This is a genomic window from Pseudonocardia lacus, from assembly GCF_018531445.1.
Classification (GTDB): domain Bacteria; phylum Actinomycetota; class Actinomycetes; order Mycobacteriales; family Pseudonocardiaceae; genus Pseudonocardia; species Pseudonocardia lacus.
Genome location: NZ_JAHDTH010000030.1, coordinates 1 through 53,490, shown reverse-complemented (window position 1 = coordinate 53,490; position 53,490 = coordinate 1). Strand labels below are relative to the sequence as shown.

Below are 53,490 nucleotides of genomic sequence, written 5' to 3'. Positions count from 1 at the left end.
GGCTGGCCGCGCGCCTGCGCGGTCGGACCGACCCGGCGGCGCTGGCGTTCCGGCTGCGGCTGCGCCACGGCGGACCCCGGCCGTGGACGGTCGACGGCCCGCCCGCCGGCGGGCTCGCCGCCGCCTGCTGAACGGCCCGGGCTCCCCGCTCAGCCGGCGAGCGCCTCGCCGTACAGCTCGGTCAGCGCCGCCCAGTGCCGTCGGTCGGCGTCGGCGTCGTAGGTGGTGTTGTCGGGCACCGCGAACCCGTGCGCGGCCGGGTAGGTCTCGATCCGGTGGCGCACGCCCGCCCCGGTGAGCGCCTGCTCCAGCCGCTCGTGCTGCTCGGCGGGGAAGGACCGGTCGTCCCGCGCCGCGGCGACCAGGACCGTCGCCCGGATGCGGTCGGCGACCAGGTGCGGGCTGCCCGGGTCGTCGCCGGCGAGGTTGCCGCCGTGGAAGGACGCCGCCGCGGCGACCCGGTCCGGGTGGTGCGCGGCGACCAGCAGCGAGGTGCGCCCGCCCATGCAGTAGCCCGTCGTCCCGACGGCGGCGCCGCTGACCTCCGCCCGCCCGCCCAGGAAGTCCAGGAAGGCGCCGGCGTCCCGCACGACCATCTCCGGAGTGAGGCCCTGGGCGAGGGCACCCAGCCTGGCCCGCTCGTCCGGGTCGCCGAACACCGTCGCCGGGTCGAACGGCGCGAACGGGGTGCGGTGGTAGACGTCGGGCAGCAGGACGGTGTACCCGAGACCGGCGAGCCGGTCTGCCATGTCGAGGAACGTCGGGCGCACACCGGCCGCGTCCGGGTAGAGGATCACCGCCGGTGCGGCGCCGTCTGCCGCGGTGTGCAGCGTCGCCGCGCACTCGCCGTCCGCCGTGCCGATGGTCACGTCCGTGCGCGCCATGCCGCCTCCCCGTCCACGCTGTCGCCGTCCCGGCACGCTATCGACCGCGGTGCCGGGGCGCTGCGATGATCGCTGCAGGCGATCACCCAGCGGACCGGAGGAGGACCGGGTGCACCCCTACCGCAGCGTGGTCTCGATCGGCGACAGCTTCACCGAGGGCGTCGGCGACGAGCTCGACGACGGCACCGTGCGCGGCTGGGCCGACCTCGTCGCGCACGGCCTGCAGGCCGCGGCCGAGGAGCCGGTGCTCTACGCCAACCTGGCGGTGCGGGGCAAGCTGCTCGGGCCGATCCTGGGCGAGCAGCTCGACGCCGCCCTGGCGCTGGGGCCCGACCTGCTCACCGTGAACGGCGGCGGCAACGACCTGCTGCGCGCCCGGGTCGGCATCCGGGAGCTGTCGGAGTCGACGCGCCGGGCCACCGCCCGGGCCACCGCGGCCGGGACCCACGTGCTGGTGGTCACCGGGGCGGACCCGACCGCGCGGCTGCCGCTGGGCCGGGCCGTCCGCCGCCGCGGCGACGCACTCGCCGACGCGGTCCGCGCCTGGGCCACCGACCTGACCGCGGTCACCTTCGTCGACAACTGGCACGACGACCGGCTCCGGGAGGCGGACTGCTGGTCGGGCGACCGGCTGCACCTGGGTCCCGCCGGGCACCGCAGGGTGGCCGGCAACGTCCTGCGCGCGCTCGGGGTCGCCGTCCCCGAGGACCTCCTGCGCGTCCCGCACGGAGCGGGCACCCCGACGTCGAGCGGCGGGCCCGGCTACTACGCCCGCCACGTCCTGCCCTGGGTGGGCAGGCGCCTGCGCGGGCGCTCCTCCGGCGACGGGCGCGAGCCGAAGCAGGCGACGCTGGCGCCGGTGCGCGTGCTGCTCGGGTAGCGCCCCGCTCAGCAGCCCAGCTGCTGGGTCATCGTGAGGGTCGTGCCGCAGCGCCCGGCGGCCAGGTTCAGCGAGGTGACCGACGAGCGGATCATGCTCAGCCCGCGGCCGCGGAAGCCCGGGTCGCGGTCGGGCTCCGACCAGGCCCCGTCGTCGCTGACCGCCACCGTGACGGCCCGGGGCGCTCCCGCCGGGGCGCTCAGGCTGCCCTCGACGCGGATGTGGCCGGGCTCCCGGTCGCGGTAGGCGTGGTCGACGCAGTTGGTGACGGCCTCGCTCACCGCGAAGACGAGGTCGTCGGCGAGGTCGCAGAGCGCGGCCCGGCCGCACACCCGGGCCATCCAGCCGGCCACCGCCCGCCGCGCCTGCGCGGGCGAGCGACCTCCGGCCCTGAGCACGAGCCGCAAACCGTCCGTCACCCTACGTCCGTACCCGGCCCGCGGGGTCGCCAACCCGGATCGCCGGGCACCCCGCGCGACCGGGATGCGCCGGGGTGCGACCCGGGTCATACTCTGGCGGTCCCGAGGCCGGGACGACCACGGCAGAGCCACCGGCGCCCCAGTCCGGTGCCGCGCAGGGAAGGACCCCGTTGCCCCGACCAGGCGACACCCCACGGGACCAGGACCGGGCCGGACCGTTCGCGTCCGCCTGGGTCGAACCCGTCGGCACCGACACCGTGCGGCTGCGCACGTGGTGGCCGAGCAGCTCGGTGGCCGTGCTGTCGGTCGAGGGCGAGCTGGACAACCTGGAGGCCGAGGCGGTCGGTGACGAGCTGCAGGGACTGCTGCGCAGCTCGCGCGCCGAGGTCGTGGTGCTCGACCTGACCGCCGTGACGTTCTTCGGCTCCCGCGGTCTGGAGGTCGTGGTGCAGGGCGCCCGCGCCGCCGAGGCCGCCGGCACGGTGCTGCGCGGCGTGACCGGCCCCGCCAACCGGCGCGTCACCCGCCCCCTCGACATCACCGGCGTCGACCAGGCGGTGCCGTGGTTCCCCACCACGGACGAGGCGCTCGTCGCGACCGAGCGGGAGGGCGGACGGGAGCACTGAGGGGGAGCACCGAGGGGGAGCACCGAGGGGGAGCACCGAGGGGAGCACTGAACCGGAGGAGTCGACTCGCTCCGGTACGGGTAGCCACTCTCCGCGCCGGCAGGTCACCGCCGGACGACTCCCCGCTCGCGCCGTCAGAAGGAGGGCCACCCCGATGCCACCACGGCGCCGCAGCCCGGCCGGCGGGACGCCGTGAGGTGGGTGCGGCGGGCACTGGTGTCCGCCGTCCTCGTGCTGTTCCTGGTGGCCGTCGCGGTCCTCGCGCTGGCCGCGGTGGCGCTGGTCGCCTTCCCGCTGGCGATCGTGCTGGAGCTCGTGGTGGTGGGGCTGCTCGTCGGGGCGGGGCTGCGCCTGCGCCGGATGCGGCGTCCCGGCCGCGAGGGCGCGCGGGCGGGACCGCGGTGGACGACCGGGTGGGAGTCCGAGCCGCTCGCCGACGCCGTCCCGGTGGTGCGCGGCAGGCTCGCCGTCGTGCTGGACGAGTGGGGGGTGGGCGGGGAGGCGGGCGAGCCGACGCTGCTCGTGGTCACCGAGCTGGTGTCGAACGCCGCCGAGCACGGCAGCGCGCCCGTGCGGTTGGCCGTCGAGCTGCGCGGCGACGCGGTGCGGGTGGAGGTCTACGACGGCTCCCCCGAGCAGCCCCGCCGGCGCCCGCACGACCCGGAGCGCGTGCGGGGCCGCGGGCTGCAGCTGGTCGACGGGCTGTCCGGCGGCTGGGGGTGGACGCCGTCGCCGCCGGGCAAGGTGGTCTGGGCCGAGGTCGCGACCCAGTGGCCGCGGTAGGCGGCGTTCAGGCCGTCGAGGCGGGCAGGTCGTCCAGCAGCGCCTCGGCGCGGCGGATCTCCTCGCCGAGCGGGTGGTCGGCCTCCACCCCGGGCAGCTCGGCGGCGAGCCGGTGGAAGATCGCCACCGCCGGGACGGGCGGCAGCTCCTCGGTCGACATCCGCAGCGCGCGCACCGCGCCGACCAGCTCGCAGGCCAGGACGGTGCGGTAGGCGTCGATCACCGCGGCGGCGCTGCGCACGGCCTGCGTGGCGAAGCTGGCGTGGTCCTCCAGGCCGCGCGAGATCACCGCGGTGCCGGTGGTGACCTGGGCGGCGGCGTGGCGCATCTCGGCGAGGGCGTCGTGCGCGACGTACTCCAGGATCATGATCCCGGAGCTGCCCGGCGGACCGGAGGCCAGGAACGGCGGCAGCCCGGTCAGCTCCGGCTCGACGAGGTCGCCGAGGCGGGCCACCGACAGCTCGGCCACGTGGTGCACCGCCGCGCGCAGGTGGTCCATCGACAGCGCGAGGTAGGGCGTGGAGAAGTGGCCGTGGTGGTCGACGGTCCCCTCGTCGATGTCGATCAGCGGGTTCTCCGCCGCCGCGTTGACGTCGATGGCCAGCACCGACTCCAGCGCGTCGAGGGCGTCCAGCGCCGGGCCCTGCACCTGCGGGAACACCCGCAGGCCGAAGGGGTCCTGCAGCCTGCGCCCCGGCGCGGGCGACCCGGTCACCGGGCTGATCAGCGCCCGGATCTCGGCGGCGCAGCGCAGCGAACCGGGGAACGGGCGGCGCACGTGGACCCGGTGCGAGAACGCCTCCGGCGAGCCGCCCAGCGCCAGGTAGGACAGCGCCGTCACCACGTGGCTGGCACCCAGCAGCACCCCCAGGTCGTGCCAGGTGAGCACCGCCTGGGCCAGGGTGGCGGCGTTGCTGGAGATGAACGCGAGGGCGTCGCCGGGGCTCACCGCCACCGGATCCACCTCGCCGACCGCCCACGGCAGCTCACCGGCCAGGGTGAGCGCCACCTCGGCCATCGCGGTGAGGTCGCCGGTGCCGATCGCCCCGCGCGAGTGCACCATGGGCAGCGCCCCGACGCTCAGCGCGGTGTGCAGCGCACCCAGCATCCGCGGGTGCACGCCGCTGCCCGCCGCGGCCAGCTGGTTGAGCCGGATCGCCAGCAGGGCCCGGACGGCGTCGGCGGGCAGCAGCCGGCCGACGCCGCTGGCGTGGCTGCGCAGCAGGCGCAGGCCGTGCTCGTCGGCCGCGTCGGGGTCGATCACCACGTGGCGGTTGGCGCCGACGCCGGTGGTGCGCCCGTAGACCGCGCGTTTGGCACTGATCTCGACGGCCAGGTCGTGGGCCCGGCGGGCCCGCGCCAGTGCGGTCGCGTCGAGCTCGACGTCGTCGCCCTCGCGGGCGATCCGCACGATGTCGGCGCAGCGCAGGCGGGCGCCGTCGATCAGCACCACGGATCGGCCGGTCACCGCCGCATGATCTCCCCGCGGGGCCGCGGCGCGCACCGGTCGGAGCCGCAGATCACCCGCCGCTCAGCGGTGGCACGGGCACGGCGGGGTCGGGACCGGCGCCGACGGCTCCCGTGCCGCGGCGAGCACGTCGTCCAGCATGCGCTCGCGCGCCGGGCGGTCCAGCAGGCACCCGCGCGCCACGACCGAGTCGATCCGGGTGGTGTTCGCGATGTCGCGCAGCGGGTCGGCGTCGAGCAGCACGAGGTCGGCGAACCTGCCCTCCTCCACGGTGCCCAGGTCGGCCTCCTGGCCCAGGTAGCGGGCCGGTTCGAGGGTCGCGGCGCGCAGCGCCCGCAGCGGGCTGAGCCCGGCGCGCACCAGCAGCGCCAGCTCCTCGTGCAGCGCGAAGCCGGGCATGACGTAGGGGGTGCCGGTGTCGGTGCCGGCCAGCAGCGCCACGCCGGCGTCGGCCATCTCGGCCACCAGGTCGTGGCGGCGGTCGAACAGCTCGCGGCGCTGCGCGTCGGTCTCCGGGGTCCGGCCCTGCAGGTAGACCTGTTCGAGCTGGGCCGGCCAGCCGCCGGCGTAGGCGGCCGGCAGGTACGCCAGCCGGGGGTCGTCGCGGCGCAGGTCGGCCGGCACGTCCGCGACCCGGTGCACGCTCAGTGTCGGCGTGACGAAGGTGGAGTTGTCGACCAGCCGGGCGTAGAGGTCGGCGGCCTTCGCCGGGTCGGTGCTGCGGGCCGCGGCGTACTCGACGGCGTGCATCTTGGCGTACCAGCCGCCGTACTCCCCCGCCGCGATCGGGACCCGGGCCAGGGTCCGGCGCAGCTGGTCCTCGTCGCGCGAGGTGGCGTACCAGACCTGCCAGAGGTGCTCCAGCGTCGCCAGGCCGGCGTCGCTGGCCGCGGGCAGCGGCACCAGGTCCGGGCAGTGGCCCAGGAACGGGATCCCCAGCAGGCGCGACTCGTCGGCGATCGCCGCGAACGCCTCCGGGCCCAGCCGGGTGTAGGTCTTGATGAAGTCGACCCCGGCCGCGTGCTCCTCGCGGACCGCCGCCCGGGCCTGCGCGGCGTCGGCGACCGACCGGAACGGCACCCCGATCCCCTCCCACAGCGACGGGGAGCCGTCCAGGATCGTGCTCGACACGACCGACCGCGGGCCGAGCGCCGCGCCGGCCGCCACCCGGTCGCGCCACTGCCGCGCCTGCGGGAACCCACCCATCTCCCGGACCGTCGTCACGCCGTTGACCAGGAACAGCGGTGGGAACGTCCGCTCGAGCGGCACGCTGTGCACGTGCACGTCGACCAGCCCCGGGATGAGGAACCGCCCGGCGCCGTCGACGACGGTCGCCCCGGCCGGCACCTCGACCTGCGACCACGGGCCGACCCGGGTGATCCGCACGCCCGACACCAGCACGGTGCTGGCCGGGCGCACGCCCGTCGCGTCGACCACCGTCACCCCGGTGATGGCGATCGTCCCGTCCGGCGGCGACGCCGGTGGCGCCACTCCCGCGGGTGCGCACGCTCCCACTGCCACCCCGGCCCCGATCGCCAGCCCGCCCTTCAGGAAGGCCCGCCGGCTCGTCGCGTTCCTCATCCGTGCACCTCGCATCCGTCCGCCATCGACGGACCGATGCTCTTCGCGCGCGCCGCTCGCGGCGCTGGTGCCGACCCGTCAACCCGGGTGCGGTGCTCCCCCGTGAACAGTTTCCGCGGCCGGCACTTCCCCAGCGCGCGCCGCGAGGCCGGCCAGGATCGTGTCGAGGCCGTCGCGGAACTCGTCGTCGGTGCGGCGGTCGGCGGGTTCGCGGTAGAGCCCGGCGTCGACCACCGCGGCCGCGCCGGTCAGCCCCCGCTCGGCCAGCAGCTCGGCGAGGGTCGCGACCAGCGGCGAGCCCGCCGCCAGCGGCGGCCCGAGAGAGGCGAGGTCGCGGGCGGCGACGGCGGCACTGCGGACGTGGCCGTCGAGCAGCGCGGCGGCCCGCAGCCGTCCCCTCGGGTCGAACGGCCCGCGGCGCAGCACCGCCAGCAGCGCGTCGAACCAGGCCAGCGCGTTCGGCGTGACGGGCAGGCGCACCGGCAGGTCGGCCAGCCAGGGGTGGGCGGCGTAGCGGGCGCGCAGCGCGAGCGCCCACGCCGTCGCGCCCTCCTGCCACGAGCCCGGGCCCGGCTCGGGACCGGGCGGGCCGAGGGCCAGGTCGCGGGCCAGAACGCGCAGCTCGTCGCGGGAGTCGAGGTAGCGGTAGAGCGCGTTGGTCGCCACGGCGAACCGGCGCGCCACCCCGCTCAGCGAGATCCCGGCGAGCCCGTGCGCGTCGCCCAGCTCGACCGCGACGCCCGCGATCCGCTCGACGCTCAGCGAGGCCCTGGGCACGCGGGTCGCCCGCGGCGCCGGCACCTCCCACACGCGGTGCAGCTCGGCCGGCAGGCGCGTGCCGGGCACCTCCGGCGACGGGTCGACGCTGCGGGCCACCCGCTCCACGCTAGTGGTTCGGGTCCACCAGGCCGTTCTCGTAGGCGAACACCACGGCCTGCACGCGGTCGCGCAGGCCCAGCTTGGTCAGCATCCCGGACACGTGGGTCTTGACCGTCGCCTCGCTGAGCGCCAGCTCCGCGGCGATCTCGCCGTTGGTCATGCCGCGGCTCACCAGCCGCAGCACGTCCCCGACGGCTGCGACGAGCCGGGCACCGACCCGCGGCCCTGCATCGACGCCGAGGCGCCCGACCTGCTGGTGGTGTTCACCTCCACCGAGAAGCTCGGCGTCTACCTGGAGGACCGGCCACCGGGCTGGAGCCGTGCGCTGGTCGACGACCTGGTGGCCTCGGGTCGGTACTCGCTCGCCCACCGGGACGGTTTCGAGGCCGTGCTGGTGCGGACCGCGCAGGTCCCGGCGTAGCGGTCCGCTACCGCTCCTCCCCGCCCGCGGGACTGTCGAGGCGGGCGCCCAGGGCGGCGATCTCGCCCCGGACGAGGTCGCCGTACCCGTCGGCGGGCAGGTCGGACTCCGCGGCCCGCGCGGCGGTCAGGTGCCGGCGGGCCTCCTGCACCCGGCCCGCGGTCGCCAGCCCGGCGGCCACGTTGACCTGCAGCGAGGCCAGCAGGCCGCGCAGCGCCGGGTCGGCCGCGGGCTCGGCCGCGGCCAGCGCGCGGCGGTCCCACTCCAGCTCGACGGCGGGGTCGTCCTGGGCGTCGGCCATGTAGTGCGCGAGGGTCGCCCGGTGCAGGGCGGGTGCGTCCGGGCCCAGGCGCTCCCACAGGGCGGCGAAGCCGCCGGCGGCGCCGGCCCGGTCGCCGCTCAGCGCGCGCTGCTGGAGCTCGGCGATCTCGGCCAGCACCGGGTCGGGCGCGGCCGGCGCGGCGCCGTCGAGGTCTTCGAGGATGCCGTGGCAGACCCGCACGCACCCGTCGCAGATCCACACGCCCGGACCGGCGATCAGCCGGGTGACCTCGGCGGCGCCCTTCCCGCAGAAGGAGCAGGCGGCGGTGGCGGTGTCGTGCGGGGAGCCCATGGGATCGTCCTGTCGTCGGTGCCGGCGGCGGCGCGCTGCGCAAGCCTGCCACCTCCACGCCGCCCCGTGAACGACGCGAGCCGCCGTCCCGGTGGGGACGGCGGCTCAGGACCGGTGCTGATCAGCTGCGGGTCAGACCCGGAAGCCCAGCGCGCGCAGCTGCTCGCGGCCGTCCTCGGTGATCTTGTCCGGACCCCACGGCGGCATCCACACCCAGTTGATCTTGATCTCGTCGACCAGGCCGCTGCCCGGCGCGCCGACGAGCGCGGCCCTGGCCTGCTCCTCGATCACGTCGGTCAGCGGGCAGGCCGCCGAGGTCAGCGTCATGTCGATGGTGGCGACCCCGTCCTCGGCCTGGATGCCGTACACCAGGCCCAGGTCGACGACGTTGATGCCCAGCTCGGGGTCGACCACGTCGCGCATGGCCTCCTCGAGGTCGTCGATCGAGGGATCCGCACCGCGCGCGGTCGACGACTCGGGCATGCCGGCCGCGCCGCGCACCACGCCGTCCTCGGCCCGTGCGCCGGCCGTGGTCTCGGTCTCGGTCTCGCTCATGTCGCGTCCTTCCCGTCGCTCGTCCCACCAGCGGTACCCGGCACGTCGCCGCTGACCCGCACCACGGCGTCCTTGAAGGCCATCCAGCCCAGCAGCGCGCACTTCACCCGGGCCGGGTAGCGGGCGACCCCGGCGAAGGCGACGCCGTCGCCGAGGACGTCCTCGTCGGGCTCGACCTGGCCGCGGCCCTGCGCCATCTCCTGGAACGCCGTCAGCACGCGCATCGATTCCTCGACGCTGCGCCCGACGACGAGGTCGGTGAGCACCGAGGCCGACGCCTGGCTGATCGAGCAGCCCAGCGTCTCGTGCGAGATCTCGGCGACCTTGCCCTCGTCCAGCCGCACCCGCAGGGTGATCTCGTCGCCGCAGGTCGGGTTGATCTGGAACGACTCGGCGTCGAACGGGTCGCGCAGGCCCGCGCCGTGCGGCGACCGGTAGTGGTCCAGGATGATCTCCTGGTACATCTGCTCCAGCTGCATCACGCCACCCCGAAGAACTTCTGCGCCGCGCGCACCCCGTCGACCAGCGCGTCGATCTCGGCGGGGGTGTTGTAGACGTGCACGCTGGCCCGCACGGTGGCGGCGACACCGAACCTGCGGTGCAGCGGCCACGCGCAGTGGTGGCCCACCCGCACGGCCACGCCGCGGTCGTCGAGGACCTGGCCGACGTCGTGCGCGTGCACGCCGTCGACGACGAACGCCACCACTCCCCCGCGGTCGACGAGGTCGGTCGGGCCCACGACCCGCACGCCGGGCACCTCGGCGAGCGCGTCGAGCGCGCGGCCGGTCAGCGCCGCCTCGTGCGCCTCGACGGCGTCCATCCCGATGGCCGAGAGGTAGTCGACCGCCGCGCCGAGCCCGACGGCCTGCGAGGTCATCGGCACGCCCGCCTCGAACCGCTGCGGCGGCGGCGCGTAGGTCGAGCCCTCCATCCGCACCATCTCGATCATCGAGCCGCCGGTCAGGAACGGCGGCATGGCCGCCAGCAGGTCTTGGCGCCCGTAGAGCACACCGACCCCGGACGGCCCGAGCATCTTGTGCCCGGAGAACGCCGCGAAGTCGACGTCCAGGCCGGTGAACGAGACCGGCCGGTTCGGCACCGACTGGCAGGCGTCGAGCACGGTCAGCGCGCCGACCGCGCGGGCCCGCCGCACGAGCTCGGCGACCGGCAGCACGGTGCCGAGCACGTTGGACTGGTGGGCGAACGCGACCACCTTCGTGCGCTCGGTGATCGGGTCGCTGTCCAGGTCGAGACGGCCGTCGGGGCTCACCTCGAACCAGCGCAGCGTCGCGCCGGTGCGCCGGCACAGCTCCTGCCACGGCACCAGGTTGGCGTGGTGCTCCAGCTCGGTGACCACGATCTCGTCGCCCGGGCCGAGGGTGAACCGCGCCGCGTCCGGACCCGCCGTGGCCGCGTTGCTCATCGCGTACGCGACCAGGTTGATGCCCTCGGTGGCGTTCTTGGTGAACACCAGCGACGCCGGGTCGGCCCCGACGAACGCCGCGATCCGGGCCCGGGCCGACTCGTAGGCGTCGGTGGCTTCCTCGGCGAGCTGGTGCGCGCCGCGGTGCACGGCCGCGTTGTGCTGCTCCAGGAACTCCCGCTCGGCGTCGAGCACCTGGCGCGGGCGCTGCGAGGTCGCCCCCGAGTCCAGGTAGACCAGCGCCTTCCCGTCGCGCACGGTGCGCGACAGGATCGGGAAGTCGGCCCGGACCGCCGCCACGTCCAGCGCGGACGCGGCGGCGGGCGTGTCGACCGCGGTCATCAGACCCCGGCCGGGGTCTCTGCCCCGGCCGACGTGAACCGGGCGTAGCCGTTGCGCTCCAGCTCGTCGGCCAGCTCGGCGCCACCGGTGGAGACCACCTTGCCACCGGCGAACACGTGCACCACGTCCGGGCGGATGTGCTGCAGGATCCGGGTGTAGTGGGTGATCAGCAGGACGCCGACGTCGCCGCCCGCGCGGTAGCGGTTGACGCCCTCGGACACCACGCGCAGCGCGTCGACGTCGAGGCCGGAGTCGGTCTCGTCGAGCACCGCGAACTTGGGCTGGAGCAGCGACAGCTGCAGCACCTCGTGGCGCTTCTTCTCCCCGCCGGAGAAGCCCTCGTTGACGCTGCGCTCGGCGAAGTCGGGGTCGATGTCGAGGTCGTTCATCGCGCCCTTGACCTCCTTGACCCACGTGCGCAGCTTCGGGGCCTCGCCGCGCACGGCGGTGGCCGCCGAGCGCAGGAAGTTGGCCATCGAGACGCCGGGGACCTCGACCGGGTACTGCATGGCGAGGAAGAGGCCGGCGCGGGCGCGCTCGTCGACGGTCATCGCCAGGATGTCCTGGCCGTCGAGGGTCACGCTGCCCGCGGTGATCTCGTACTTGGGGTGACCGGCGATCGCGTAGGCCAGGGTGGACTTGCCGGACCCGTTCGGGCCCATGATCGCGTGGGTCTCTCCGGAGCGGACCGTGAGGTCGACGCCCTTGAGGATCTCCTTGGCGCCGCCCTCGGCCGCCACGCTGACGTGCAGGCCGGTGATCTCCAGGGTGGACATGTCTGTGGGGTGCTCCGTTGCCGTGTCGTCGTCTGTGGTGGGGTGGCGGGTCAGGAACCGGTGACCGCGAGCTCGGCCTCGATCGCCGCTTCCAGCCGCTCGCGCAGCTCGGGGACGGTGACCCGGGTCAGGATCTCGCCGAAGAAGCCGCGCACGACCAGCCGCCGCGCCACGTCCTCCGGGATGCCCCTGCTCTGCAGGTAGAACAGCTGCTCGTCGTCGAAGCGACCGGTGGCGCTGGCGTGCCCGGCGCCGGCGATCTCGCCGGTCTCGATCTCCAGGTTGGGCACCGAGTCGGCCCGCGCGTGCTGGGTGAGCACGAGGTTGCGGTTGAGCTCGAAGGTGCTCGTGCCCTCGGCCGCGGCCCGGATGAGCACGTCGCCGATCCAGACCGTGCGCGCGTCCGGCATGCCGTCGACGCCCTGCAGGGCGTTCTTGTAGATCACGTTCGACGTGCAGTGGGGGACCGCGTGGTCGACCAGCAGGCGCTGTTCGAGGTGCTGGCCGGCGTCGGCGAACCCGAGCCCGGCCAGCTCCGCGTCGCCGCCCGGGCCCCGGTACTTGACCGTGGGGGTGATCCGCACCAGGTCGCCGCCCAGCGAGACCGAGGTGGCCCGCAGGACGGCGTCGCGCCCGACCGCGAAGTGCTGGGCGCCCACGTGCACGGCGTCGTCGGCCCACTCCTCGGTGACCACCACGGTCAGCCGGGAGGAGTCGGCCAGCACGACCTCGAGGTTGTCGGCCAGCGCGCCGGACCCGCGCTGCTCGACCACCACGGTCGCCTCGGCGAACGGGGTGGTGCGCAGCTGCAGGTGCCCGACCGCGGTGGCGCCCGCCCCCGGGCCGGTGACCGAGACGGTCACCGGGGCCGGGGTGCCGTCCAGGGTGACGACGGTGGCCTCGGTGAACGCCGACCAGGCGGCCGCGGCGACCCGGTCGGCCGGGACCCCGCCCTCGCCGATGCGGCTGTCGTCGCGGCTGACGGTCTCGACGGTGACGCCGTCGACGGGGGTCACCGCGTAGGTGATCTTCCCGTCGAAGGCCGCCGAGCCGTCGTGCAGGCCCCGCAGCCGGCGCATCGGGGTGAACCGCCAGTTCTCCTCACGGCCGCCGGGGACCTCGAAGGCCTCGACGTCGTAGGAGGTGAAGCGCTCGCTGGCCGAGGCCAGCGGCTTGGAACCCTGCCCCTCCTTGGCGCCGGCCAGCTCCGGGGCCAGCCCGGCGACCTCGGGCGCGTTGTTGGGCACGCTCATCCGACCGAGCCCTCCATCTGCAGCTCGATGAGCCGGTTCAGCTCCAGCGCGTACTCCATGGGCAGCTCGCGCGCGATGGGCTCGACGAACCCGCGCACGACCATGGCCATCGCCTCGTCCTCGGTCAGGCCCCGGCTCATCAGGTAGAAGAGCTGGTCCTCGCTGACCTTGGACACGGTGGCCTCGTGCCCCATCGTCACGTCGTCGTTGCGGACGTCGACGTAGGGGTAGGTGTCCGAGCGGCTGATCGTGTCGACCAGCAGCGCGTCGCACTTCACCGTGGAGCGCGAGTGGTGCGCCCGCGGGTTGACCTGGACCAGGCCGCGGTAGGAGGTGCGACCGCCGCCGCGGGCCACCGACTTGGAGATGATCGTCGAGGACGTGTGCGGCGCCAGGTGCACCATCTTCGCCCCGGCGTCCTGGTGCTGGCCCTCGCCGGCGAACGCGATGGACAGCACCTCGCCCTTGGCGTGCTCGCCCATCAGCCACACGGCCGGGTACTTCATCGTGACCTTGGAGCCGAGGTTGCCGTCGACCCACTCCATGGTCGCGCCCTCTTCGGCCTTGGCCCGCTTGGTGACCAGGTTGTAGACGTTGTTCGACCAGTTCTGGATCGTCGTGTAGCGGCAGCGGCCGCCCTTCTTGACGATGATCTCGACGACCGCGGAGTGCAGCGAGTCGGACTTGTAGATCGGCGCGGTGCAGCCCTCGACGTAGTGCACGTAGGCACCCTCGTCGACGATGATCAGCGTGCGCTCGAACTGGCCCATGTTCTCGGTGTTGATCCGGAAGTAGGCCTGCAGCGGGATGTCGACGTGCACGCCCGGCGGCACGTAGATGAACGACCCGCCCGACCACACCGCCGAGTTCAGCGCGGAGAACTTGTTGTCACCGGCCGGGATGACCGAGCCGAAGTATTCCTTGAACAGCTCCGGGTGCTCGCGCAGCCCGGTGTCGGTGTCGAGGAAGATCACGCCCTGCTGCTCGAGGTCCTCGCGGATCTGGTGGTACACGACCTCGGACTCGTACTGCGCGGCGACACCGGCGACCAGGCGGGCCTTCTCGGCCTCCGGGATGCCCAGCCTGTCGTAGGTGTTCTTGATGTCCTCCGGCAGTTCCTCCCACGAGGTGGCCTGCTTCTCGGTGGACCGCACGAAGTACTTGATGTTGTCGAAGTCGATGCCGGAGAGGTCGGCGCCCCAGCGCGGCATCGGCTTGCGGTCGAACAGACCAAGCGCCTTGAGCCGGAAGTCGAGCATCCACTGCGGCTCGTTCTTCAGCCGGGAGATGTCGGCGACCACGTCGGCGGACAGACCGCGACGCGCGGTGGCACCTGCCGCGTCGGGGTCCGCCCAACCGAAGTCGTAGCGGCCGAGCGAGGCGAGCGTCTCCTCCTGGGTGAGCGCCTCAGGAGCCGTTGTCATTCGGACTGCCTCCCTATCGGGGATCCTGCTGTCGGGGTCGTGGTGGGTTGCGCGGGTATCTCGGGAGCGGTGCCCCTCGTGCTGTCCGGGCCCGTGCTGTCCGGGCCCGTGCTGTCCGGACCTCGGGTGCGCAGGTCCGGGCTCCGCCGCCGGGGTTCGGGGGCCGGCGACGGGATGTGCGTGGTGCAGGTGGCGTCGCCCCTGGCGATCGTGGCCAGCCGCTGCACGTGGGTACCGAGCAGGGCCGCGAACTCCCGGGTCTCGACCTCGCAGAGCTCGGGGAACTCGGCGGCGACGCGCGCCACCGGGCAGTGGTGCTGGCAGAGCTGCACACCGGTGCCGGCCGCGCGCGCCTGCGCGGCGTAGCCGCGCGAGGTGAGCACCCCGGCCAGCGCGCTCGCCCTGGCGTCGGGACCCTGCGCCGCGGCGATCTGCTGGCGGCCGCCCGGGCCGATCAGCTCGGCGACCCGCGCGGCGGCGAAGCCGCGCACGGCCTCCTCGCCACCGTGCTCGCCCAGGTAGCGCAGCGCGGCGACGGCGAGGGCGTCGTAGCCGTGGCCGAAGCGGGCGCGACCGGTGTCGGTCAGGGTGTAGTGGCGCGCGGGGCGCCCCCGGCCGCGGGGACCGCGCTTCACCGGCTTGGCCACCTGGGCCTCGCCCGCGGCGATGAGGGCGTCGAGGTGGCGGCGCACGGCCGGGCCCGACAGCCCCAGCACCTCGGCCACCTCGGCGGCGGCCACCGGCCCGCGCTCCATGAGCAGGCGGGCCACGGACTCGCGGGTGCGGCCGTCGCCGGTGGCCGGCCCGGCGGCGGGCTCGCCCGACCCGGCCCCGGACGACACGACGTCGCCCGGCGCCTGCGCGCGCTCCTGCCCTGTTTTCACAACACCAGTGTTTCCTATTTACCGGTGACCATGCAAACCCGCCCCGGCGCCGGGTGAGCACAGTCACCGTCGGGCCTGCTCGCTACGCTGCCGACCATGGTGTCAGCCGAGCTGGAGGAGGTGCGCCCCGGCGTGGTCAGCACCCCGCCGCGCGACCCGAGCCGCATCGCCCGCAGGCTCGGACTGACCGGCTCGCTGCTGATGGCCGTGGGCGCGCTGGGGGCGGGCGCGCTGCCCGTCCCGAACCCGGTGTTCGGGCAGCGCCTGCTCGGGCTGCCCAGCCGCAACGCCACCCTGGCCATCGCCATCTGCTACACGGGCATCATCGCGATGGTGCTGGCGTGGCTGTGGGTCGGCAAGATGCTGCGGGCCCGCGGCGCCGTCGCCCCCGCGCCGGACCGGTCCCAGCTGGCCCGCACGGCGGCGCTGTGGGCGATCCCGCTGGCCATCGCGCCGCCGATGTTCTCCCGCGACGTCTACAGCTACCTCGCCCAGAGCGCGATCCTCGACCGCGGCTTCGACCCCTACGTGCTGGGCCCGGCGGGCGCGCTGGGCGTGGAGGACCCGCTCACCCGCTCGATCCCCACCATCTGGCGCGACACCCCGGCCCCCTACGGCCCGCTGTTCCTGCTGCTGGGCCGCGGGGTCACCGCCGTGGCCGGCAACGACATCGTGCTCGGCGTGCTGGTGCACCGCGCGCTCGCGCTGGCCGGCCTGGCCATGATCATCTGGGCGCTGCCCCGGCTGGCCGCCCGCTGCGGGCTCGACACCGGCCTCGCCCTCTGGCTCGGCGCGGCCAACCCCCTGGTGCTGTTCCACCTGGTCAGCGGCATCCACAACGAGGCGCTGATGATCGGGCTGATGCTGGCCGGCATGGAGATCGGCCTGCGCGCCGGCCCGCACCTGCTCGACCGGCAGCTGCTGATCGGCGCCGCGCTGGTGGTCGCCGGTTCCGCGGTCAAGCTGCCGGCCATCCTGGTGCTCGGCTTCCTGGGCATCGAGATCGCCCGCCGCCGCGGCGGCCGCGTGCGCGACGTCGCCGTCGTGGCCGCCGTGCTCACCGCGCTGACCGTCGTCCTCTACGCGGTGCTGTCGCTGGTCACCGGCGTCGGCCTGGGCTGGGCCGCCACCCTCGACACCCCGGCCCTGGTGCGCAGCGGCATGTCCCTGTTCACCGACCTCGGCCTGCTCGCCGGGCAGGTCGGCATCCTCGGCGGCCTGGGCGACCACACCGACTCGGTCCTCGCCGTCGCCCGCGGCATCGGCCTCGCCGGCGCCGCGGTCGGCGCCGGCTGGCTGCTGCTCGCCGTGCTGCGCGGCCGCCTCGACGCGATCTCCGGGATGGCGGCGGGCATGGGCGTGGTCGTGCTGTTCGGGCCGGTCGTGCACCCCTGGTACCTGCTGTGGGCGGTCATCCCCCTGGCCGCCACCAAGGGCCTGCCCATCTACCGCCGCACCATCCTGGCCGCCTCCGCGGTACTGGCCCTGTGCGTGCCGCCCACCGGCGCCGACTTCAACTTCCGCGTCTTCCAGCTGCCCCTGGCCATGCTGGCCGGGTTGCTGATGCTGGTGGTGCTGCTGGCCTTCCAGCGCAGCCGGCTGGCCGGCCAGCACGGGGCGGACATCGACGCCCTCCCCGGCCACGCCCCCAAACCCGCCGCCGGGACGCCGTAGACCCGCACGAGAGCGGCTCTCGTCCAACCAGATCGGACGAGAACCGCTCTCGTCCGCCGAGGTGCCCCTGACGCGCCACCCGTGACCCGATCAAGATCAGCACGGACGGCCTAGACTCCCGGCGTGAGCTCGTCCCCACCCGCCGTCAGCGTCCGCGGCCTGGTCAAGCGCTACGGCCGGACCACCGCGGTCGACGGGCTCGACCTCGACCTGGCCGCCGGACAGGTGCTGGCGCTGCTGGGGCCCAACGGCGCCGGCAAGACGACCACCGTCGAGGTCTGCGAGGGGTTCGTCACCGCCGACGCCGGGGAGGTGCGCGTGCTGGGGGTCGACCCCGCGGGCGCGCCGGACACGTTGCGCGCCCGCATCGGCGTCATGCCGCAGGGCGGGGGTGCCTACCCGGGGGTGCGGGCGGCGGAGATGCTGCGGCTGGTGGCGGCGTGCTCGGCGCACCCGCTCGACGTCGGGTGGCTCAGCGCGGTGCTGGGCCTGGACTCGTGCGCGCGCACCCCGTACAAGCGCCTCTCCGGTGGCCAGCAGCAGCGCCTGGCGCTCGCCTGCGCCGTGGTCGGGCGCCCCGAGCTGGTCTTCCTCGACGAACCCACCGCCGGCATGGACCCGCAGGGCCGGCGGCTGGTGTGGGAGCTGATCGGCGCCCTGCGCCGCGACGGGGTGGCGGTGCTGCTCACGACCCACCTCATGGAGGAGGCCGAGGAGCTGGCCGACCAGGTCGTCATCGTCGACCACGGCCGGGTCGTCGCCCAGGGCAGCCCGGTGGCGCTCACCGCGACCACCGAGCAGCAGGAGCTGCGGTTCCGGGCCAGGGCCGGCATGGACGTCGCCGGGCTGGCCGCGGCGCTGCCCGCGGGCTACGGGGCCGACGAGCCCATAGCCGGCCGGTACGTGGTGCGCGGGCGGATCGACCCGGGCGTGCTGTCGACGATCACCGGGTGGTGCGCCGAGCAGGGCGCGCTCGCCGACGACGTCCAGGTGGCGCGGCGCAGCCTGGAGGACGTCTTCCTGGAGCTGACCGGACGGGAGCTGCGCTCGTGACCACCCCGCCCGCCACTCCGCCCGCCACCGCCGGGCCGACCTTCCCGCCCGGCACGTTCAGCCCCCGCCCCGGCGGCGGGTCCCCGGGGCGCATGCTGGCCGCGCAGGCGGGCACGGAGATGCGGCTGGCCCTGCGCAACGGCGAGCAGGTGCTGCTGACGCTGCTCATCCCGGTCGTGCTGCTGGTCGGGCTGTCCACAGTGGACGTCGTGCCGCTGCCCGAGCCGCGGATCGCGGCGGTGGCCCCGGGCGTGCTCGCGCTGGCCGTGATGTCGACGGCGTTCACCGGGCAGGCGATCGCGCTGGGCTTCGACCGCCGCTACGGCGTCGTGCGCAGGCTGGCCGCGACCGCGCTGCCGCGCTGGCTGCTGGTGGCCGGGCGGCTGGCCGCGGTGCTGGGCGTGGTGGCGCTGCAGATGGTGCTGCTCGGCGGCCTGGCCGCCGGGCTCGGCTGGCGGCCCGAGCCCGCCGGCCTGGGCTGGGCACTGCTGCTGGTCGTGCTGGGCTGCGCGGCGTTCGGCGCGCTCGGCATCCTGCTCGGCGGGACGCTGCGCGCCGAGATCGTGCTGGCGGTGGCCAACCTCGTCTGGTTCCTGCTGCTGGTCGGGGGCGGGATCGCGATCCCGCTCGACCGGCTGCCCGGGCCGCTGGCCGCCGCGGGCGCGGTGCTGCCCTCCGGGGCGCTGGCCGAGGGCCTGCGCGAGACGCTGACCACCGGGGCCGTGCCCGACCCGGGACCGGTGCTGGTGCTGCTCGGCTGGACGGTCGTGGCCGCCGCCGTCGCGGTGCGGGCGGTCCGGCTGCGCTGACGAGGGCACCCAGCAGGCGGCACACAGCAGGCACCGTTCCCGCGGAGTCGCCGGCGCCGGCCGCGGTCCCAGCACCTACCATCGTCTCGTGGTTCTACAAGCCGTAGTGAACCGGCTGCCGGTGGTCCCCCTGCCGCTGATCCGTGCGCTCGCGATCGTGACCGTGGTCGGGCAGGCCGGCATCGCCGTCACCGGCGCGGTGGTGCGGGTGACCGGTTCCGGGCTGGGCTGCCCGACCTGGCCGGAGTGCTTCCCCGGGAGCCTGGTGCCCACCCCGCACCCCGAGGTGGACGCGCTCAACCAGTGGATCGAGTTCGGCAACCGGCTGCTGTCGATCTCGCTGGTGCTGGCGGCCGGGCTGGCCATGCTCGCGGCCCTCACCCTGCGCCCCCGGCGGCGACGGCTGGTGTGGCTGGCCGTCGCCCAGCCGCTGGGAATCGTCGCCCAGGCCGTGATCGGCGGGTTCGTGGTGCTCAGCGGGCTGGTCTGGTGGAGCGTGGCGGTCCACTTCCTGGTCTCGATGGTGTTCACGTGGCTGGCGGTGCTGCTGGTCGCCGCCGTGTCCGACGGGCCGGGACCGGCCCGCCCGCTCGTCCCGGGGGCCGTACGGGGTCTGGTGGCCACCAGCACCCTCGTGCTGGGCGCACTCCTGGTCGCCGGCACGCTGGTGACCGCGGCCGGTCCGCACGCCGGCGACGCCGCCACCCCGCGGCTGGGCATCGCGGTCGCGCCGCTGGCCCAGCTGCACGCCGACCTGCTGTTCGGCTACCTCGGGCTGCTGATCGGGCTCGGGTTCGCGCTCCGCGCGACCGCCGCCCCGCGCATCGTCACCCGCCGCTTCGCCATCCTGGTGGCGGCCGTGCTGGCGCAGGGCGCGCTGGGCGGGACGCAGTACGCGCTCGGGGTCCCGGAGGCGCTGGCCGCGCTGCACGTGCTCGGCGCGGGCCTGGTGACGGTGGCCGCGGCCGGGCTGTGGGTCGCGCTGACCGAGCGGCCCGCGCCGCCCGCCGCGACCACCGGACCGAGTACCGGGCCGGCCGACGCCGTGGTGCCGGGCCCCGGATCCGGTGAGCCGGTCCTGACCGAGGGCGCCCGCAGCGGGGCATGATGCCGCCATGCGCGCGATCCAGATCTCGGAGACCGGCGGACCGGAGGTCCTGACCACCGCCGAGCTGCCCGACCCGACCGCCGGCCCCGGCACGCTGCTGGTCCAGGTGGCCGCGGCCGGGGTGAACTACATCGACACCTACCACCGCGAGGGCATCTACCCGCTGCCGCTGCCCCGCGTGCTGGGGCTGGAGGGCGTGGGGCGCGTCCGCGAGGTGGGCGAGGGCGTCGACGGGTTCGCCGTCGGCGACCGCGTGGCCTGGGCCGAGTGCCCGGGCAGCTACGCCGAGGTCGTCGCGGTGCCGGCCGAGCGCGCCGTCCCGGTGCCCGACGGGGTCTCCGACGAGGTGGCCGTCGGCGCGCTGCTGCAGGGCATGACCGCCCACGCGCTGGTGTTCGACACCTACCCCGTCGCGGCCGGCGACGACGTGCTGGTGCACGCCGCGGCGGGCGGGCTCGGCCTGCTGCTGACCCAGTTCGCCGCGGCCCGCGGCGCCCGGGTGATCGGCACCGTGTCGAGCGCCGAGAAGGAGGAGCTGGCCCGCGGGGCCGGCGCCGCCGACGTCGTCCGCTACACCGAGGTCGACGACCTGGCCGGTGCCGTCCGCGCGCTGACCGGCGGCGCCGGGGTCGCGGTCGCCTACGACAGCGTCGGCGCGTCCACGTTCGACGCCAGCCTGGCCGCGCTGCGCAAGCGCGGGATGCTCGTGCTGTGCGGGGCCTCCAGCGGGCCGGTGCCGCCGCTGGACCCGCAGCGGCTCAACCAGGCCGGCTCGGTCTACCTCACCCGGCCCAAGCTGTTCGACTACATCGCCACGCCCGACGAGCTGCGGGCACGCGCCGCCGCGGTCTACTCGGCCGTCGCGGACGGCTCGCTGGACGTGCGGATCGGGCACCGGTACCCGCTGGCCGAGGCGGCCTCCGCGCACACCGACCTGCAGGCCCGTCGGACCACCGGGAAGGTGCTGCTGATCCCCTGATGCTCCCCTGACGTCGGCGGGTCCCGGTGCAGCCGGGTCGATCAGGGGCCGCCGATGGGGAAGGCTGCCGGAGGTGAGCACTCGCTTCCGCACCCCCTTCGACGACCCCCGGGACTTCGTCGCCTTGCCCCGGCTGGCCGGGCTCGCCCTCGCACCCGACGGCAGCCGGCTGGTCACCACCGTCACGGTGACCGACGCCGAGCGCACCACGCTGCGCTCCTCGCTCTGGCAGGTCGACCCGACCGGGCAGCGGCCGGCGCACCGGCTGACCCGTGGCGCGAGCGGGGAATCGGCCCCGGTGTTCGCCCCGGACGGCGACCTGCTGTTCAGCGCCGCCCGACCCGACCCCGACGCCAAGGACCAGCCCGACGACGCGCCGTCGGCGCTGTGGCGGCTGCCCGCGGCCGGCGGCGAGGCCCGCCTGATCGGCACGCGCCCCGGCGGAATCGGCGGTGTCGTGGTGGCCCGCCGGGCCGGCACCATCGCCGCCACCTCGATGACGATGCCCGGCGCCACCTCGGCCGAGGACGACGAGAAGCTGCGCACCGAACGCAAGGACCGCAAGCTGAGCGCGATCCTGCACACCGGCCACCCGGTCCGGTTCTGGGACCACGACCTGGGCCCCGACGAGCCACGGCTGCTCGCCGCCGGCCCGGGAGTCCCCGTCGCGGGCGCCGACGTCGACCAGACGACCGACGAGGAGGCCACCGGCGACGAGGCCGCCGACGAACTGGTCGAGCCGCGCGTCGACTGGCGCGACCTCACGCCCGACCCGTCCGGGGCGCTGGTGGAAACCTCCCACGACATCACCCCCGACGGCCGCACGCTCATCACCGAGTGGCGCATCGCCGAGCGCCGCGGGGCGAACCGCGTCGCGCTCGTCGCGATCGACGTCGCCACCGGCGAGCGCCGGGTGCTGCTCGACGGCGGCGGCCACGACTGGGTCGCGCCGCGGGTCAGCCCGGACGGCACCCGGGTCGCGCTGCTGCGCGACCGCCACTCCACCCCGACGACCCCGGTCGACCTTCGGCTGGTGGTCGTCCCCGTCGAGGGCGGCGACGCCGTGGAGATCGCGCCGGGGTGGGACCGGTGGGTGAGCCAGCTGGCCTGGGTGCCCGACGGCTCGGCGGTCGTCGTCACCGCCGACGACCACGGCCGGTCCCCGCTGTTCCGCATCGACCTCGCCACCGCCGAGGTCACCCGGCTCACCGGCGACGACGGCGCCTACACCGACCCCGTCGTCTCCCCCGACGGCCGCCACGTCTACGCGCTGCGCAGCTCCTACGACTCGCCGCCCGCCCCGGTGCGGGTCGACGCCGCCGTCCCCGGCCAGGAGCCGGTCCGGCTGCTCTCCCCCGGCGCCGACCCGGAGCTGCCCGGGCGGCTCACCGAGGTCGAGACGACCGCCGAGGACGGCGCGCCGCTGCGCGCGTGGCTGGCGCTGCCGCACTCCGCGACCGGGGACACCCCGGCCCCGCTGCTGCTGTGGGTGCACGGCGGCCCGCTGGGCAGCTGGAACTCCTGGCACTGGCGGTGGAACCCGTGGGTGCTGGTGGCCCGCGGCTACGCGGTCCTGCTGCCCGACCCGGCGCTGTCCACCGGCTACGGCCTGGACTTCATCGCCCGCGGCTGGGGCACCTGGGGCGAGAAGCCCTACACCGACCTGATGGCCGTCACCGACGCCGCCGAGGCCCGCGCCGACATCGACGCCTCCCGGACCGCGGCGATGGGCGGCTCGTTCGGCGGCTACATGGCCAACTGGATCGCCGGGCACACCGACCGCTTCTCCGCGGTCGTCACCCACGCCAGCCTGTGGGCGCTCGACCAGTTCGGGCCGACCACGGACGCCCCGTTCTACTGGCGCCGGGAGATGACGGCCGCGCAGAGCCGCGCCAACACGCCGGACGCCGCGGCGGCCGACATCCGCACGCCGATGCTGGTGATCCACGGCGACCGCGACTACCGGGTGCCGATCGGCGAGGCGCTGCGGCTGTGGTGGGAGCTCGTGGAGCGCCACGACGGCGAGCCGGAGGACCTGCCGCACCGGTTCCTGTACTTCCCCGACGAGGGCCACTGGATCCTGCGCCCGCAGAACTCCGTCGCCTGGTACGAGACGATCATCGAGTTCCTCGACCGGCACGTGCTGGGGGCGTAGCGCGCACCTGGTCGACCGGATAGGGGTGCAGGTGCGTTCGGGCCTGCGGGGTGGGGCCCGAATGCACCCACCCGGGCGGCTCCGGTTGTGAGCGCCGTCGCATGCGAGTACGCCGGGCGGGTCGGACGAGGAGGTTACGCATGAGCGGCAACAAGATCGTCGTGTACAAGGAGCCGGGCGTCGTCGAGGTCGAGGACCACGACGTACCGACGCTGGAGATCCCGGCCGAGGTGGCGAAGGCGACCGGGATGAGCCGACAGGCCGACCACGGGGTCATCCTGCGCACGGTCTCGACCAACATCTGCGGCTCCGACCAGCACATGGTCCGCGGGCGCACCACGGCCCCACCGGGGCAGACCCTCGGCCACGAGATCACCGGCGAGATCGTGGAGAAGGGCCGCGACGTGCAGTTCCTCGACGTGGGCGACATCTGCACGGTCCCGTTCAACATCGCCTGCGGGCGCTGCCGCAACTGCCGCGAGGGCCACACCGGCGTCTGCCTGAACGTCAACCCGGGCCGCGCGGGCTCGGCCTACGGCTACGTCGACATGGGCGGCTGGGAGGGCGGGCAGGCGCAGTACGTGCTCGTCCCGTTCGCCGACTTCAACCTGATCAAGTTCCCGAGCCGCGACCGGGCGCTGGAGAAGATCCTCGACCTGACGATGCTCTCGGACATCTTCCCCACCGGCTACCACGGCGCCTACACGGCCGGGGTGACCACGGGGTCGACGGTCTACGTGGCCGGGGCGGGTCCGGTCGGGCTGGCCGCGGCGTACTCCGCGCAGCTGCTCGGGGCCGCCGTGGTCATCGTCGGCGACCTCAACACCGACCGGCTGGCCCAGGCCCGCTCGTTCGGCTGCGAGACGATCGACGTCTCCCAGGACGCCACCCTGGAGGACCAGGTCGCCGAGATCCTCGGGGTGAACGAGGTGGACTGCGCGGTCGACGCGGTCGGCTTCGAGGCCACCGGGCACGGCTCCGGCGCGACCGAGGCCCCCGCCGCGGTGCTCAACGGCATCATGTCGATCACCCGCGCGGCCGGTCGGCTCGGCATCCCGGGCCTCTACGTCACCGGCGACCCCGGCGCCGCCGACGACGACGCCAAGGAGGGCACGCTCAAGGTGCGCCTGGGCCTGGGCTGGGCCAAGAGCCACTCGTTCACCACCGGCCAGTGCCCGGTGCTGCGCTACAACCGCGGGCTGATGATGAGCATCCTGCACGACAAGGCGCACATCGCGAAGGCCGTCAACGCCACCGTCATCGGCATCGACGACGCCCCGCAGGGCTACCGCGACTTCGACCAGGGCGCCGCGAAGAAGTACGTGCTCGACCCCAACGGCCTCATCCCGAAGGCCGCCTGACCACCGTCGAGAACGAAGTTGTTGTCGTTTTGGACCGGTCCACTCGACAACAACTTCGTTCTCGACGGCGGGCGGGTCAGGAGAACAGCAGCGGGAGGCCGATCGCGGCGTCGACGGCGATGCCCGCGAACAGCACGCACAGGTACATGTTCGACAGGTGGAACAGCCGCATGGGCTGCACGTCGACGCCGCGCACCACCGCGCGGTGCATCAGCTGCGCGCGCAGCACGAAGTACGCCCCACCGAGCACCGCGACCGCGGCGTAGACCCAGGACGTGGCCGGGACCAGCAGCAGCGTCCACGCGGCCATCACCCAGGAGTAGATGACGATGCGCCGCGACACCTGCTCGGCCGTGGCCACCACCGGCAGCATCGGCACCCCGGCGGCGGCGTAGTCCTCGCGGTAGCGCATGGCCAGCGCCCAGAAGTGCGGCGGCGTCCAGAAGAAGATGACGCCGAACATCACCAGGGCTGGCCACTCCACCGTGCCGGTGACCGCGGCCCAGCCGATGACCACCGGCATGCAGCCGGCCGCGCCGCCCCAGACGATGTTCTGCGACGTGCGCCGCTTGAGCAGCATCGTGTAGACGAGCACGTAGAAGGCGATCGCGGCCACCGACAGCCCGGCGGCCAGCAGGTTGGTGGTCAGCGCCAGCCACAGCGCCGACACCGCGCCGAGCACCAGGCCGAAGACCAGCGCGTGCCGCGTCGGCACCCGCCCCTTGGCCAGCGGGCGGCGGGCGGTGCGCTTCATCACCGCGTCGATGTCGGCGTCGGCGACGCAGTTCAGCGCGTGCGCGCTGGCCGCCGACCCGGCGCCGCCGAGCAACGTGGCGCAAATCAGCCACACCGACGGCACCCCGCGCTCGGCCAGGAACATCGCCGGCACCGTGACCACCAGCAACTGCTCGATGATGCGGGTCTTGGTGAGGCCGAGGTAGGCGCCGACCGTGTCGCGGGCCCGCAGCAGGGCCGCCCGCGCTCCCCGCTCCACGCGCGCCCGCGGCGCCTCGTCGTGGGACACGGGAACGGTCACCGGCTACCTCGCAAAGACTGTGGTGGGAACGTCGCAACGGCGGTGTTCTACGGCTTGTCGATGATAGCCCGGTGCGTGGGGTGCGGGCTTGGTGGGTAGCCGATGGATGAACGGTCACGCGCTGATCACATGCCGGGGACCGTCGTCGCTAGGCTGGCGCGCAGAGTCGGGCGCTTCGCCGCGCACCGCCTGCCACCCCCACTCCGACCGAGGGAACGTTGCCGTGGCCGATACCGACATCGAGACGCTCACCCGCGCACAGGTGCCCGCCGACTGGACCGACCTGGACCGCCGCGCGGTCGACACCGTCCGCGTCCTCGCCGCCGACGCCGTGCAGAAGGTCGGCAACGGCCACCCCGGCACCGCGATGAGCCTCGCCCCGCTGGCCTACACCCTGTTCCAGCGGGTCATGCGGCACGACCCGACCGACCCCGACTGGGTCGGCCGCGACCGCTTCGTGCTCTCCGCCGGGCACTCCAGCCTGACGCTCTACCTGCAGCTGTTCCTGTCCGGCTACGGCCTCGAACTGGCCGACATCCAGGCCCTGCGCACCTGGGGCTCGAAGACCCCCGGCCACCCCGAGCACCGCCACACCCCCGGCGTGGAGATCACCACCGGCCCGCTGGGCCAGGGCCTGGCCTCCGCGGTCGGCATGGCGATGGCGGCGCGGCGCGAGCGCGGCCTGTTCGACCCGGACGCCGCGCCCGGCGAGAGCCCGTTCGACCACGACATCTTCGTCATCGCCTCGGACGGCGACATCGAGGAGGGCATCACCTCGGAGGCGTCCTCGCTGGCGGGCACCCAGCAGCTGGGCAACCTCACGGTGATCTACGACGACAACAAGATCTCCATCGAGGACGACACCACGATCGCGCTGTCGGAGGACACGGCCAAGCGCTACGAGGCCTACGGCTGGCACGTGCAGGTCGTCGAGGGCGGCGAGAACGTCACCGGCATCCTCGACGCCCTGCAGAACGCCAAGGCCGAGACCGGCCGCCCGTCGTTCATCCTGCTGCGCACGATCATCGGCTTCCCGGCGCCGAAGAAGATGAACACCGGCAAGGCGCACGGCTCGGCGCTGGGCGACGAGGAGGTGGCCGAGGTCAAGAAGATCCTCGGCTTCGACCCGGACAAGACCTTCGAGGTGGCCGACGAGGTCCTCGCGCACGCCCGCAAGGTCATCGACCGCGGTCGCGTGGCGCGCCAGGCCTGGCAGAAGGGCTACGACGACTGGCGCTCGCGCGAGTCCGAGCGCGCCGAGCTGTTCGACCGGATGCTCGGGCGCACGCTGCCCGAGGGCTGGGAGAAGGCGCTGCCCAGCTGGGAGGTCGACCCGAAGGGCGTGGCCACCCGCAAGGCCTCCGGCGAGGTCCTCAAGGCACTGGCCGACGTGCTGCCCGAGCTGTGGGGCGGCTCGGCCGACCTGGCCGAGTCCAACAACACCACGATGGAGGGCGCGAACTCGTTCGGCCCCGAGTCGATCAAGACGAAGATGTGGGACGCCACCCCGTACGGCCGCACGCTGCACTTCGGAGTGCGCGAGCACGCGATGGGCGCGATCCTCAGCGGCATCGCGCTGCACGGCCCGACCCGACCCTACGGCGGCACCTTCCTCACGTTCAGCGACTACATGCGCCCGGCCGTGCGACTCGCGGCGCTGATGAAGTCGTCGGTGATCTACGTGTGGACGCACGACTCGATCGGCCTCGGCGAGGACGGCCCCACCCACCAGCCGATCGAGCACTTCGCGGCCCTGCGCGCGATCCCCGGCCTGGCGTTCGTCCGGCCCGGCGACGCCAACGAGACCGCGCACGCCTGGCGGGCGACCCTGGAGAACCCGGAAGGCCCCAAGGGCCTGGCGCTGACCCGGCAGAACGTGCCGACCCTGGAGGGCACCTCCTACGAGGGCGTCTCCCGCGGCGGCTACGTGCTGGCCGAGGCGTCCTCCGGCGAGCCGCGGGTGATCCTCATCGGCACCGGCTCCGAGCTGCAGATCGCGGTCGACGCCCGGCGCGTCCTGGAGGACGAGGGCGTGCCCACCCGGGTCGTGTCGATGCCGTGCGTCGAGTGGTTCGACGAGCAGGACGAGGCCTACCGCGAGTCCGTCCTGCCCCCCGCGGTCAAGGCGCGCGTCAGCGTCGAGGCCGGCATCGCCCAGCCGTGGTACCGGTTCGTCGGCGACGCGGGCGAGATCATCTCCATCGAGCACTACGGGGCCAGCGCGGACTACCAGACGCTGTTCAAGGAGTTCGGCTTCACCACCGAGAACGTGGTCGCCGCCGCCCGTCGCAGCCTCGACAAGCTCTCCTGAAGGGAGAACACCACCATGACGAACGACCGGCTGGCCGCCCTGTCCGCGGCCGGCGTGTCCATCTGGCTCGACGACCTGTCGCGGGAGCGGCTGCAGACCGGCAACCTGCAGCAGCTCATCACCGACTACTCGGTCGTCGGCGTCACCACCAACCCGACGATCTTCGCGAGCGCGCTGTCCGACGGCGCCGCCTACGACCAGCAGGTGCGCGAGCTCGCCGCGCGCGGCGCCACCGTCGAGGACGCCATCCGCGAGATCACCGTCGCCGACGTCCAGCAGGCCTGCGACGTGTTCAGCGGCACCTGGGAGAACACCGGCGGCGTCGACGGCCGGGTCTCGCTGGAGGTCGACCCGACCATCGCCCGCGACACCGACGCCACCACCGCGCAGGCCATCGACCTGTGGAAGGCCGTCGACCGGCCCAACCTGCTGGTCAAGATCCCGGCCACGGAGGCCGGCCTGCCGGCGATCACCCAGTCGCTGGCCGAGGGCGTCAGCGTGAACGTGACGCTGATCTTCTCGGTGGAGCGCTACCGCGCCGTGATGGGCGCCTACCTCGACGGCCTGGAGCAGGCCGCGGCCAACGGCCAGGAGCTGTCCCGGATCAGCTCGGTGGCCAGCTTCTTCGTCTCCCGGGTCGACTCCGAGATCGACAAGCGGCTGGAGGCGATCGGCACCGACGAGGCGCTGGCGCTGCGCGGCAAGGCGGGGGTGGCGAACTCCCGGCTGGCCTACGCCGCGTTCCAGGAGGCGTTCACCGGGGCGCGCTGGGACAACCTGGTCAAGCTGGGGGCCAAGGCGCAGCGGCCGCTGTGGGCCTCCACCGGGGTGAAGAACCCCGACTACTCCGACACCCTCTACGTCACCGAGCTCGTGGTGGCCGACACGGTCAACACGATGCCGGAGAAGACGCTCAGGGCGTTCGCCGACCACGGCGAGGTCCAGGGCGACCGGGTCACCGGCACCGCGGCCGAGGCCCAGGAGGTCTTCGACGCCCTGGAGCGCGTCGGCGTCGACCTCACCGACGTCTTCCTGGCGCTGGAGAACGAGGGCGTGGACAAGTTCGAGAAGTCCTGGTCCGAGCTGCAGGAGTCGGTCAAGGGCCAGCTCGAGGCGGCCGGCTGAGGTGACGGTCCGACCGTTCCCGCGCCCGGCCCGGTGAGCCGACCGAGCGTGCCCGAGCCGCCCACCGGGGTCGTGTCCGACCTGGTGGGCGGCTCCGTCGCGAGCCGCCTCGCCGTGGGCGACGTCTCGCTGTGGCCGACCGCCGCCTGGCCGGGCTGGGTCGGGGCCGCGCGCACCGCCCGGCCGATGGTCGGTGCGGTGGCCGCGGTCGGGGAGACCCTGCGGGTGGCCGGCCTGCGCCGGGTCGTGCTGGTGACCACGGCCGGTGTCGGGGTGGCGGTCGAGGGGCTCGGCGTGGGCACGGCGCCCGGCACCGGGCTCGTCGTGCTGGACACGGCCGACCCGGAGTCGGTTGCCGAGGTGGTGGCCGGCGACCTCGACACCACCGCGCTGGTCACCGTCCTGCCGCCGGGCGCGACCGCGGCCGAGGCCGGCTCCGTCACGCTGGTGCACGAGGTGGTGACCGAGGCGCTGGTCCGCGAGGGCCTGCCCGCCGAGCGGCACAGCGTCCTGGTCGACGTCCCGGGCGGGCCGCTGGCCCGCCGGGCCGGGGGGTCCGCGCTGCTCGCCGGCCCTCCGGACGTGTCCGGGCTGTGGTCGTCGCTCAGCGCGTACACGCTCGTGCCCGCCGGCCTCGCCGGCGCCGACATCGGCGTCCTGCTGGCCGGGGCCGACCTGGCCGCGGCCGCGCTGGCCGAGGACGCGCCCGACAACCCGGCACTCGTGCTGGGAGCCCTGCTGGCCGCGGCCCCCGTCGTCGCGCTCACCGGCACCCCGGCGCTGGTGGAGTACGCCACCGAACTGGTCGCCGGCGGCCTGGGCAAGGGCGGGCGCGGACCGCTGGCGGTCCGGCTGGACGACCCCGACGCGCCGCTGGCCGACCTCGTCCGCTCGGCGGGCGTCCCGTCCGACGCGCTGGCCATCGAGCTCGCCGGGCCCGTGTCCGGGGCGGGGACGACACCGGCGCTCGTCGAGCGCACCGACGGCGGGCCGGGGCTGCGCACCGAGGGCTCGGCCGTCGGGCAGGTGCTGCTCTGGCAGCGCGCCGTGGCGGTGGCCGCGCACCTGCTCGCCGTCGACCCCACCGATCGCCCCGGCGCGGCCGGACCCTCCGCCGACGCCGGGTCCGCGCTCGGCGACGGCTTCGTCGACGGCGCCGTCGCGGTGCGCGGCGGGAGCTGGCTCCCCGACGGCGCGCACACGGTCGCCGACGCGCTGCGTGCGCTCGTCGACCCGTCCGGCACGGCGCCCTCCCACCTGGCCGTGCACGCCTATCTTGACCGGGAGAGCGACGCCTCCGCCGCGGTGCTGCGACTGGAGCTGGCCCGCCGCACCGGGTTGACCACCACCTTCGGGTGGGCGCCGCGCTGCCTGGCCGGCACCGGCCAGTACGACAGGGGCGGTCCGGGCACCCCGGTGGTCTGCCAGCTGACCGGGGCCGCGGCGGAACCGGGTGAGCGGCCGGAGGAGCTGGGTGAGCGGCAGGAGGCGATGGCCGACGCGGACGCCGCGGCGCTGGTCGCGGCTGGTCGCCGCGTACTGCGCCTGCACCTCGTCGACCGGATCGCCGGCCTGGTCACCCTGGCCAAGGCCGTCCAGGAGCTCTGAAGCGCCGGGACCGGGCCCACCCACCGCCAACGAGATCAACAGCGACATCACCAGCAACATCAAGAGCGACAGCGACGTTCGTGACGCACAACCGAGGAGAACGATGAGCGTCAGCACGACCGGGGCGGCGCGGTGGGCGAACCCGCTGCGCGACCCGCGCGACAAGCGGCTCCCGCGGATCGCGGGGCCCTGCGGCCTGGTCATCTTCGGCGTGACCGGCGACCTGTCCCGCAAGAAGCTGATGCCGGCCATCTACGACCTGGCCAACCGCGGGCTGCTGCCGCCGGGCTTCGCGCTGACCGGCTTCGCCCGCCGCGACTGGGCCGACCAGGACTTCGGCAACGTGGTCTACGAGGCGGTGCGCGAGCACGCCCGCACCCCGTTCCGGCAGTCGGTGTGGGACCGCCTCGCCGAGGGCTTCCGGTTCGTGCCCGGCAGCTTCGACGACGACGCGTCGTTCGACCAGCTGGAGAAGACCGTCCGCGACCTCGACCGGGTCCGCGGCACCGGCGGCAACCACGCCTTCTACCTGTCGATCCCGCCCGGCGCGTTCCCGGTGGTGTGCAAGCAGCTGGCCCGCTCGGGCCTGTCGGCGCAGAACGGCGACCAGTGGCGCCGGGTCGTGATCGAGAAGCCGTTCGGCCACGACCTGCAGTCCGCGCGCGAGCTCAACGCGATCGTCAACGACGTCTTCCCCGAGGACTCGGTGTTCCGCATCGACCACTACCTCGGCAAGGAGACGGTGCAGAACGTGCTGGCGATGCGCTTCGCCAACCAGCTCTTCGAGCCGATCTGGAACGCCCACTACATCGACCAGGTGCAGATCACCATGGCCGAGGACATCGGGCTGGGCGGGCGCGCCGGCTACTACGACGGCATCGGCGCGGCCCGCGACGTCATCCAGAACCACCTGCTGCAGCTGCTGGCGTTCACCGCGATGGAGGAGCCGGTCGCGTTCTCCTCCGACGAGCTGCGCGCCGAGAAGATCAAGGTGCTCAACGCCACCAAGCTGGTGGGCCCGCTGGAGGAGACGACGGCGCGCGGGCAGTACGAGGGCGGCTGGCAGGGCGGCGAGAAGGTGCGCGGGCTCAAGCAGGAGGAGGGCTTCGACCCCGAGTCCCGCACCGAGACCTACGCCGCCATCACCTGCGAGGTCGCCACCCGGCGGTGGGCGGGCGTCCCGTTCTACCTGCGCACCGGCAAGCGGCTGGGCCGCCGGGTCACCGAGATCGCGATCATCTTCAAGCGCGCCCCGCACCTGCCGTTCGACTCCACGATGACCGAGGAGCTCGGGCAGAACGCGATCGTCGTGCGGGTCCAGCCCGACGAGGGCGTCACCATGCGGTTCGGGTCGAAGGTGCCGGGCAGCCAGATGGAGGTCCGCGACGTCACCATGGACTTCGGCTACGGCACCGCGTTCACCGAGGCCTCCCCCGAGGCCTACGAGCGGCTCATCCTCGACGTGCTGCTCGGGGAGCCGTCGCTGTTCCCGGTCAACGAGGAGGTCGAGCGCTCCTGGGAGATCCTCGACCCGGTGATCGAGCACTGGGCCGCCCAGGACGCCGGTCCCGACCCCTACCCCGCCGGCAGCTGGGGCCCGGAGTCGGCCAACCGCATGCTGGCCCGCACCGGGCGCACCTGGCGCCGTCCGTGAGCGCCCCGATCACCACCGCGCGTACCGCAAGGAGCCGACCATGATCGTCGACCTGCCCTCGACGAACATCTCGAAGGTCAACAAGAAGCTGGTGCAGCTGCGCGAGAGCGGCGGCGTGCTGGCCCTGGGCCGGGTGCTCACCCTGGTGATCATCACCGACGACGGGGGCACCACCGAGGACGCCATCGACGCCGCCAACGAGGCCAGCCGCGAGCACCCGTGCCGGGTGATCGTGCTGGCCCGGGGGTACCGCGAGGCCGCGCCCCGGCTGGACGCCCAGATCCGGGTCGGCGGCGACGCCGGCGCCAGCGAGGTGATCGTGCTGCGCGGCTACGGCGCGCTCGCCGACAACGGCGCCGCGGCCGGCATGGTCATGCCGCTGCTGCTGCCCGACGCGCCGGTCGTGGCGTGGTGGCCGGGCGAGGCGCCGGACGTGCCCGCCGAGGACGAGGTGGGCCGGCTGGCCCAGCGCCGCATCACCGACGCCCTGGCCTGCCCCGACCCCGTCGCCGCGCTCGCGCAGCGCCGGGCCGGGCACCGCGCGGGCGACACCGACCTCGCCTGGTCGCGGCTGACGTTCTGGCGGGCGCTGCTGGCCACGGCCCTGGACGCCCCGCCCTTCGAGGACGTCACCCACGTGACGGTCGTGGGCGAGCGGGTCTCGCCCTCCGCCGACCTGCTGGCCGGCTGGCTCGCGGTCCGGCTGGGCACCACCGTCGAGCGCCACCCCGCCACCACCGGCAAGGGCATGGTCTCGGTGCGCCTGGAGCGCGCCTCCGGGCCGGTCGAGCTGGTGCGCCCGGACGGCCGCGTCGGGCGGCTCAGCCAGCCGGGACAACCCGACCGGCTGGTCGCGCTGGCCCGCCGCGAGGTGCGAGACTGCCTCGCCGAGGAGCTGCGCCGGCTGGACCCCGACGAGATCTACGGGGCCTCGCTGGCCGGGATCGACCGCGTCGAGCACATCGACGACCCGGTCCCCGCGCCGACGCTGACGACCAGCCGATGACGGGCACTCCGGCGACCGAGAGGGCGACCGGGGAGGGGAGAGCGGGCATGCCGACGCCGGACATCGCCGTCCACGCGCACCCCGACGTGCTGGCGGCCGCCGCGGCCGCGCGGCTGATCACCCGCCTGGTCGACCTGCAGGCCACCGGCAACACGCCCAAGGTCGTGCTGACCGGCGGCGGCGTCGGTATCGCCATGCTGGAGCAGATCCGGGCCACCGTCGCCCGCGACGCCGTCGACTGGGGCCGCGTCGAGTTCTACTGGGGCGACGAGCGCTTCCTGCCGCCCGGACACCCGGAGCGCAACGAGACCCAGGCGCGCGAGGCCCTGCTCGACCACGTCCCGGTCGACCCGGCCAAGGTCTTCCCCATGGGCGCCGACACCGGCACCGGCCCGAGCGGGGCGGAAGCGGCGGCCGAGGAGTACGCGGCGCTGCTGCGCAAGGCGGCCCGCCCGGAGGACCACGGCCCCGTGCCGTCGTTCGACGTCCTGATGCTGGGAATGGGCGGCGAGGGCCACACGGCGTCGGTCTTCCCGCACTCCCCCGCCGTCTACGAGACCGAGCGCTCGGTCGTGGCCGTCCACGGCTGCCCGAAGCCCCCGCCCACCCGGGTGTCGCTGACCCTGCCGGCGATCCGCACCGCCGCCGAGGTCTGGGTCATCACCACCGGTGAGGCCAAGGCGGCCGCGGTGGCCATGGCGCTGGGCGGCGCGGGCGAGGTGGCGATCCCGGTGGCCGGCGCCACCGGCCGCCGCCGCACCCGCTGGCTGCTCGACCGGGCCGCCGCCGCCAAGCTGCCCCGCGACCTCGTCCCGCACATCGCCTGACGCGGCCGGCTCCTGTCGTGGACATCGAACTGCACGTCGTCGTCGACGGGGCCAACGTCGTCGGCTCCCGCCCCGACGGCTGGTGGCGCGACCGCCGGGGCGCCGCCCGCCGCCTCGCCGGCAGCCTGGTCGCCCTGCTGAGCACCGACACCAGCGTGCTGGCCGTGTCCCTCGGCCAGCCGGAGGACCGGCAGCTGCGGGTGCACCTGGTGCTGGAGGGCGAGGCGGCCCGCGCGGACGACCTGCCCGCGCACTCCCGCCTCGACGTCGTCCGCGCGGAACGCGACGGCGACTCCGCGATCATCGAACTCGTCACCCTGCTCGACGGCCAGGAGCGGGTGGTCGTCACCGCCGACCGGGACCTGCGGACGCGCGTCGAAGCCGCCGGCGCCGGCACCACCGGCCCCGGGTCCTTCCTGAACGGCCTGCCCGGCTAGACGAGGTGTCCGCACAGCGCCAGCCGTGACCTCGCAGCCCGCCGGCGCGCTGCGCGGACCCACGCAGGTCTGCGAGCACACCACCAGGTCTGTGAGCAGGCCCTCCGCGGGGAGGCCAGCCGCCCCTACCGCGCCATCTAGGCCCGGCGCCGGGTGTCCGTCCGCGGGGGCCGGGCGGCGGCGAGGGCGGGGCGGTGCGGCAGCGGGCTGGAGTAGACGACGCTCGTGGTCACCGCGCCCAGCCCGCCGATCCGGCCGGTGACCTCCTCGAGGTGGCGCATCGAGCGGGCCAGCACGGTCAGCACGAAGCAGTCCTCCCCCGTCACGTGGTGGGCCTCGACGACCTCCGGGGTGGTGTCGAGCAGGTCGTGGAAGGGGCGGTAGTTGGCGTTGGGGTAGCGCAGCCGGACCAGTGCGCGGATGACCAGGCCGAGCCGCTCCGGGTCGACGTCGCAGCGGTAGCCGGTGATGACCCCGGACTCCTCCAGCCTGCGCACCCGCTCGGTCACCGCGCTCGGCGACAGCCCGACCGTGCGGCCCAGCACGGCGTAGCTGGCCCGACCGTCCTCCTGCAGGGCTTCCAGGAGGCGGTAGTCGATGTCGTCCAGCGAATCCACGGCCATGGACCGAATCTACCGTGGAACGCTCCTTCAGCGCGCCGCCCACTGTTCCTAGCCTCGCGGTCATGACCGCCACCGTGTCGACTCCCGCCGCAACCGACGCCGTCGCCTTCTTCGCCTCGCGGCTCGCCTTCCAGACCGACGTCTCCGACGTGCACGCCGCCATGTCCACGGGCTCCCCCGGCTTCGTGCTGGTCGACACGCGCAGCGCCGCGGCGTGGGCCGGCGGGCGGATCCCGGGCGCGCGCCACGTGCCGACCGCGCAGCTGCCCGCAGACCTCGATCCGGCGGTCCCGGTGGTGACCTACTGCTGGGGCCCGGGCTGCAACGGGGCGACACGCGCCGCCCTGCGGCTGGCCGAGGCGGGGTTCCGGGTGCGGGAGATGCTCGGCGGGATCGAGTACTGGACGCGGGAGGGCCTGCCCGTGCAGACCGACGACGGCGTCGTCACCACCGACCCGGACCCGCTGACGGTCCCCTGCGGCTGCTGAACGTGGCAACCCGCCCGGCCGCGGGGGCGCGGCCGGACGGGTCGGCGGCGCATGGCATCGTGCGTGCGTGCGCGCGCTCCCGGCCCGAACCCGATCCGTCCTGCTGGGAGCGGCGCTGCTCGCCACGGCCGCGCTGGGCGGCTGCACAATGGCCGCCTCCCCCAGCCCGCCCGGTGGTGGTGGTACGGGCCCCGCGCCGGCTCCGCCCCCTCCCCCGCCGGCCGCGTGCCTGCTCGACCTCGACGCGATGGCGACCACCACCGGGCTCACCTGGATCCCGGACGCGACGACGGCGAGCGACACCCGCTGCGTCTACGACCCCGGGCCGGCCGCGCCGTCGCCGGCCACCACCGCGACGTCGGACGGCGTGGGAGCCGGCACGGGAACGCAGCGGACACCCGGCCCCGCCGCGGACGGCGACGCCGCCGGTGAGTTCGTCGCCGTCGACATCGCCGCGGCCGACGACCGCCCCGTGGCGGCCCAGCTCGACGTGCTCGCCGAGGTCTGCGACGACGGATCGCGGGCCCCCGTCGGCACCGGCTTCGTCTGCCGGTTCGACGGGGACAGCGTCTACGCCGGGCTCATCCGCGACGAGGACGTCATCACCGTATCGGCCTCGGCCGTGCCTGCCGGGACCACCGCGGCGGCGCTGACGATGGCGATCGGCCAGCAGGTGGATGCGCTGAGCTAGGAACGGGAACGGCCCGGCGTCCGTGGACGCCGGGCCGGGTGCTCAGAGCTCGCGGGAGGCCCGCAGCTTGCTCAGCGCCTCTTCGAGGATCGCGGCGCCGTCGGCGTCGCTGCGCCGCTCCTTCACGTACGCCAGGTGGGTCTTGTAGGGCTCGGTCCGCGGCGGGGCCGGCGGGTTCTGGCTGTCGCGCCCGCCCGGCAGGCCGCAGCGGGGGCAGTCCCAGGAGTCGGGGATCTCGGCCTCCTGGGCGAAGGAGGGCGTCGAGACGTGCCCGTTGGAGCAGAAGTACGAGATGTGCGACCGGGGCGCGGTCTCGCCGCGCTCGGACTCACCCATCGGACCGGCACCCACCCGGGTGCCGCGGATCGCGTTGCCGCCTGCCATGGCCATCCTTCTCTCAGACCCCGACCTTCACCAGCAGCCCGGTACCGATGATCGCGATCACCCAGATCGCGCCGACGAAGAGGGTGAGCCGATCCAGGTTCTTCTCCACGACGCTCGAACCGGAAAGGCTCGACTGCACCCCGCCACCGAACAGGCTGGACAGACCGCCACCTCGACCACGGTGCAGCAGGATCAGCAGCACCAGCAGCACGCTGGAGACGATCAGTACGATCTGCAGGGCGAGTTGCATCCCATCCTCATTCTCGTCGTACGGGTCGCCGGCGCGCCGCCGACCCGCTCGGAAACCCGAGGGTACCCGGGCCATCGCCCGCCGTTGCCGGGGGCCCGTTCCGTGGAGAACGACGCCATGGGATCGAAAAGGGCCCGATCCGTCCCATGACGTCGTTCTCGACGGTGGGCTACGGCAGGGGGCCGCCCGCGGCGATGGCGCAGAGCTGGGCGAACTCGTCGGCGTCGATGCTGGCCCCGCCCACGAGCGCGCCGTCGATGTCGGGCTCGGCCACGATCTCGCCGACGTTCTTCGCCTTCACCGAGCCGCCGTAGAGCACGCGGACGTCGGCCGCGGCGGCCTCGCCGTACAGCCCGGAGATCGTGGCGCGGAGCGCGGCGCACACCTCCTGGGCGTCGGCCGCGCTCGCCACGCGACCGGTCCCGATCGCCCACACCGGCTCGTAGGCGACCACGACGGAGCGGACGCCCTCGGCGGGGACCTTCTTCAGCGCGGCGGTGAGCTGGCGCGTGGTGTGCTCCACGTGCCGGCCCTCCTCGCGCACGTCCAGGCCCTCCCCGACGCACAGGATCGGGCTGATCCCGTGCTTGAGCGCGGCCAGCACCTTGCGGTTGACCAGGGCGTCGTCCTCGCCGTGGACCTCGCGGCGCTCGGAGTGGCCCACGGTGACGAAGCGACAGCCCAGCTTGGCCAGCATCACGCCGGACACGTCGCCGGTGTAGGCGCCCGAGTCGTGCGGGGACAGGTCCTGCGCGCCGTGCACCATCAGCAGTTGGTCGCCGTCGATGAGCGTCTGCACCGACCGGATGTCGGTGAACGGCGGCAGGACGACCACGTCGACCTTGTCGTAGTACTTCTCCGGCAGCGCGAAGGCGAGCTTCTGCACCAGGGCGATGGCCTCGAGGTGGTTGAGGTTCATCTTCCAGTTGCCGGCGATCAGCGGCTTCCTCCGCGCAGCGCCGGCGGAGCGGACATCAATACTGGCCATCAGCTCTTCTCCAGGACGGCGATGCCGGGCAGGTCCTTGCCCTCCAGGAACTCCAGCGAGGCGCCGCCCCCGGTGGAGATGTGGGAGAAGCCGTCCTCGGGCAGGCCCAGCGCGCGGACCGCGGCGGCCGAGTCGCCGCCACCCACCACGCTGAACGCACCGGGGGTGGCGGCCGTGGCGTCCACGATCGCCTGGGCCACCCCGCGGGTGCCCTCGGCGAACGGGGCCAGCTCGAACACGCCCATCGGGCCGTTCCAGAACACCGTCCGGGCCCCGCCGAGCACCTCGGCGAACGCGGCGACGGTGTCCGGACCGACGTCCAGGCCCTTCCAGCCGTCCGGGATGGCGTCGACGGCCACGGTGCGGGTGTTCGCCTCGGCGGAGAAGTCGTCGGCCACGACGACGTCGACCGGGAGCACGATCTTGCCGGACTCCAGCAGCCGCCGGCAGGTGTCGATCTGGTCGCGCTCCAGCAGCGAGTCGCCGACGCCGTAGCCCTGCGCGGCCAGGAACGTGAAGCACATCCCGCCGCCGACCAGCAGCGCGTCGACCCGGGGCAGCAGGGCGTCGATGACGGCCAGCTTGTCCGACACCTTCGACCCGCCCAGCACGACCGCGTAGGGCCGCTCGGGCTCGGTGGTCAGCTTGCGCAGCACCTCGACCTCGGCGAGCACGAGGCCGCCCGCGTACGCCGGCAGGTCGAGCGCGACGTCGTAGACCGAGGCCTGCTTGCGGTGCACCACGCCGAACCCGTCGGAGACGAACGCCCCGCTCGGGCCGGCCAGCTCGGACAGCTCCCGGGCGAACGCGGCCCGGTCGTCGTCGTTCTTGGCGGTCTCGCGGGGGTCGAACCGGATGTTCTCCAGCAGCACGACGCCGCCGCGCCCGTCGGCACCGTCCAGGGCCGACACCGCCGCCCGCGCCCGGTCGCCGTGCTCGGCCAGGGTGACCTCGGCGCCGAGCAGCTCACCGAGCCGCGCGGCCACCGGGGCCAGCGAGTACTTCGGGTCCGGGCCGCCCTTGGGCCGGCCCAGGTGCGCGGTGACCACCACCCGCGCGCCCGCGTCGAGCAGGGCGCGCAGGGTGGGCACCGACGCCCGGATCCGGCCGTCGTCGGTGATCCGGTCGCCGTCGAGCGGGACGTTCAGGTCGGAGCGCACGAGCACCGTCCGACCGGAGACGCCCTCCCCGATGAGGTCGTCGAGCGACTTCATGCGGGCTGCCTCAGAGCTTGCTGGCGACGAGGCCGGTGATGTCGACGAGGCGGTTGGAGTAGCCCCACTCGTTGTCGTACCAGCCGACGATCTTGACCTGGTTGCCGATGACCTTGGTCAGCCCGCTGTCGAAGATGCACGACGCCGGGTCGGTGACGATGTCGGAGGAGACGATCGGGTCGGCGGTGTAGCTCAGGACGCCCTTGAGCGGGCCCTCGGCGGCGGCCCTGTAGGCGGCGTTGATCTCCTCGGCCGAGGCCTCCTTGCGGACCTCGACGGTCAGGTCGGTGGCCGAGCCGGTGGGGATCGGCACGCGCAGCGCGTAGCCGTCGAGCTTGCCCTTGAGGTGCGGCAGCACCAGGCCGATCGCCTTGGCGGCGCCGGTGGAGGTGGGCACGATGTTCAGCGCGGCGGCGCGCGCCCGGCGCAGGTCCTTGTGCGGGCCGTCCTGCAGGTTCTGGTCCTGCGTGTAGGCGTGGATCGTGGTCATCAGACCCTTCTCGATCCCCAGCAGGTCGTCGAGCACCTTGGCCAGCGGGGCCAGGCAGTTCGTGGTGCAGGACGCGTTCGACACGATGTTCTGCGAGCCGTCGTAGGCGGAGTCGTTCACGCCCTTGACGACGGTCAGGTCCTCACCGGTGGCCGGCGCCGAGATGACGACCTTCTTCGCCCCGGCGTCGAGGTGCTTGGTGGCCCCCTCGCGCTTGGTGAAGATGCCCGTCGACTCGACGACCACGTCGACGCCCAGGTCCTTCCAGGGCAGCTCGGCGGGGTCGCGCACGGCCAGGCCCTTGAAGCCCTTCCCGTCGACGACGATCTCGTCGTCGGTGGAGGACACGCCGTAGGGCAGCCGACCCAGGATGGAGTCGTACTTGAGCAGGTGGGCCAGCGTCGCGTTGTCGGTGATGTCGTTCACCGCGACGATCTCGATGTCGGTCCCGCCCGCGGCCCGCTGCGCGTCGACCGCGCGCCAGAAGTTGCGGCCGATCCGCCCGAACCCGTTCACACCCACGCGCACAGTCACGCCGTGCCTCCCCATCGTCTGGACCGTCCGGCCCGTCTCGTAGGGGCTCTTCCCCGACCGGGGACGCCCGCTCACCCGAACCCTAGCGTTCCAGGTGGGCGGGCACGCACCGGCTTCGGAATCGATCCACCTGATGAGCTTCACACCACGCTGCGCGACCACCCGTTCGGCGCAGCGCCGGTCAGACGTCCTCGAGCATCTCCGCCGTCACGACCGACTCGGTGTCCGGGATGCCCAGGTCGGCGGCCCGCTTGTCGGCCATGTGCAGCAGCCTGCGGATGCGCCCGGCGACCGCGTCCTTGGTCATCGGCGGGTCGGCGAGCTGGCCGAGCTCCTCCAGCGAGGCCTGCGTGTGCTCGACGCGCAGCCGGCCGGCCGCGAGCAGGTGGTCGGGGACGTCCTCGGCGAGGATCTCCAGCGCCCGCTGGACCCGGGCGGCCGCGGCCACCGCGGCGCGCGCGGAGCGGCGCAGGTTGGCGTCGTCGAAGTTGGCCAGCCGGTTGGCGGTGGCCCGGACCTCGCGGCGCATCCGCCGCTCCTCCCAGGCCAGCACGCTCTCGTGGGCGCCCATCCGGGTCAGCAGCGCGCTGATGGCGTCGCCGTCGCGCACGACCACGCGGTCGGCGCCGCGGACCTCCCGCCACTTCGCCGTGACCCCGAGCCGGCGCGCCGCGCCGACCAGCGCCATCGCCGCCTCCTGCCCGGGGCAGGTGACCTCCAGCGCCGAGCTGCGCCCCGGCTCGGTGAGCGAGCCGTGCGCCAGGAACGCCCCGCGCCACACGGCCTCGGAGTCGCACACGTTGCCGTTGACGATGGGCGGCGGGAGCCCACGCACCGGACGGCCGCGGGCGTCGAGCAGGCCCGTCTGCCGGGCCAGGCCCTCGCCGTCGCGCACGACGCGCAGCACGTAGCGCGCGCCGCGGCGCAGCCCGCCCGCGGTGATGACGTGCGCCTCGCACGTGTGGCCGTACAGCTCGTGCACGTCGCGGCGCAGCCGCCGGGCCACCGACCCGGTGTCGACCTCGGCCTCGACCACGACCCGCCCGCCCACGATGTGCAGGCCCCCGGCGAACCGCAGCAGCACGGCGACCTCCGCGCGCCGGCAGCACGGCTTGGTGACCACGAGCCTGCTGAGCTCGTCCTTGACCGCCGCCGTCATCGCCATGGGTACCTCCTGACCGGTCGGGGAGCGCCGGGGTGCGCCTGGGGAGCCACCTTCACGTCCTCTCTGCGGCCGGGTGGGCCGCCACCGCCGCCTGCTGGCCGAACCCGGCCAGCACGGCGCCGATCGCCTGCGCCAGCGCCGCCGGGTCGTGGCGGGGCACGACCGGGTCGGCAGCGGCGACCGGGGCCACGTGGACCCGGCCACCCGGGGAGAGCACCACGCGCGCGGCGCGGCGCAGCCGGTCCGGCAGCCCGACCGCGGCCTTGTCGGCGATCACCGCATCGACCCTCAGCTCGGGGGCGTGCTCCGAGAGTACGGCCAGGTGCTGCTCCGGGGAGAACCCGGCGGTCTCCCCGGGTTCGGGAACCAGGTTCAGCACCACCACCTTGCGCGCCCGCGTGGTGACCAGTGCCTCGCGCAGATCGGGCACGAGCAGGTGCGGGATCACGCTGCTGAACCACGATCCCGGGCCGAGCAGCAGCACGTCGGCCCCGTGCACGGCCTCGAGCACCTCGGGGCACGCCTGCGGCCGCTCCGGGCGCAGGTGCACCCGGCGGACCCGGCCGGGCGTCGACGCGACGGCCACCTGTCCCCTGATCCGGTACTCCTCGTCGGGCGTGTCGCCGAGCCCGGACACGTCGGCCTCGATGTCGAGCGGGTCGCAGCTCATCGGCAGCACCCGCCCCCGCACCCCGAGCAGCGCGCCCACCTCGTCGAGCGCGGCGACCGGGTCGCGCAGGACGTCGATCAGGCCGGCGAGCAGCAGGTTGCCCACGGCGTGGCCGGCCAGCGCGCCGGTGCCGCCGAAGCGGTGCTGCACCACCGAGGCCCAGCGCTGCCCGCCCTCGTCGGTCGCGGCCAGCGCGGCCAGCGCCATGCGCAGGTCGCCCGGCGGGAGCACGCCCAGCTCGCGGCGCAGCCGCCCCGACGAGCCGCCGTCGTCGGCCACCGTGACGACCGCGGTCACGCGGTCGGTCAGCAGCCGCAGCGCCGAGAGCGTGGCGTGCAGGCCGTGCCCGCCGCCCAGCGCCACCGCCCGCAACGGGTCGGGGGCGCTCACTCGCGCCCCAGGTCGCGGTGGGTGACGTTGACGACGACGCCGTCCGAGCCCGACAGCCGCCGGGCCATCTCCTCGCTGATCGCCACGCTGCGGTGCTTGCCGCCGGTGCAGCCGATCGAGACGGTGAGGTAGCGCTTTCCCTCCCGCCGGTAGCCCGCCCCGACCAGGCCGAGCAGCTGCAGGTAGCGCTCGATGAATTCCTCGGCGCCGTCCTGGCTGAGCACGTAGTCGCGGACCTGCTCCTCGCGCCCGGTGTGCTCGCGCAGCTCCGGGATCCAGAACGGGTTGGGCAGGAACCGGACGTCGACGACGAGGTCGGAGTCCATCGGGAGGCCGTACTTGTAGCCGAAGGAGACCAGCGTGACCCGGGTCGCCTGCAACGACTCGGCGCCGAAGGCGTGCTCCAGGGTGGCCCGCAGCGCCGGGACCGTGGTGGCGGAGGTGTCGACGACCAGGTCGGCGCTCTCGCGCAGCGCGCGCAGCAGGTCGCGCTCGGCGGCGATGCCGTCGACCAGCCGACCGTCGCCCTGCAGCGGGTGGCTGCGGCGCACCTGCTCGAAGCGGCGCACCAGCACCGCGTCGGCGGCCTCCAGGAACAGCAGCCGCGGCTTGTAGCCGCGGGTGTCGAGGTCCTTGATGACCGCGCCCAGGTCGGTGGAGAACGCCCGGCTGCGCACGTCCATCACCACCGCGATGCGGGTGATCTCGCCGCGCGCGCGGGAACCGAGGTCGACCATGGTGGCGATCAGCTCGGGCGGCAGGTTGTCCACCACGAACCAGCCCAGGTCCTCCATGACCTTGGCCGCGGTGCTGCGCCCCGCTCCGGACAGGCCGCTGATCAGGGCGACCTCGATCCCGCCGCGATCGGCCGCGCCGCGCTCGCCGGCCTGCACCCCACCGCGCGTGACGCGGTCCTCCCAGTCGGCGCCCTGCACCTCGCGGTCGTGCGGGTCGGCGGCGGCGGGGTCGATCCCGTCGGACGCGCTCACGACCGGCCCTCCGCCTGCAGGGCCGCGAGGACCGCGGTCGCCGTGCGCCGGCCGAAGCCGGGCAGCGCGGCGATCTCGTCGACGCCGGCGTCGCGCAGCCTGCGCACCGACCCGAAGTGCTTGATCAGTGTGGCCCGGCGGGTGGGGCCGAGCCCGGGGACGGAGTCCAGGTCGGAACTGGTCATACCCTTGGAACGGCGCTGGCGGTGATAGGTGATGGCGAAGCGGTGCGCTTCGTCCCGGACGTGCTGGAGCAGGAACAGCCCGTCACTGCTGCGCGACATGATCACCGGATCGGGGTCGCCGGGGAGCCAGATCTCCTCCAGCCGCTTCGCCAGCCCGCACACGGCCACGTCGGTGATGCCCAGCTCGGCCATGACGTCCGCGGCCGCCTCCACCTGCGGCGGGCCCCCGTCGACGACCAGCAGGTTCGGCGGGTAGGCGAACTTGCGGGGTCGGCCGGTGTCGGGGTCGATCCCGGGGCGGTGGGTGGCGGTTGCGGTGGACGAGGCGATAACGGGGGGGTCGCCGGCACCGGCCTCGGCGTTACCCCGCCCGCGCGACTCGTCACCCTCCGCACCGCCCACCTCCGGTACGCCGTCCGCGCGCTCCGCCTCGTCAGAGAGGTCAGGGAGGTAAGGGAGGTCAGGGAGGTCAGAGACATCAGATTCGGCCGAGACATCAGCGAGGTCGGGGATGTCGGCCGTGACCGCGCGGTCGCCCGCGGTCTCGGCCAGGTAGCGGCGGAAGCGCCTGCGCACGACCTCGGCGATGGCGGCCACGTCGCCGCCCTCCGCGCCGCCGCGGATCTCGAAGCGGCGGTACTCCGAGCGGCGGGCGAGCCCGTCCTCGAAGACCACCAGCGAGGCGACGACGTTGCTGCCCTGCACGTGGCTCACGTCGACGCACTCGATCCGCAGCGGGGCGCCGTCGAGCCCGAGCGCGTCCTGGATCTCCTGCAGGGCCGCGGACCGGGCGGTGATGTCGCTGGCCCGGCGCAGCTTGTGCTGGGTGAAGGCCTCCGCGGCGTTGCGCCGGACCGTCTCGGCCAGCGCCCGCTTGTCGCCGCGCTGGGGCACCCGGATCTGCACCCGCGAGCCCCGCAGCCCGGACAGCCAGTCGGCCAGCGGCTCGACCTCGGTCGGCAGCTCGGGCACCAGGATCTCGCGCGGGACCGGCTGGTGGGCGTCGTCGGCCGCCTCGGCGAGCGCGGCCTGCTCGCCGTAGAACTGGGTGAGGAACCGCTCCACCAGCGCCCGGGTGTCGGTCGGCTCGACCTTGTCGATCACCCAGCCGCGCTGGCCGCGGACCCGTCCGCCGCGCACGTGGAAGACCTGCACGGCGGCCTCCAGCTCGTCGTCGGCGAACGCGACGACGTCGGCGTCGGTGCCGTCGCCGAGCACGACCGCCTGCTTCTCCATCGCCCGGCGCAGGGCGCCGATGTCGTCGCGCAGGCGCGCGGCCTTCTCGAACTCCAGCTCGTCGGAGGCCGCGGCCATGCGCCGCTCCAGCTCGCGCACCAGGCGGTCGGTGCGCCCGGACAGGAAGTCGCAGAAGTCGTCGACGATGTCGCGGTGCTCCTGCGCGCTGACCGTGCCCACGCAGGGCGCCGAGCACTTGTCGATGTAGCCCAGCAGGCACGGCCGCCCGATCTGGCCGTGGCGCTTGAACACCCCGGCGCTGCACGTGCGCGCCGGGAACACCCGCAGCAGCTGGTCGAGGGTCTCGCGGATGGCCCAGGCGTGCGCGTAGGGGCCGAAGTAGCGCACCCCCTTGCGCCGGGGCCCGCGGTAGACGTGCAGGCGGGGGAACTCCTCGTTCATCGTCACCGCCAGCACCGGGTAGGTCTTGTCGTCGCGGTAGCGGACGTTGAACCGCGGGTCGAACTCCTTGATCCAGTTGTACTCGAGCTGGAGCGCCTCGACCTCGGTGGCGACGACGGTCCACTCCACGTGCGCCGCCGTGGTGACCATCTGGCGGGTGCGCGGGTGCAGGGACGACAGGTCGGCGAAGTAGGAGTTCAGCCGCTGGCGCAGGCTCTTGGCCTTGCCCACGTAGACGACGCGGCCGCGTGGGTCGGAGAAGCGGTACACCCCGGGGGCCTCCGGGATGGTCCCCGGGGCCGGGCGGTACGTGGCGGGATCTGACATGGCCACGCCAGCCTAGGCCGCTCCCCCGACACGGCGTGTCGACAGGGCGTGTCGACACGGCGCGGGAGCGGCCACCGGCGTTCTGTCGGACCGCGGTGGTAGGACTCTCCGTGACGGCGAACGCATGTTCGAGCGACGGTTCGGGGGTTGGCGATGGGTTTCGACAAGCTCGACGTGGTGCGCAAGCTGCTGGCCAAGGCCGAGCGCGCGGCCACTCCGGAGGAGGCGGCCAGCTACACCGACAAGGCCCTGCAGCTCGTCGCGCGCCACGGCATCGACGCCGCCGTGCTGACCGCCGCCGATCCCGCCCGCGACCGGCCCCGCGCCCAGCGCGTCGCCGTGCACGAGCCGTACAGCGCGGGCAAGGCGCGCCTGCTCGCCTGGACGGCCGCCGCGCTGGGCTGCCGCGCCGTGCTGCACCAGCAGCGCGGCGGCCGGGTCGGCGCGGTCAGCGTGGTCGGCTTCGCCGCCGACCGCGAGCGCGTCGAACTGCTCTACACGTCGCTGCTGCTGCAGGCCGTCGCACAGCTCGCGCGCCTGCGCCCGCCGCCCGGCGAGTCGGTGGCGGCGTTCCGCCGGTCGTGGCTGCACGGGTTCGCGGTGCAGGTGCACCGGCGGCTGGTCGAGGCGGAGAGCGACGCCGCCGCGTCCGGTCCCAGCCCCGACTCCGCGCCCGGGGCCCGCACGACGACGACGACCGCGGTCGCGCTGGCCGAGCGGGCCGAGCGCGTCGACGCCGCCTTCGCCGCCGCGTTCCCCGCGCCCGAGCCGGCGCGCGGCCGGTCGCTGACGGGGTCCGGGTTCGGCTCCGGCGCGGCCGCGGGCGAGCGGGCCGACCTCGGGGGCACCGGGCTGGGCACCGGGCTGGGCACCGGGAGGGGCACCGCCGCGCGCCGGCGGATCGGGGTGTGAACGCCGGCCGGCTCAGCTGGGCAGGTCGAGCAGGCGCTTGACCACGTCGTCGAGGCGCTCGGCCACGACGTGCGGGCGGGCGATCGTGTCGGGCACCCGGCCCTCCAGCCGGGTGGCCATCGCACCCACCAGGCCGGCCCGCACGGCCCCGTGCACGTCCCAGGAGTGCACGGCGATCAGCGCCGTGCGGTCGGCGGGGGTGTCGGCGCGCTGGCAGGCCCACGTGTAGACCCGGCCCGGCGGCTTGAAGGAGTGGATCTCCTCCGAGGACAGCAGCCCGCGCATGTACGTGCGCAACCCGACGCCGTCGAGCGCCTGGCGGGCCACCGCGGCCGGCCCGTGGGTGAGGGCGTAGACCGGGATGCGCGCCCTGGCCAGCGCCATCAGCGCGGGCTCGGCGTCCTCGTGCGGCGGCAGCTCGGCGAACCCCTCGATCACGTGGTCGAGCGCGAACTCCGACAGCGTGTGCCCGGTGGTGGTGCGCAGCGCCGCCCGCGCCACCTCCTCGAAGGGCCGCACGCCGCCGGCGAGGGTCAACGCCATCCCGTCGCGCAGGGTGCGGGCGAAGAACAGGTCGCACTCGTGCTCCGGGCGGCCGACGTCGACGAACCGCCCGCGCAGCGCGTCGACCCGCAGCACGGTCTCGAAGACGTCCAGCAGGACCACACGCGGTCTGCGGTCCGCGGCCCGCACCCGCTCGGTCGCCACCCCCGGCTCGCCCATGCCCGTCCACCTCCGCGACTCCGGTCGGCCGCCACCCGCGGCCGCCGCCGATGCGGAGCCCGGCCTCCCCCGTCGGCCGCGGACCCCGCACGAAGATCATCGCCCGATGCTACGCACCGGGGCCAGAGGACTCCGGACCGTAGCGCCGAACCGTCCTCAGCACGCGCCGAACATACAGCCCGCGCAGCGGCGCGAGGGCGTATCCGGGGTAGCTGGCCAGCCAGGCCGCGCTGCCCAGGCTCACCGCGTCGGCCCCGGCCCAGAAGTACTCGCGGCAGTCGGCGGCGGTGCGGATGCCGCCCGTGGCGATCACCGGCAGGGTGATGCCGGCGTCGCGCAGCTCGGAGACCACCCGCAGGCCGATCGGCTTGATCGCCCGACCGGACAGCCCCCCGTAGCGGTTGGCCAGCCACGGCTCGCCGGTGCGCGGGTCGAGCCGCAGCGCCTTGACGGTGTTGATCGCGGTCAGCCCGGACACCCCGGCCCGCGCCGCCTGCCGGGCGTTGCGCAGGTAGTCGTAGTCGGGGGAGAGCTTGAGCAGCACCGGGTGCGCGCTGCGCGGCACGGCCTCGTCCAGCACGGACTGCAGGATCGCCGAGAAGTCGAAGTTGACGTTGTGGCAGGAGACGTTGAACTCCACCGCGGCGATGTCACCCGCCGGGACCGCGGCGTTGACCTTGTCGACCAGCGTGACGAACTCCTCGGCCGAGAACCCGCCCACCGAGATGATCGTGCGCTGGTCGCGCGTGCGGGGGTAGTAGTCGCGCAGGTAGGCGTCGATCCCGACGTTGCACCAGCCGAACGCGTTGAGCCAGCCCCCGTCGACCCCGCGCAGCACCGTCCCGTACCGGCGCAACAGACCGGGCAGCTCGGCGAGGCGGTAGTCCTCGCGGGTGCTGAAGTGCCCCTCCCGGGGCTCGACGGTCAGCGTCCGGGTGGTGACCGCCCCGAACTCCGACAGCGGCACGAACAGCGACACCGGGCTCATGCCGTAGGGCAGCAGCGGTGCGTTGGACACCCCGTAGCCGAGCAGGCTCGACGAGGTGACGAGCCGGTTGCGCAGCACGATGTCGCCCAGGCGCACCTCCCCGTGTCCGCGGTCGGAGCGTGGACGGACCTTCGGGGAGGTGGGGGTGCGCAGCACGGCCCCGATGCTACGTGCGCAAGGAGCCGGTCGTGCTCAGCGCGTGCGTGATGCCGCGTGCAGTGCGCGCAGGCGGGTGATGCCGTCCACGGCGCGGCCGCGGTCGACGGCCTGCAGGGCGAGCACCGGCAGGTACTCGTAGTCGGGCAGGTCGAGGCGGGCCCACGAGGCGCCGTCCGGGAAGGCCACCCGTTGCACGTCGGCCCAGTCGACCCGGCGGGTGCCGATGATGTTGCGCACCTCGACGCCCGCGGCGTCGGCGCGCACGCGGGGCCGGGCCATCAGCAGGATGCCGCCGGCCAGCATCGCCCCCAGCAGCACCATGGCCACCTGGTCGGCGAAGCGGAAGTAGACACCGGTGGGGCTGTTGCGCAGCAGCACGGCGATGACCACGAACACCACGAACAGCGCCGTCGCCCCGACCACCGACAGGACCAGCATCCGCCGCGGCCGCAGCACCAGCACCTCCCCGGTTCCCGCCGGGGTGGGTCCGGTGGTGGACCCGGTGGAGTCGGCGGACTCGGTCGACCCGGTGGTGGACCCGGTGGGCTCGGGGGTGGACCGGGCGGCGGACTCCTCGGCGGCGTTCACGACCCGCCCCGCAGGCCCCGCAGCACCAGCGCGGTGCGCAGCGCGGCCTCGCACGCCTCCGCGCCCTTGTCCTCGGCCGCCCCCGGGCCACCGGCCCGGTCGACGGCCTGCTCGAGCGTGTTGCAGGTGAGCACGCCGTTGCCGACGGGCACCCCGGCGTCGAGCGAGACCCGGGTGAGCCCGGCGGTCACCGCGTCGCAGACGTACTCGAAGTGCGGGGTGCCGCCGCGGATCACCACGCCGAGCCCGACGACCGCGTCGTGGGTGGCCGCGAGCTGCTGGCAGACGACCGGCAGCTCGATCGTGCCCGGGACGCGGACCACCGTGGGCTCGGCGATCCCGGCCTTCTGGGCGGTCGCCACGGCCCGTTCGAGCAGCAGGTCGACCAGCTCGGCGTGCCAGCTCGCCGCGGCGATCCCCAGCCGCAGGCCGGACGCCTCCAGCCCGCCGTCGGGCGTCGGTCGTCCCTCACCGCTCATCCGTGCTCGCTCCTCGGTCGTGCAGGGCCCGCCGAGCGGGCCCCGGGTTCAGTCCGTGTTCGGGTGGATCTCGTCGAGGACCTCGACGGGCGAGCCCTCCCCGAGTCCGGGCAGGTCGTGACCCATCCGGTCGCGCTTCGTGCGCAGGTAGCGCATGTTGTCGGGCCCGGCGCGGGCCGGCAGCGCCACCCGGCCGGTGATCGTCAGCCCGTAGCCCTCCAACCCGGCGCGCTTGTCCGGGTTGTTGGTCAGCAGGCGCATCGACCGCACACCGAGGTCCACCAGGATCTGCGCTCCGATGCCGTAGTCGCGGGCGTCGGCGGGCAGGCCGAGCGCCAGGTTGGCGTCCACCGTATCGGCCCCGGCCTCCTGGAGCTGGTAGGCCTGCAGCTTGTGCAGCAGGCCGATGCCCCGGCCCTCGTGCCCGCGCATGTAGAGCACGATCCCGCGGCCCTCCTCGGCCACCGCGGCCAGCGCGGCGTCGAGCTGGGGGCCGCAGTCGCAGCGCAGCGAGCCGAAGACGTCGCCGGTGAGGCACTCGGAGTGCACCCGCACGAGCACCTCCTCGCCGTTGCCCTCGGCGGTCGCGATGTCGCCGCGGACCATCGCGATGTGCTCGACGCCGTCGAGCAGCGAGTCGTAGCCGTAGGCGATGAACTCGCCGTGCGCGGTCGGGATGCGGGCCTGCGCCACCCGGACCACGTGCTTCTCGAAGCGCCGCCGGTAGGCGATCAGGTCGGCGATGGTGATCATCGTCAGGTCGTGGTCGGCGGCGAACACGGCGAGCTCGTCGCCGCGGGCCATCTCGCCCTCGTCCTTCTGCGACACCAGCTCGCACAGCGCGCCGGCCGGGGTGAGCCCGGCGAGGCGGGCGAGGTCGACCGCGGCCTCGGTGTGCCCGGGCCGGCGCAGCACGCCGCCCTCGCGGGCGCGCAGCGGCAGCACGTGCCCGGGGCGGACCAGGTCCTGCGGGCCGGTGGTCGGGTCGGCCAGCAGCCGGATGGTGTGCGCCCGGTCGGCCGCGGAGATGCCCGTGGTGACACCGGCCTTGGCGTCCACGGTCACGGTGAACGCGGTGCGGAAGCTGTCGGAGTTCGTGTGGTGCATGGGCGGCAGGTCGAGCCGGTCGCACTCGGTCTCGGTGAGCGCCACGCACACGTAGCCCGAGGTGTACCGGACCATGAACGACAGCAGCTCCGGGGTGGCCATCTCCGCGGCGAAGATGAGGTCGCCCTCGTTCTCGCGGTCCTCGTCGTCGACGACCAGGACGCACTTGCCCGCCTTCAGGTCGGCGATCGCGCGCTCGATCATCTCGAAGCCGACCGCGCGGTCCCCCGGGACGGGCCCACTCTCCTGCACGCTCATCTGGAACCGTCCTCCTCGCCGGCCCCCGCGTTGGCCACCGCACCGGCCACCGCCGCGCCGCCCGTGGAGGCGAGTCGCTCCACGTACTTCGCGACGACGTCAACCTCGAGGTTGACGGTGTCACCCGGCTCGCGGAAGCCGAGTGTGGTCTCTGCCAGGGTCGTCGGGATCAGCGCCACGGAGAACGTGTCGTCGGTCACCCCGGCCACCGTCAGGGACACCCCGTCGACCGCGATGGAGCCCTTGAGGGCCACGTAACGGGCCAGGTCGGCGGGCAGGCTGAAGGTCAACTCGTCGCTGCGCTCGCCGGGCGTGCGGGTGAGCAGCGTCGCCACGCCGTCCACGTGGCCCTGCACGATGTGCCCGCCCAGGCGCCCGCCCACGGCCACGGCGCGCTCCAGGTTGACCTTCGCGCCGACGCCGGCGGCGGCCAGGCTGGTGCGCTTGAGGGTCTCCGGGACCAGCTCGACGGTGAACGTCCCGTCGGCGGTGCCGCCGGCCGCCCCGATCTCGGTGTCGATGACCGTCAGGCAGACGCCGTTGACGGCGATCGAGTCGCCGTGGCGGGCGTCGGAGGTGACGGTGGGCCCCCGCACCGTGAGCACCGCGACCTCCGCGCTCTCGCGCGCCTCCAGCACTTCGCCGATCTCCTCGACGATCCCGGTGAACACTAGGCACTCCCCTTCCGCCGGCACCCCGTGCCGACTAGAACCCACGCCCCTGTGGGCCCGATTCCCCGCCCCGGCGTCACGCCGACCACCCGCGGTGCGGCGAGGCCGCGACGACCCGCTCGCGCAGCGCCCGCACGGCCGCCTCCGGCCGGTCCGCGCCGTAGACCGCGGAGCCGGCCACGAAGCAGTCCACCCCGGCCTCGGCGGCGGCGCCGACGGTCTCGTCGTTGATGCCGCCGTCGATCTCGACCAGCAGCGTCAGGTGGCCGGTGTCGACCAGCCGGCGCGCCGTGCGCACCTTGTCGAGCACCTCGGGCCGGAACTCCTGGCCGCCGAAGCCGGGCTCGACGCTCATGACGAGCAGCGTGTCGTAGTGGCGCAGGACGTCGAGGTAGGGCTCCAGCGGCGTGCCCGGCTTCATCGACAGCCCGGCCTTCGCCCCGGCCGCGCGCAGGTCCTTCGCGAGCGCGATCGGGTCCTTGGCCGCCTCGACGTGCACGGTGACGTTGTGCGCGCCGGCCTCGGCGTAGCCGATCGCCCAGCGGTCCGGGTCCTCGATCATGAGGTGGCAGTCCAGCGGGAGGTCGGTCGCGGCGCGCAGCGAGGTCACGACGGGCAGCCCGATGGTCAGGTTCGGCACGAAGTGGGCGTCCATCACGTCCACGTGCAGCCAGTCGGCTCCGGAGCCGGGCTCGCCGCGGACGGCGTCCGCGGCCTCGGCGAGGCGGGCGAAGTCGGCCGCCAGGATGCTCGGGGCGATCATCGGGTGCACGTTCCGAGGTTACGCGCAACGGGCCGGCCGGACCGCGCGTATGCGGCCCGCGAGGGGTGTCGGGTCAGGAGGTGCGCCGCAGCAGCGCCAGGAACATCGCGTCGGTGCCGTGGCGGTGCGGCCACAGCTGCACGGTCGGCCCGGCGCCGAGCCCCGGCACCCCCGCCAGCAGCTCGCGCGCGTCCAGCCGCTCGACGTGCGGGTGCTTGCGCAGCACCGCCGTGACCACCCCGACCGTCTCCGACAGGTGCGGCGAGCAGGTGACGTAGGCGACCACGCCACCGGGGCGGACGTGGCGCAGGGCCGCGGTCAGCAGCTCGCGCTGCAGCTTCGCCAGCCCGGACACGTCGTCGGGCCGGCGCCGCCAGCGGGCCTCCGGGCGCCGGCGCAGCGCGCCCAGCCCGGTGCACGGCGCGTCGACCAGGACGCGGTCGAACGCGGCGTCGGGCAGCGGCGCCTCGCGGCCGTCGGCGGTGTGCACGGTGACCGGCAGGCCGTCGACGGCGCGGCGGACCATGTCGGCGCGGTGCTCGGTGGACTCCACCGCGGCCAGCTCGACGCCGTCCATCGCGGCCAGCCCGCCCAGCAGCGCCGCCTTGCCCCCCGGCCCGGCGCACAGGTCGAGCCAGCGGCCCGTGTGCTCCCCCTCGACCGGGGCGTCGGCCAGGGCCAGCGCCACCAGCTGGCTGCCCTCGTCCTGCACGATGGCGAGCCCCTCGGCGACCGCGTCCAGCTCGCCGATCTCCCCCGAACCCGGTTCGAGGTGCACGCCGAAACGGGAGTAGGGGGCCTCGGTGCCGCCGGTCACCAGGGCCAGCTCGGCCGCGGTGATGTCGCCGGGGCGGGCGAGCAGGTGCACGACGGGGCGGGCGTCGTCGGCGGCCAGCGCCTCGTCCAGCTCGGTGGTGCCGCCGAGCGCGTCGGCGAAGGCCTGCGCGATCCAGCGGGGGTGCGAGTGCGCGAAGGCGGCGTGCCCGACCGGGTCCTCCGTCGGGTCCGGGGCCAGCTCCGCCACCCAGGCCTTCTCGTCGCGCTCGCCGACGCGGCGCAGCACCGCGTTGACGAACCCGGCGGAGCGGCTGCCCGCCTCCACCCGGACCAGCTCGACGGTGGTGTCGACCGCGGCGTGCTTCGGCACGCGGGTGCGCAGCAGCTGGTAGGCGCCCAGCCGCAGGGCGTCGAGCAGGGTGTGCTCGACCTTGGCCAGCGGGCGGTCGATGCACGCGGCGAGCACGGCGTCGAGCAGCCCGGTGGCGCGCAGGGTGCCGTAGCCGAGCTCGGTGGCCAGCCCCGCGTCGCGACCGCCGAGCCGGTGGCGGCGCAGGATCGCCGGCAGCGCCAGGTTGGCGTAGGCGTCGCGCACCCGCACCGCGGTGAGCAGGTCGAGGGCGGCCTGGCGGGCCGGGTCGAGCTCGGGCGGGCGCGGCGGGCCCGAGCGCCCGCGCGGCGGGCC

53 protein-coding genes and 1 pseudogene are annotated in these 53,490 nt (G+C 74.6%); 21 read left to right on the top strand and 33 right to left on the bottom strand.

The annotated features are described in order from the left end of the window. Positions 1–149: 149 nt before the first annotated feature. The gene (locus KIK08_RS09300) at positions 150–884 is read right to left on the bottom strand and encodes a dienelactone hydrolase family protein (RefSeq protein WP_214402622.1); all 735 of its coding nucleotides are present in this window, start codon (positions 882–884) and stop codon (positions 150–152) included. Positions 885–993: 109 nt separating this feature from the next. On the opposite strand from KIK08_RS09300, the gene KIK08_RS09295 reads away from it, so the two are divergent. After that, positions 994–1,764, top strand: a complete 771-nt coding sequence (locus KIK08_RS09295; protein WP_308257519.1) for an SGNH/GDSL hydrolase family protein — start codon at positions 994–996, stop codon at positions 1,762–1,764. An 8-nt stretch (positions 1,765–1,772) separates the two neighbouring features. Here KIK08_RS09295 and KIK08_RS09290 read toward each other — a convergent pair whose 3' ends face one another. Continuing rightward, complete coding sequence (locus KIK08_RS09290) at positions 1,773–2,183, bottom strand: ATP-binding protein (protein WP_214402621.1); 411 nt, start codon at positions 2,181–2,183, stop codon at positions 1,773–1,775. 170 nt (positions 2,184–2,353) lie between these two features. On the opposite strand from KIK08_RS09290, the gene KIK08_RS09285 reads away from it, so the two are divergent. Then, positions 2,354–2,809 (top strand): STAS domain-containing protein, encoded by a 456-nt coding sequence (locus KIK08_RS09285; RefSeq protein ID WP_214402620.1) that lies wholly within the window; start codon positions 2,354–2,356, stop codon positions 2,807–2,809. A gap of 201 nt (positions 2,810–3,010) precedes the next feature. Then, the gene (locus KIK08_RS09280; protein ID WP_214402619.1) at positions 3,011–3,592 is read left to right on the top strand and encodes an ATP-binding protein; all 582 of its coding nucleotides are present in this window, start codon (positions 3,011–3,013) and stop codon (positions 3,590–3,592) included. Positions 3,593–3,599: 7 nt separating this feature from the next. On the opposite strand, the gene KIK08_RS09275 is transcribed toward KIK08_RS09280, so the two are convergent. The 4 genes and pseudogenes from KIK08_RS09275 to KIK08_RS39720 form a co-directional block, all read right to left on the bottom strand. Continuing rightward, positions 3,600–5,045 carry an aromatic amino acid ammonia-lyase gene (locus KIK08_RS09275; RefSeq protein ID WP_214402631.1) on the bottom strand — a complete coding sequence of 482 codons (1,446 nt, stop codon included), beginning with the start codon at positions 5,043–5,045 and terminating at the stop codon, positions 3,600–3,602. Between the two features lie 78 nt (positions 5,046–5,123). Then, positions 5,124–6,641 (bottom strand): amidohydrolase family protein, encoded by a 1,518-nt coding sequence (locus KIK08_RS09270; RefSeq protein ID WP_214402618.1) that lies wholly within the window; start codon positions 6,639–6,641, stop codon positions 5,124–5,126. 78 nt (positions 6,642–6,719) lie between these two features. Then, entirely contained in the window at positions 6,720–7,517 is a 798-nt protein-coding gene (locus KIK08_RS39725) for a TetR/AcrR family transcriptional regulator C-terminal domain-containing protein (RefSeq protein WP_214402617.1), read from the bottom strand. Between the two features lie 10 nt (positions 7,518–7,527). Beyond that, positions 7,528–7,707, bottom strand: a pseudogene (locus KIK08_RS39720) (response regulator transcription factor); the annotation flags it as partial. A gap of 72 nt (positions 7,708–7,779) precedes the next feature. Between KIK08_RS39720 and KIK08_RS39715 the strand changes: the two are divergent. After that, on the top strand, positions 7,780–7,941 hold the full coding sequence (locus KIK08_RS39715) for a hypothetical protein (RefSeq protein WP_250556642.1): 162 nt from the start codon (positions 7,780–7,782) through the stop codon (positions 7,939–7,941). 7 nt (positions 7,942–7,948) lie between these two features. On the opposite strand, the gene KIK08_RS09255 is transcribed toward KIK08_RS39715, so the two are convergent. The 8 genes from KIK08_RS09255 to KIK08_RS09220 all read right to left on the bottom strand — a co-directional run bounded on the left by KIK08_RS09255 (position 7,949) and on the right by KIK08_RS09220 (position 15,211). Continuing rightward, entirely contained in the window at positions 7,949–8,554 is a 606-nt protein-coding gene (locus KIK08_RS09255) for a ClpX C4-type zinc finger protein (protein WP_214402616.1), read from the bottom strand. A 132-nt stretch (positions 8,555–8,686) separates the two neighbouring features. After that, the gene (locus KIK08_RS09250) at positions 8,687–9,109 is read right to left on the bottom strand and encodes a metal-sulfur cluster assembly factor (protein WP_214402615.1); all 423 of its coding nucleotides are present in this window, start codon (positions 9,107–9,109) and stop codon (positions 8,687–8,689) included. Next, positions 9,106–9,588 (bottom strand): Fe-S cluster assembly sulfur transfer protein SufU, encoded by a 483-nt coding sequence (gene sufU / locus KIK08_RS09245; protein ID WP_214402614.1) that lies wholly within the window; start codon positions 9,586–9,588, stop codon positions 9,106–9,108. Before sufU ends, KIK08_RS09250 begins: the two co-directional genes overlap by 4 nt. After that, positions 9,588–10,874: a cysteine desulfurase gene (locus KIK08_RS09240; RefSeq protein WP_214402613.1), complete on the bottom strand. Its 1,287-nt coding sequence runs from the start codon at positions 10,872–10,874 to the stop codon at positions 9,588–9,590. The genes sufU and KIK08_RS09240 overlap by 1 nt, the downstream gene beginning before the upstream one ends. Next, the gene (gene sufC / locus KIK08_RS09235) at positions 10,874–11,650 is read right to left on the bottom strand and encodes a Fe-S cluster assembly ATPase SufC (protein ID WP_214402612.1); all 777 of its coding nucleotides are present in this window, start codon (positions 11,648–11,650) and stop codon (positions 10,874–10,876) included. The genes KIK08_RS09240 and sufC overlap by 1 nt, the downstream gene beginning before the upstream one ends. Positions 11,651–11,700: 50 nt before the next feature. Further along, positions 11,701–12,903 (bottom strand): SufB/SufD family protein, encoded by a 1,203-nt coding sequence (locus KIK08_RS09230; protein ID WP_214402611.1) that lies wholly within the window; start codon positions 12,901–12,903, stop codon positions 11,701–11,703. Further along, positions 12,900–14,327: a Fe-S cluster assembly protein SufB gene (sufB, locus tag KIK08_RS09225; protein ID WP_214402610.1), complete on the bottom strand. Its 1,428-nt coding sequence runs from the start codon at positions 14,325–14,327 to the stop codon at positions 12,900–12,902. Before sufB ends, KIK08_RS09230 begins: the two co-directional genes overlap by 4 nt. Then, positions 14,324–15,211, bottom strand: coding sequence for a helix-turn-helix transcriptional regulator (locus KIK08_RS09220; RefSeq protein WP_214402609.1), 888 nt, complete (start codon positions 15,209–15,211; stop codon positions 14,324–14,326). The genes sufB and KIK08_RS09220 overlap by 4 nt, the downstream gene beginning before the upstream one ends. A 96-nt stretch (positions 15,212–15,307) precedes the next feature. On the opposite strand from KIK08_RS09220, the gene mptB reads away from it, so the two are divergent. From mptB to fdhA, 7 genes are all read left to right on the top strand, one after another. After that, a complete protein-coding gene (gene mptB / locus KIK08_RS09215; RefSeq protein WP_214402608.1) occupies positions 15,308–16,885 on the top strand; it encodes a polyprenol phosphomannose-dependent alpha 1,6 mannosyltransferase MptB in 1,578 nt (525 codons plus the stop codon). Between the two features lie 123 nt (positions 16,886–17,008). Next, positions 17,009–17,938: an ABC transporter ATP-binding protein gene (locus KIK08_RS09210; RefSeq protein WP_214402607.1), complete on the top strand. Its 930-nt coding sequence runs from the start codon at positions 17,009–17,011 to the stop codon at positions 17,936–17,938. Then, positions 17,935–18,747, top strand: a complete 813-nt coding sequence (locus tag KIK08_RS09205; RefSeq protein WP_408004653.1) for an ABC transporter permease — start codon at positions 17,935–17,937, stop codon at positions 18,745–18,747. Before KIK08_RS09210 ends, KIK08_RS09205 begins: the two co-directional genes overlap by 4 nt. 88 nt (positions 18,748–18,835) lie before the next feature. Next, complete coding sequence (locus tag KIK08_RS09200) at positions 18,836–19,855, top strand: COX15/CtaA family protein (protein WP_214402606.1); 1,020 nt, start codon at positions 18,836–18,838, stop codon at positions 19,853–19,855. 7 nt (positions 19,856–19,862) lie between these two features. After that, positions 19,863–20,834, top strand: coding sequence for a quinone oxidoreductase family protein (locus KIK08_RS09195; RefSeq protein WP_214402605.1), 972 nt, complete (start codon positions 19,863–19,865; stop codon positions 20,832–20,834). 73 nt (positions 20,835–20,907) lie between these two features. After that, entirely contained in the window at positions 20,908–22,989 is a 2,082-nt protein-coding gene (locus tag KIK08_RS09190) for a S9 family peptidase (RefSeq protein ID WP_214402604.1), read from the top strand. Between the two features lie 140 nt (positions 22,990–23,129). After that, a complete protein-coding gene (gene fdhA / locus KIK08_RS09185) occupies positions 23,130–24,350 on the top strand; it encodes a formaldehyde dehydrogenase, glutathione-independent (RefSeq protein ID WP_214402603.1) in 1,221 nt (406 codons plus the stop codon). A 76-nt stretch (positions 24,351–24,426) separates the two neighbouring features. Here the strand turns inward: fdhA and KIK08_RS09180 are convergent, their stop codons facing one another. Continuing rightward, positions 24,427–25,344: a heme o synthase gene (locus KIK08_RS09180; RefSeq protein ID WP_308257520.1), complete on the bottom strand. Its 918-nt coding sequence runs from the start codon at positions 25,342–25,344 to the stop codon at positions 24,427–24,429. A gap of 265 nt (positions 25,345–25,609) precedes the next feature. Between KIK08_RS09180 and tkt the strand changes: the two genes are divergently transcribed. The 7 genes from tkt to KIK08_RS09145 all read left to right on the top strand — a co-directional run bounded on the left by tkt (position 25,610) and on the right by KIK08_RS09145 (position 34,354). Further along, complete coding sequence (gene tkt, locus KIK08_RS09175) at positions 25,610–27,697, top strand: transketolase (RefSeq protein WP_308257517.1); 2,088 nt, start codon at positions 25,610–25,612, stop codon at positions 27,695–27,697. 15 nt (positions 27,698–27,712) lie between these two features. Further along, positions 27,713–28,822 carry a transaldolase gene (gene tal / locus KIK08_RS09170; protein WP_214402600.1) on the top strand — a complete coding sequence of 370 codons (1,110 nt, stop codon included), beginning with the start codon at positions 27,713–27,715 and terminating at the stop codon, positions 28,820–28,822. A 48-nt stretch (positions 28,823–28,870) separates the two neighbouring features. Next, a complete protein-coding gene (locus tag KIK08_RS09165; protein ID WP_214402599.1) occupies positions 28,871–30,430 on the top strand; it encodes a glucose-6-phosphate isomerase in 1,560 nt (519 codons plus the stop codon). 103 nt (positions 30,431–30,533) lie between these two features. Further along, a complete protein-coding gene (gene zwf / locus KIK08_RS09160; protein ID WP_214402598.1) occupies positions 30,534–32,084 on the top strand; it encodes a glucose-6-phosphate dehydrogenase in 1,551 nt (516 codons plus the stop codon). A gap of 40 nt (positions 32,085–32,124) precedes the next feature. Continuing rightward, the gene (gene opcA, locus KIK08_RS09155) at positions 32,125–33,090 is read left to right on the top strand and encodes a glucose-6-phosphate dehydrogenase assembly protein OpcA (protein ID WP_214402597.1); all 966 of its coding nucleotides are present in this window, start codon (positions 32,125–32,127) and stop codon (positions 33,088–33,090) included. A 47-nt stretch (positions 33,091–33,137) separates the two neighbouring features. Then, positions 33,138–33,917, top strand: a complete 780-nt coding sequence (gene pgl, locus KIK08_RS09150; RefSeq protein ID WP_214402596.1) for a 6-phosphogluconolactonase — start codon at positions 33,138–33,140, stop codon at positions 33,915–33,917. A gap of 17 nt (positions 33,918–33,934) precedes the next feature. Then, a complete protein-coding gene (locus KIK08_RS09145; RefSeq protein WP_214402595.1) occupies positions 33,935–34,354 on the top strand; it encodes a hypothetical protein in 420 nt (139 codons plus the stop codon). A gap of 137 nt (positions 34,355–34,491) precedes the next feature. On the opposite strand, the gene KIK08_RS09140 is transcribed toward KIK08_RS09145, so the two are convergent. Next, positions 34,492–34,977 carry an Lrp/AsnC family transcriptional regulator gene (locus KIK08_RS09140; protein ID WP_214402594.1) on the bottom strand — a complete coding sequence of 162 codons (486 nt, stop codon included), beginning with the start codon at positions 34,975–34,977 and terminating at the stop codon, positions 34,492–34,494. Between the two features lie 62 nt (positions 34,978–35,039). Here KIK08_RS09140 and KIK08_RS09135 point away from each other — a divergent pair, with 62 nt between their 5' ends. Next, entirely contained in the window at positions 35,040–35,465 is a 426-nt protein-coding gene (locus KIK08_RS09135) for a rhodanese-like domain-containing protein (RefSeq protein ID WP_214402593.1), read from the top strand. A 67-nt stretch (positions 35,466–35,532) separates the two neighbouring features. Next, positions 35,533–36,156, top strand: a complete 624-nt coding sequence (locus tag KIK08_RS09130) for a hypothetical protein (RefSeq protein ID WP_214402592.1) — start codon at positions 35,533–35,535, stop codon at positions 36,154–36,156. A 42-nt stretch (positions 36,157–36,198) separates the two neighbouring features. Here KIK08_RS09130 and KIK08_RS09125 read toward each other — a convergent pair whose 3' ends face one another. The 9 genes from KIK08_RS09125 to uvrC all read right to left on the bottom strand — a co-directional run bounded on the left by KIK08_RS09125 (position 36,199) and on the right by uvrC (position 45,380). Then, complete coding sequence (locus tag KIK08_RS09125) at positions 36,199–36,540, bottom strand: RNA polymerase-binding protein RbpA (RefSeq protein ID WP_214402591.1); 342 nt, start codon at positions 36,538–36,540, stop codon at positions 36,199–36,201. A gap of 13 nt (positions 36,541–36,553) precedes the next feature. Then, positions 36,554–36,790, bottom strand: coding sequence for a preprotein translocase subunit SecG (gene secG, locus KIK08_RS09120; protein WP_214402590.1), 237 nt, complete (start codon positions 36,788–36,790; stop codon positions 36,554–36,556). 169 nt (positions 36,791–36,959) lie between these two features. After that, positions 36,960–37,778 (bottom strand): triose-phosphate isomerase, encoded by an 819-nt coding sequence (gene tpiA, locus KIK08_RS09115; protein ID WP_214402589.1) that lies wholly within the window; start codon positions 37,776–37,778, stop codon positions 36,960–36,962. Next, positions 37,778–38,992: a phosphoglycerate kinase gene (locus KIK08_RS09110; RefSeq protein WP_214402588.1), complete on the bottom strand. Its 1,215-nt coding sequence runs from the start codon at positions 38,990–38,992 to the stop codon at positions 37,778–37,780. Before KIK08_RS09110 ends, tpiA begins: the two co-directional genes overlap by 1 nt. 10 nt (positions 38,993–39,002) lie before the next feature. Further along, positions 39,003–40,016, bottom strand: coding sequence for a type I glyceraldehyde-3-phosphate dehydrogenase (gap, locus tag KIK08_RS09105; RefSeq protein ID WP_214402587.1), 1,014 nt, complete (start codon positions 40,014–40,016; stop codon positions 39,003–39,005). A gap of 181 nt (positions 40,017–40,197) precedes the next feature. Next, positions 40,198–41,181 (bottom strand): DNA-binding protein WhiA, encoded by a 984-nt coding sequence (gene whiA / locus KIK08_RS09100; RefSeq protein ID WP_214402586.1) that lies wholly within the window; start codon positions 41,179–41,181, stop codon positions 40,198–40,200. Between the two features lie 52 nt (positions 41,182–41,233). Then, complete coding sequence (locus tag KIK08_RS09095; protein ID WP_214402628.1) at positions 41,234–42,223, bottom strand: gluconeogenesis factor YvcK family protein; 990 nt, start codon at positions 42,221–42,223, stop codon at positions 41,234–41,236. A 14-nt stretch (positions 42,224–42,237) separates the two neighbouring features. After that, the gene (gene rapZ, locus KIK08_RS09090) at positions 42,238–43,134 is read right to left on the bottom strand and encodes an RNase adapter RapZ (protein ID WP_214402627.1); all 897 of its coding nucleotides are present in this window, start codon (positions 43,132–43,134) and stop codon (positions 42,238–42,240) included. Positions 43,135–43,226: 92 nt separating this feature from the next. Beyond that, a complete protein-coding gene (gene uvrC / locus KIK08_RS09085) occupies positions 43,227–45,380 on the bottom strand; it encodes an excinuclease ABC subunit UvrC (RefSeq protein ID WP_214402585.1) in 2,154 nt (717 codons plus the stop codon). Between the two features lie 153 nt (positions 45,381–45,533). Between uvrC and KIK08_RS09080 the strand changes: the two genes are divergently transcribed. Next, a complete protein-coding gene (locus tag KIK08_RS09080; protein WP_214402584.1) occupies positions 45,534–46,292 on the top strand; it encodes a DUF2786 domain-containing protein in 759 nt (252 codons plus the stop codon). Positions 46,293–46,304: 12 nt separating this feature from the next. Here KIK08_RS09080 and KIK08_RS09075 read toward each other — a convergent pair whose 3' ends face one another. The 8 genes from KIK08_RS09075 to KIK08_RS09040 all read right to left on the bottom strand — a co-directional run. Further along, complete coding sequence (locus tag KIK08_RS09075) at positions 46,305–47,015, bottom strand: HAD family hydrolase (RefSeq protein WP_214402583.1); 711 nt, start codon at positions 47,013–47,015, stop codon at positions 46,305–46,307. A gap of 109 nt (positions 47,016–47,124) precedes the next feature. Beyond that, positions 47,125–48,159 carry a beta/alpha barrel domain-containing protein gene (locus KIK08_RS09070; RefSeq protein WP_308257514.1) on the bottom strand — a complete coding sequence of 345 codons (1,035 nt, stop codon included), beginning with the start codon at positions 48,157–48,159 and terminating at the stop codon, positions 47,125–47,127. 36 nt (positions 48,160–48,195) lie between these two features. Next, positions 48,196–48,600, bottom strand: coding sequence for a PH domain-containing protein (locus KIK08_RS09065; protein ID WP_214402625.1), 405 nt, complete (start codon positions 48,598–48,600; stop codon positions 48,196–48,198). A gap of 146 nt (positions 48,601–48,746) precedes the next feature. After that, positions 48,747–49,229: a 6,7-dimethyl-8-ribityllumazine synthase gene (gene ribH, locus KIK08_RS09060; RefSeq protein ID WP_214402582.1), complete on the bottom strand. Its 483-nt coding sequence runs from the start codon at positions 49,227–49,229 to the stop codon at positions 48,747–48,749. Positions 49,230–49,277: 48 nt separating this feature from the next. Beyond that, the gene (locus KIK08_RS09055) at positions 49,278–50,594 is read right to left on the bottom strand and encodes a bifunctional 3,4-dihydroxy-2-butanone-4-phosphate synthase/GTP cyclohydrolase II (protein WP_256446170.1); all 1,317 of its coding nucleotides are present in this window, start codon (positions 50,592–50,594) and stop codon (positions 49,278–49,280) included. Further along, on the bottom strand, positions 50,591–51,265 hold the full coding sequence (locus KIK08_RS09050) for a riboflavin synthase (RefSeq protein ID WP_214402581.1): 675 nt from the start codon (positions 51,263–51,265) through the stop codon (positions 50,591–50,593). The genes KIK08_RS09055 and KIK08_RS09050 overlap by 4 nt, the downstream gene beginning before the upstream one ends. A 76-nt stretch (positions 51,266–51,341) precedes the next feature. After that, positions 51,342–52,028, bottom strand: coding sequence for a ribulose-phosphate 3-epimerase (gene rpe, locus KIK08_RS09045; protein WP_214402580.1), 687 nt, complete (start codon positions 52,026–52,028; stop codon positions 51,342–51,344). Positions 52,029–52,101: 73 nt separating this feature from the next. Then, the coding region (locus tag KIK08_RS09040) for an RsmB/NOP family class I SAM-dependent RNA methyltransferase (RefSeq protein WP_250556627.1) at positions 52,102–53,490 on the bottom strand (1,389 nt) is incomplete at its 5' end.

Coding starts and splice junctions, on each gene's coding strand:
- KIK08_RS09270 (WP_214402618.1), bottom strand. CDS start 6,641: ATGAGGAACGCGACGAGCCGGCGGGCCTTCCTGAAGGGCGGGCTGGCG.
- zwf (WP_214402598.1), top strand. CDS start 30,534: ATGAGCGTCAGCACGACCGGGGCGGCGCGGTGGGCGAACCCGCTGCGC.
- pgl (WP_214402596.1), top strand. CDS start 33,138: ATGCCGACGCCGGACATCGCCGTCCACGCGCACCCCGACGTGCTGGCG.
- tpiA (WP_214402589.1), bottom strand. CDS start 37,778: ATGGCCAGTATTGATGTCCGCTCCGCCGGCGCTGCGCGGAGGAAGCCG.
- KIK08_RS09140 (WP_214402594.1), bottom strand. CDS start 34,977: ATGGCCGTGGATTCGCTGGACGACATCGACTACCGCCTCCTGGAAGCC.
- uvrC (WP_214402585.1), bottom strand. CDS start 45,380: ATGTCAGATCCCGCCACGTACCGCCCGGCCCCGGGGACCATCCCGGAG.
- KIK08_RS09055 (WP_256446170.1), bottom strand. CDS start 50,594: ATGAGCGTGCAGGAGAGTGGGCCCGTCCCGGGGGACCGCGCGGTCGGC.
- mptB (WP_214402608.1), top strand. CDS start 15,308: ATGGTGTCAGCCGAGCTGGAGGAGGTGCGCCCCGGCGTGGTCAGCACC.
- KIK08_RS09195 (WP_214402605.1), top strand. CDS start 19,863: ATGCGCGCGATCCAGATCTCGGAGACCGGCGGACCGGAGGTCCTGACC.
- KIK08_RS09075 (WP_214402583.1), bottom strand. CDS start 47,015: ATGGGCGAGCCGGGGGTGGCGACCGAGCGGGTGCGGGCCGCGGACCGC.
- KIK08_RS09125 (WP_214402591.1), bottom strand. CDS start 36,540: ATGGCAGGCGGCAACGCGATCCGCGGCACCCGGGTGGGTGCCGGTCCG.
- sufC (WP_214402612.1), bottom strand. CDS start 11,650: ATGTCCACCCTGGAGATCACCGGCCTGCACGTCAGCGTGGCGGCCGAG.
- tal (WP_214402600.1), top strand. CDS start 27,713: ATGACGAACGACCGGCTGGCCGCCCTGTCCGCGGCCGGCGTGTCCATC.
- secG (WP_214402590.1), bottom strand. CDS start 36,790: ATGCAACTCGCCCTGCAGATCGTACTGATCGTCTCCAGCGTGCTGCTG.
- opcA (WP_214402597.1), top strand. CDS start 32,125: ATGATCGTCGACCTGCCCTCGACGAACATCTCGAAGGTCAACAAGAAG.
- KIK08_RS09300 (WP_214402622.1), bottom strand. CDS start 884: ATGGCGCGCACGGACGTGACCATCGGCACGGCGGACGGCGAGTGCGCG.
- KIK08_RS09065 (WP_214402625.1), bottom strand. CDS start 48,600: ATGCTGGTCCTGTCGGTGGTCGGGGCGACGGCGCTGTTCGTGGTGTTC.
- whiA (WP_214402586.1), bottom strand. CDS start 41,181: ATGGCGATGACGGCGGCGGTCAAGGACGAGCTCAGCAGGCTCGTGGTC.
- rpe (WP_214402580.1), bottom strand. CDS start 52,028: ATGATCGCCCCGAGCATCCTGGCGGCCGACTTCGCCCGCCTCGCCGAG.
- KIK08_RS09080 (WP_214402584.1), top strand. CDS start 45,534: ATGGGTTTCGACAAGCTCGACGTGGTGCGCAAGCTGCTGGCCAAGGCC.
- sufU (WP_214402614.1), bottom strand. CDS start 9,588: ATGCAGCTGGAGCAGATGTACCAGGAGATCATCCTGGACCACTACCGG.
- KIK08_RS09255 (WP_214402616.1), bottom strand. CDS start 8,554: ATGGGCTCCCCGCACGACACCGCCACCGCCGCCTGCTCCTTCTGCGGG.
- fdhA (WP_214402603.1), top strand. CDS start 23,130: ATGAGCGGCAACAAGATCGTCGTGTACAAGGAGCCGGGCGTCGTCGAG.
- KIK08_RS09230 (WP_214402611.1), bottom strand. CDS start 12,903: ATGAGCGTGCCCAACAACGCGCCCGAGGTCGCCGGGCTGGCCCCGGAG.
- sufB (WP_214402610.1), bottom strand. CDS start 14,327: ATGACAACGGCTCCTGAGGCGCTCACCCAGGAGGAGACGCTCGCCTCG.
- KIK08_RS09110 (WP_214402588.1), bottom strand. CDS start 38,992: ATGAAGTCGCTCGACGACCTCATCGGGGAGGGCGTCTCCGGTCGGACG.
- KIK08_RS09240 (WP_214402613.1), bottom strand. CDS start 10,874: ATGACCGCGGTCGACACGCCCGCCGCCGCGTCCGCGCTGGACGTGGCG.
- KIK08_RS09135 (WP_214402593.1), top strand. CDS start 35,040: ATGACCGCCACCGTGTCGACTCCCGCCGCAACCGACGCCGTCGCCTTC.
- ribH (WP_214402582.1), bottom strand. CDS start 49,229: ATGAGCGGTGAGGGACGACCGACGCCCGACGGCGGGCTGGAGGCGTCC.
- KIK08_RS09250 (WP_214402615.1), bottom strand. CDS start 9,109: ATGAGCGAGACCGAGACCGAGACCACGGCCGGCGCACGGGCCGAGGAC.